At 70.9% G+C, this 56,264-nt stretch carries 52 protein-coding genes (2 of these 52 only partly in view); 35 read left to right on the top strand and 17 right to left on the bottom strand.

Features of this window, described 5'->3' with window-relative positions; genetic code table 11:
- Positions 1–1,114: the 5' portion of an L-2-hydroxyglutarate oxidase gene (lhgO, locus tag AB0M30_RS00545; protein WP_364578094.1), read on the bottom strand. 74 nt of this gene lie to the left of the window's left edge; 1,114 of the gene's 1,188 nt are visible here — the first part of the coding sequence; it begins with the start codon at positions 1,112–1,114; its stop codon lies off the left edge, out of view.
- Positions 1,115–1,192: 78 nt separating this feature from the next.
- Here lhgO and AB0M30_RS00540 point away from each other — a divergent pair, with 78 nt between their 5' ends.
- Positions 1,193–1,801 (top strand): TetR/AcrR family transcriptional regulator, encoded by a 609-nt coding sequence (locus AB0M30_RS00540; protein WP_364578091.1) that lies wholly within the window; start codon positions 1,193–1,195, stop codon positions 1,799–1,801.
- Entirely contained in the window at positions 1,798–2,283 is a 486-nt protein-coding gene (locus AB0M30_RS00535; protein ID WP_364578088.1) for a nuclear transport factor 2 family protein, read from the top strand. Before AB0M30_RS00540 ends, AB0M30_RS00535 begins: the two co-directional genes overlap by 4 nt.
- Positions 2,284–2,310: 27 nt before the next feature.
- Here AB0M30_RS00535 and AB0M30_RS00530 read toward each other — a convergent pair whose 3' ends face one another.
- Both AB0M30_RS00530 and AB0M30_RS00525 read right to left on the bottom strand, forming a co-directional pair.
- Positions 2,311–3,171 (bottom strand): helix-turn-helix transcriptional regulator, encoded by an 861-nt coding sequence (locus AB0M30_RS00530; protein WP_364578085.1) that lies wholly within the window; start codon positions 3,169–3,171, stop codon positions 2,311–2,313.
- 9 nt (positions 3,172–3,180) lie between these two features.
- Entirely contained in the window at positions 3,181–6,282 is a 3,102-nt protein-coding gene (locus AB0M30_RS00525) for a BTAD domain-containing putative transcriptional regulator (RefSeq protein WP_364578082.1), read from the bottom strand.
- A gap of 127 nt (positions 6,283–6,409) precedes the next feature.
- Between AB0M30_RS00525 and AB0M30_RS00520 the strand changes: the two genes are divergently transcribed.
- The 8 genes from AB0M30_RS00520 to AB0M30_RS00485 all read left to right on the top strand — a co-directional run bounded on the left by AB0M30_RS00520 (position 6,410) and on the right by AB0M30_RS00485 (position 13,869).
- Positions 6,410–7,543 (top strand): DegT/DnrJ/EryC1/StrS family aminotransferase, encoded by a 1,134-nt coding sequence (locus AB0M30_RS00520; protein ID WP_364578079.1) that lies wholly within the window; start codon positions 6,410–6,412, stop codon positions 7,541–7,543.
- Positions 7,544–7,566: 23 nt separating this feature from the next.
- Positions 7,567–8,496: an NAD-dependent epimerase/dehydratase family protein gene (locus AB0M30_RS00515; RefSeq protein ID WP_360166070.1), complete on the top strand. Its 930-nt coding sequence runs from the start codon at positions 7,567–7,569 to the stop codon at positions 8,494–8,496.
- A gap of 32 nt (positions 8,497–8,528) precedes the next feature.
- On the top strand, positions 8,529–9,725 hold the full coding sequence (locus AB0M30_RS00510; protein WP_364578730.1) for a glycosyltransferase family 4 protein: 1,197 nt from the start codon (positions 8,529–8,531) through the stop codon (positions 9,723–9,725).
- On the top strand, positions 9,712–10,341 hold the full coding sequence (locus AB0M30_RS00505; protein ID WP_364578075.1) for an acyltransferase: 630 nt from the start codon (positions 9,712–9,714) through the stop codon (positions 10,339–10,341). Before AB0M30_RS00510 ends, AB0M30_RS00505 begins: the two co-directional genes overlap by 14 nt.
- 60 nt (positions 10,342–10,401) lie before the next feature.
- Positions 10,402–10,977 carry a Uma2 family endonuclease gene (locus AB0M30_RS00500; RefSeq protein WP_364578072.1) on the top strand — a complete coding sequence of 192 codons (576 nt, stop codon included), beginning with the start codon at positions 10,402–10,404 and terminating at the stop codon, positions 10,975–10,977.
- Positions 10,978–11,223: 246 nt separating this feature from the next.
- Entirely contained in the window at positions 11,224–11,736 is a 513-nt protein-coding gene (locus AB0M30_RS00495; RefSeq protein ID WP_364578069.1) for a SigE family RNA polymerase sigma factor, read from the top strand.
- Positions 11,733–12,443: a hypothetical protein gene (locus tag AB0M30_RS00490; RefSeq protein ID WP_364578066.1), complete on the top strand. Its 711-nt coding sequence runs from the start codon at positions 11,733–11,735 to the stop codon at positions 12,441–12,443. The genes AB0M30_RS00495 and AB0M30_RS00490 overlap by 4 nt, the downstream gene beginning before the upstream one ends.
- Before the next feature lie 85 nt (positions 12,444–12,528).
- Entirely contained in the window at positions 12,529–13,869 is a 1,341-nt protein-coding gene (locus AB0M30_RS00485; protein WP_364578728.1) for a M20/M25/M40 family metallo-hydrolase, read from the top strand.
- Here the strand turns inward: AB0M30_RS00485 and AB0M30_RS00480 are convergent.
- Both AB0M30_RS00480 and AB0M30_RS00475 read right to left on the bottom strand, forming a co-directional pair.
- Complete coding sequence (locus tag AB0M30_RS00480; protein WP_364578063.1) at positions 13,866–14,822, bottom strand: Gfo/Idh/MocA family oxidoreductase; 957 nt, start codon at positions 14,820–14,822, stop codon at positions 13,866–13,868. The two genes, AB0M30_RS00485 and AB0M30_RS00480, sit on opposite strands and share 4 nt — an antisense overlap.
- Positions 14,819–15,925 (bottom strand): DegT/DnrJ/EryC1/StrS family aminotransferase, encoded by a 1,107-nt coding sequence (locus AB0M30_RS00475; RefSeq protein ID WP_364578060.1) that lies wholly within the window; start codon positions 15,923–15,925, stop codon positions 14,819–14,821. The genes AB0M30_RS00480 and AB0M30_RS00475 overlap by 4 nt, the downstream gene beginning before the upstream one ends.
- 149 nt (positions 15,926–16,074) lie before the next feature.
- On the opposite strand from AB0M30_RS00475, the gene AB0M30_RS00470 reads away from it, so the two are divergent.
- Genes AB0M30_RS00470 through AB0M30_RS00440 form a run of 7 tightly spaced genes read left to right on the top strand, consistent with a single transcriptional unit; the run spans position 16,075 to position 22,436 of the window.
- Positions 16,075–16,794, top strand: a complete 720-nt coding sequence (locus AB0M30_RS00470) for a UDP-N-acetylglucosamine acyltransferase (protein WP_364578058.1) — start codon at positions 16,075–16,077, stop codon at positions 16,792–16,794.
- 10 nt (positions 16,795–16,804) lie between these two features.
- Positions 16,805–17,050 carry an acyl carrier protein gene (locus tag AB0M30_RS00465; protein WP_003096467.1) on the top strand — a complete coding sequence of 82 codons (246 nt, stop codon included), beginning with the start codon at positions 16,805–16,807 and terminating at the stop codon, positions 17,048–17,050.
- Positions 17,043–17,777, top strand: coding sequence for a glucose 1-dehydrogenase (locus tag AB0M30_RS00460; protein WP_364578055.1), 735 nt, complete (start codon positions 17,043–17,045; stop codon positions 17,775–17,777). The genes AB0M30_RS00465 and AB0M30_RS00460 overlap by 8 nt, the downstream gene beginning before the upstream one ends.
- The gene (locus tag AB0M30_RS00455; RefSeq protein ID WP_364578053.1) at positions 17,774–19,168 is read left to right on the top strand and encodes an AMP-binding protein; all 1,395 of its coding nucleotides are present in this window, start codon (positions 17,774–17,776) and stop codon (positions 19,166–19,168) included. Before AB0M30_RS00460 ends, AB0M30_RS00455 begins: the two co-directional genes overlap by 4 nt.
- Positions 19,165–20,217 carry an acyl-protein synthetase gene (locus AB0M30_RS00450; RefSeq protein ID WP_364578050.1) on the top strand — a complete coding sequence of 351 codons (1,053 nt, stop codon included), beginning with the start codon at positions 19,165–19,167 and terminating at the stop codon, positions 20,215–20,217. Before AB0M30_RS00455 ends, AB0M30_RS00450 begins: the two co-directional genes overlap by 4 nt.
- Positions 20,214–21,455, top strand: a complete 1,242-nt coding sequence (locus AB0M30_RS00445; RefSeq protein ID WP_364578047.1) for an acyl-CoA reductase — start codon at positions 20,214–20,216, stop codon at positions 21,453–21,455. The genes AB0M30_RS00450 and AB0M30_RS00445 overlap by 4 nt, the downstream gene beginning before the upstream one ends.
- Positions 21,456–21,467: 12 nt before the next feature.
- A complete protein-coding gene (locus tag AB0M30_RS00440; RefSeq protein ID WP_364578044.1) occupies positions 21,468–22,436 on the top strand; it encodes a lysylphosphatidylglycerol synthase transmembrane domain-containing protein in 969 nt (322 codons plus the stop codon).
- Positions 22,437–23,040: 604 nt separating this feature from the next.
- Here the strand turns inward: AB0M30_RS00440 and AB0M30_RS00435 are convergent.
- A complete protein-coding gene (locus tag AB0M30_RS00435) occupies positions 23,041–24,918 on the bottom strand; it encodes a DUF6541 family protein (RefSeq protein WP_364578042.1) in 1,878 nt (625 codons plus the stop codon).
- A gap of 269 nt (positions 24,919–25,187) precedes the next feature.
- On the opposite strand from AB0M30_RS00435, the gene AB0M30_RS00430 reads away from it, so the two are divergent.
- Genes AB0M30_RS00430 through AB0M30_RS00420 form a run of 3 tightly spaced genes read left to right on the top strand, consistent with a single transcriptional unit; the run spans position 25,188 to position 29,170 of the window.
- On the top strand, positions 25,188–26,996 hold the full coding sequence (locus tag AB0M30_RS00430; protein WP_364578040.1) for a hypothetical protein: 1,809 nt from the start codon (positions 25,188–25,190) through the stop codon (positions 26,994–26,996).
- Positions 26,993–28,432, top strand: coding sequence for a hypothetical protein (locus AB0M30_RS00425; protein ID WP_364578037.1), 1,440 nt, complete (start codon positions 26,993–26,995; stop codon positions 28,430–28,432). The genes AB0M30_RS00430 and AB0M30_RS00425 overlap by 4 nt, the downstream gene beginning before the upstream one ends.
- 9 nt (positions 28,433–28,441) lie before the next feature.
- Positions 28,442–29,170, top strand: coding sequence for a lysophospholipid acyltransferase family protein (locus AB0M30_RS00420; RefSeq protein ID WP_103341638.1), 729 nt, complete (start codon positions 28,442–28,444; stop codon positions 29,168–29,170).
- 4 nt (positions 29,171–29,174) lie between these two features.
- Here AB0M30_RS00420 and AB0M30_RS00415 read toward each other — a convergent pair whose 3' ends face one another.
- Positions 29,175–29,975, bottom strand: coding sequence for an HAD family hydrolase (locus AB0M30_RS00415; protein WP_364578726.1), 801 nt, complete (start codon positions 29,973–29,975; stop codon positions 29,175–29,177).
- Between the two features lie 96 nt (positions 29,976–30,071).
- Here AB0M30_RS00415 and AB0M30_RS00410 point away from each other — a divergent pair, with 96 nt between their 5' ends.
- A complete protein-coding gene (locus AB0M30_RS00410; protein ID WP_103341640.1) occupies positions 30,072–30,953 on the top strand; it encodes an LLM class flavin-dependent oxidoreductase in 882 nt (293 codons plus the stop codon).
- 134 nt (positions 30,954–31,087) lie between these two features.
- On the opposite strand, the gene AB0M30_RS00405 is transcribed toward AB0M30_RS00410, so the two are convergent.
- Positions 31,088–33,097 carry a DUF6541 family protein gene (locus AB0M30_RS00405; RefSeq protein ID WP_364578036.1) on the bottom strand — a complete coding sequence of 670 codons (2,010 nt, stop codon included), beginning with the start codon at positions 33,095–33,097 and terminating at the stop codon, positions 31,088–31,090.
- A gap of 79 nt (positions 33,098–33,176) precedes the next feature.
- On the opposite strand from AB0M30_RS00405, the gene glf reads away from it, so the two are divergent.
- The 5 genes from glf (at position 33,177) to AB0M30_RS00380 (ending at position 38,347) form a co-directional block, all read left to right on the top strand.
- Positions 33,177–34,403, top strand: a complete 1,227-nt coding sequence (gene glf / locus AB0M30_RS00400; RefSeq protein WP_364578034.1) for a UDP-galactopyranose mutase — start codon at positions 33,177–33,179, stop codon at positions 34,401–34,403.
- Positions 34,396–34,914, top strand: a complete 519-nt coding sequence (locus AB0M30_RS00395; protein ID WP_364578032.1) for a phosphatase PAP2 family protein — start codon at positions 34,396–34,398, stop codon at positions 34,912–34,914. The genes glf and AB0M30_RS00395 overlap by 8 nt, the downstream gene beginning before the upstream one ends.
- Positions 34,911–35,870: a decaprenyl-phosphate phosphoribosyltransferase gene (locus AB0M30_RS00390; RefSeq protein ID WP_364578029.1), complete on the top strand. Its 960-nt coding sequence runs from the start codon at positions 34,911–34,913 to the stop codon at positions 35,868–35,870. Before AB0M30_RS00395 ends, AB0M30_RS00390 begins: the two co-directional genes overlap by 4 nt.
- 119 nt (positions 35,871–35,989) lie before the next feature.
- A complete protein-coding gene (locus tag AB0M30_RS00385) occupies positions 35,990–36,754 on the top strand; it encodes a hypothetical protein (protein ID WP_364578026.1) in 765 nt (254 codons plus the stop codon).
- Positions 36,755–36,829: 75 nt separating this feature from the next.
- Positions 36,830–38,347, top strand: a complete 1,518-nt coding sequence (locus tag AB0M30_RS00380) for a hypothetical protein (RefSeq protein WP_364578023.1) — start codon at positions 36,830–36,832, stop codon at positions 38,345–38,347.
- 207 nt (positions 38,348–38,554) lie between these two features.
- Here the strand turns inward: AB0M30_RS00380 and AB0M30_RS00375 are convergent, their stop codons facing one another.
- Together AB0M30_RS00375 and AB0M30_RS00370 are read right to left on the bottom strand one after the other, a co-directional pair.
- Complete coding sequence (locus tag AB0M30_RS00375; RefSeq protein ID WP_360166141.1) at positions 38,555–39,310, bottom strand: decaprenylphospho-beta-D-erythro-pentofuranosid-2-ulose 2-reductase; 756 nt, start codon at positions 39,308–39,310, stop codon at positions 38,555–38,557.
- The gene (locus AB0M30_RS00370; RefSeq protein WP_364578723.1) at positions 39,307–40,641 is read right to left on the bottom strand and encodes an FAD-binding oxidoreductase; all 1,335 of its coding nucleotides are present in this window, start codon (positions 40,639–40,641) and stop codon (positions 39,307–39,309) included. Before AB0M30_RS00370 ends, AB0M30_RS00375 begins: the two co-directional genes overlap by 4 nt.
- A 161-nt stretch (positions 40,642–40,802) precedes the next feature.
- On the opposite strand from AB0M30_RS00370, the gene AB0M30_RS00365 reads away from it, so the two are divergent.
- On the top strand, positions 40,803–41,270 hold the full coding sequence (locus AB0M30_RS00365) for a GtrA family protein (protein WP_364578020.1): 468 nt from the start codon (positions 40,803–40,805) through the stop codon (positions 41,268–41,270).
- Positions 41,271–41,278: 8 nt separating this feature from the next.
- Positions 41,279–43,198 (top strand): glycosyltransferase, encoded by a 1,920-nt coding sequence (locus AB0M30_RS00360; RefSeq protein ID WP_364578018.1) that lies wholly within the window; start codon positions 41,279–41,281, stop codon positions 43,196–43,198.
- A gap of 54 nt (positions 43,199–43,252) precedes the next feature.
- On the opposite strand, the gene AB0M30_RS00355 is transcribed toward AB0M30_RS00360, so the two are convergent.
- Complete coding sequence (locus tag AB0M30_RS00355) at positions 43,253–43,498, bottom strand: hypothetical protein (RefSeq protein ID WP_364578015.1); 246 nt, start codon at positions 43,496–43,498, stop codon at positions 43,253–43,255.
- 177 nt (positions 43,499–43,675) lie between these two features.
- Between AB0M30_RS00355 and AB0M30_RS00350 the strand changes: the two genes are divergently transcribed.
- The 4 genes from AB0M30_RS00350 (at position 43,676) to AB0M30_RS00335 (ending at position 47,107) form a co-directional block, all read left to right on the top strand.
- The gene (locus AB0M30_RS00350) at positions 43,676–44,440 is read left to right on the top strand and encodes an ESX secretion-associated protein EspG (protein WP_364578014.1); all 765 of its coding nucleotides are present in this window, start codon (positions 43,676–43,678) and stop codon (positions 44,438–44,440) included.
- Positions 44,441–44,569: 129 nt separating this feature from the next.
- Positions 44,570–45,019, top strand: coding sequence for a hypothetical protein (locus AB0M30_RS00345; RefSeq protein ID WP_364578012.1), 450 nt, complete (start codon positions 44,570–44,572; stop codon positions 45,017–45,019).
- 3 nt (positions 45,020–45,022) lie between these two features.
- Positions 45,023–45,595: a DUF3558 family protein gene (locus AB0M30_RS00340; RefSeq protein ID WP_364578010.1), complete on the top strand. Its 573-nt coding sequence runs from the start codon at positions 45,023–45,025 to the stop codon at positions 45,593–45,595.
- 9 nt (positions 45,596–45,604) lie between these two features.
- Positions 45,605–47,107, top strand: coding sequence for a hypothetical protein (locus AB0M30_RS00335; protein ID WP_364578008.1), 1,503 nt, complete (start codon positions 45,605–45,607; stop codon positions 47,105–47,107).
- A 57-nt stretch (positions 47,108–47,164) separates the two neighbouring features.
- Here the strand turns inward: AB0M30_RS00335 and AB0M30_RS00330 are convergent, their stop codons facing one another.
- From AB0M30_RS00330 to AB0M30_RS00320, 3 genes are read right to left on the bottom strand one after another with little or no spacing between them, the layout of a single operon-like run.
- A complete protein-coding gene (locus tag AB0M30_RS00330; RefSeq protein WP_014466521.1) occupies positions 47,165–48,073 on the bottom strand; it encodes a glycosyltransferase family 2 protein in 909 nt (302 codons plus the stop codon).
- Positions 48,073–48,888, bottom strand: coding sequence for an ABC transporter ATP-binding protein (locus AB0M30_RS00325; RefSeq protein WP_360166168.1), 816 nt, complete (start codon positions 48,886–48,888; stop codon positions 48,073–48,075). The genes AB0M30_RS00330 and AB0M30_RS00325 overlap by 1 nt, the downstream gene beginning before the upstream one ends.
- A 3-nt stretch (positions 48,889–48,891) precedes the next feature.
- Complete coding sequence (locus AB0M30_RS00320) at positions 48,892–49,842, bottom strand: ABC transporter permease (RefSeq protein WP_364578005.1); 951 nt, start codon at positions 49,840–49,842, stop codon at positions 48,892–48,894.
- A 117-nt stretch (positions 49,843–49,959) separates the two neighbouring features.
- Between AB0M30_RS00320 and AB0M30_RS00315 the strand changes: the two genes are divergently transcribed.
- Complete coding sequence (locus tag AB0M30_RS00315) at positions 49,960–51,198, top strand: polysaccharide pyruvyl transferase family protein (RefSeq protein WP_364578002.1); 1,239 nt, start codon at positions 49,960–49,962, stop codon at positions 51,196–51,198.
- A gap of 92 nt (positions 51,199–51,290) precedes the next feature.
- On the opposite strand, the gene AB0M30_RS00310 is transcribed toward AB0M30_RS00315, so the two are convergent.
- On the bottom strand, positions 51,291–51,872 hold the full coding sequence (locus AB0M30_RS00310) for a bacterial proteasome activator family protein (RefSeq protein WP_364577999.1): 582 nt from the start codon (positions 51,870–51,872) through the stop codon (positions 51,291–51,293).
- A 134-nt stretch (positions 51,873–52,006) separates the two neighbouring features.
- Here AB0M30_RS00310 and AB0M30_RS00305 point away from each other — a divergent pair, with 134 nt between their 5' ends.
- The gene (locus tag AB0M30_RS00305) at positions 52,007–53,206 is read left to right on the top strand and encodes a cysteine desulfurase-like protein (protein ID WP_360166183.1); all 1,200 of its coding nucleotides are present in this window, start codon (positions 52,007–52,009) and stop codon (positions 53,204–53,206) included.
- Positions 53,207–53,211: 5 nt separating this feature from the next.
- Here AB0M30_RS00305 and AB0M30_RS00300 read toward each other — a convergent pair whose 3' ends face one another.
- Positions 53,212–54,189 (bottom strand): NAD(P)H-quinone oxidoreductase, encoded by a 978-nt coding sequence (locus tag AB0M30_RS00300; protein WP_364577997.1) that lies wholly within the window; start codon positions 54,187–54,189, stop codon positions 53,212–53,214.
- An 81-nt stretch (positions 54,190–54,270) separates the two neighbouring features.
- Here AB0M30_RS00300 and AB0M30_RS00295 point away from each other — a divergent pair, with 81 nt between their 5' ends.
- Positions 54,271–55,812, top strand: coding sequence for a M28 family metallopeptidase (locus tag AB0M30_RS00295; protein ID WP_364577994.1), 1,542 nt, complete (start codon positions 54,271–54,273; stop codon positions 55,810–55,812).
- Between the two features lie 66 nt (positions 55,813–55,878).
- On the opposite strand, the gene AB0M30_RS00290 is transcribed toward AB0M30_RS00295, so the two are convergent.
- Positions 55,879–56,264, bottom strand: the final stretch of a protein-coding gene (locus AB0M30_RS00290) for a neutral zinc metallopeptidase (RefSeq protein ID WP_360166192.1). Its footprint extends 544 nt past the window's final position; only the last 386 of its 930 coding nucleotides appear in the window; its start codon lies off the right edge, out of view — the gene reads right to left on this strand; it ends in the stop codon at positions 55,879–55,881.

The raw sequence follows: 56,264 nt of genomic DNA, 5'->3' as shown, positions 1-56,264 counted from the left end.
TCAGGACGTGCACCTGGTCGCGCGCGGTCTCGATGAGGAAGTCGTCGACGAGCGAGCCGTCGCGGCGCATCGCCTGGGCGCGCACGCCGGAGCCGTGGCGGACGATGTCGTCCTCGGTGACGGCCGGCACGAGCCGCGCGAGGCTCGCGGCGAACCGCTTCTTGGAGAACGAGCGGCGGACCTCGTCGAGCCCGGTCGGGAACGCGTACTTGCGCGCGAGCCGCCAGACGCCGGGGAAACCGGCGACCTCGGCGACGTCTTTGGCGGAGAAGTCGCGCCAGCGGTAACCCTCGCGGCGCAGCGCGAGCACGGCGTTCGGGCCGGCGTGGACGCTGCCGTCGAGCATGCGCGTGAGGTGCACGCCGAGGAACGGCAGCGTCGGGTCCGGCACGGGGTAGATCAGGCCCTTGACCAGGTGCCGCCGGTCCGGCTTGAGCTCGTAGTACTCGCCGCGGAACGGCACGATCTTCGCCGACGGCGTCAGCCCGGCCAGCCGCGCGACGCGGTCGGAGTGCAGGCCGGCGCAGTTGACGAGCGCATCGGCCTGGACGACGTCGTCGCCGGTCGCGACCTCGACCCCGCCGTGGCTCCCGGCCCGGATGGCCACCGCGGGCGAGTCCAGCCGCAGGTCGACGCCGGCCTCGTCGAGCAGCCGGACGAGCGCGTGGCAGACGGCGGGGAAGTCGATGATCCCGGTGGATTCGACGCGCAACGCGGCGACGCAGGCGACTTCGGGCTCGTACTCGCGCGCTTCGGCGGGCGAGATCTGCTTGGCCGGGACGCCGTTGGCCTCGGCGCGCTCGGCGAGCGTGTTCAGCGCGGGGATCTCCCGCTCGTGGGTCGCGACGACGAGCTTCCCGCACACCTCGACGGGCACGCCGTACTGCCGCGCGAAGTCCACGATGGACCGGTTGCCGGCGACGGACATCCGCGCCTTGAAGGAACCGGGCTTGTAGTAGAGCCCGGCGTGCACGACGTTCGAGTTGTGCCCGGTCTGGTGGGCCGCCCAGCGGGATTCCTTTTCCAGGACGGTGACGTCCAGCCCGCGCCTGGTCAGCTCCCAGGCCACGGCCAGACCGACGATCCCGCCCCCGACGACTACCACGTTGCGCACGGTCGATCAGGCTACGCGAGTCTTCGCAGGTGGTCTTCCTGGCGTTACCTAACGTCTGTCAGGTACAGTACCTAACCGATGTCAGGTAAGCGGTTGACGAGGGAGGCGCGGCGCGAGCGGATCCTCGCGGCGGCCGGCGAGGTGTTCGCCGCGTCGGGCTACGACGCGGCCGGGATGCGCGAGGTCGCGGCGGCCGCCGGGATCAGCACACCGGTCTTGTACGACCACTTCCCGGCGAAGGCGCAGCTGTACGCGGCCCTCCTGGAGTCCGAAGTGGACGGATTACTGGCCGGCTGGGCCGAGCTGCCGGCGTCGGAAGATCCGGAGATGCTGTTGCGCAGCCGCGTTTCGGCGATCTTCCACTGGATCGAGGCGAACGAGCGCGGCTGGCGGATGATCTTCGCGGAAGCCCCGTCGGACCCGGCGGTGGCCACGGTGCACCGCCGCGGCCAGGCCCGCGCGACGGCCAACCTGGCTTCGCTGTTCCACGGGCTGCCGCTGGACCTGACGTCCCGCATCCCGCGTCCGCTGGCCGACGACGTGCTGGCGGAGGCGTGCAAGAGCGCCCTGAATTCGATCGCGACGTGGTGGTGGGAGCACCGCGAGATCCCGCGCGACGAGGTGGTGGCGCTGACGGTCGACCTGCTGTGGCGCGGACTCGCCACGCTGACCAAGGGGGAACGATGAGCACGGAAACCTACCGTCGCGCAGCCGAAACGCGCGACGTCGAACTGGCCATGACGGCGTTCGCGCCGGACGCGGTGCTGCATTCACCGCTGACGTCCCGGGTGCGCTTCACCGGGCACGCGGAGTTGAGGCCGCTGATCGAGGTGGCGTACCGGCACCTGGAGGACATCAGCTTCCACACGGACGTCGGCGACACGCGGACGCGGGTGGTGGTCTACACCGCCCGGATCGGCGGCGAGCCGATCGAGGAGGCCACGGTGGTGCGGCTGAACGACGACGGCTTGATCGAGGAGGCGACGCTGTTCGTGCGGACGTTGCCGGGGCTGGTGGCGCTGATGGACCGCTTCGGCCCGGACCTGGCTCGCGAGAACGGCCGCCCGGTGGTGGCGCGGGTGCTGGGGGTGTTGGTGAAGCCGCTGCTGGCGATGGTGCGCTCAGGGGACCGGCGCGCGGTCCCGCTGGTCAGCGGCCGAGGTGCGTGAGGAAGGCCGACCAAGCGGCGGGTGCTGCTATTCGCCGGTCAAGGCGGGAAGCTCAACGCCTTCAATTTCATTGGCGAGCCGGGCGATGAACGCTGCGGATTCGGTCGTGCTCATCGCCAGCGCACGGAGCGTCTTGAGCCCGGCTCGATACACCCGTACATCGTGCTCGTCGAGCACGAATGCCCCGCAGGACAGGTGTTCCAGGTAAACCACCGCTGTGCCGTCGGTCAGCGAATACAGGAGGAACGGTCCTGCCAAGCCGGGATGCCAGCCACAGGTGGCCGGAACCACCCGCAGCGTGACTGACCGTGCGGATTTCTCGATCAACGAATGCAGCTGGTCGAACATTGTGGCCGGAGTACCGATCCGGTCACGCAGGGCGGCTTCACCGATGATCGCTTCGAAGGTCCGGTCGGCGGAGAGCATTTCCTGGCGCTTCATGCGCAACGTGACTCGTCGATCTGCCTCTTCCGCAGTGCGGCCGGAGGCGGCGAACATCGCGCGGGCATAGCCCGGGGTCTGAAGCAGTCCGGGAATGCCCATCGGCGACCATTCGACGATGGATTTCGCCGCCTTCTCACACTCGATCACCGCCGCGAGCTGCATGCCGGAAGGGCCGTAGGTGATCCAGCCCGGTTCCGAAGCGCCTTTCGCCAAGGTCAGGATCTGCCGTTTGCGATCACCGACCACCCCGAGTGCGCCGAGAATGGCTGTCACCTCCTCCAACCGCGGAGTACGCAGGCCGTACTCCCACTGGCTGAGCAGCTGGAAGTGGATCCCGATCCGCCGCGCCAGTTCTCGCAAACCGCAGCCGGCGTCCGTGCGGACCTCGCGGATCGCGGTCGCGAGGGTGCGTGCGCGCGGGGTGACCGTGTCCGTCTTCGGCATGGTGGCAATTTACGTGTCCGAACTTGTGGACACCTCGCCCTCGATCGAGTGCTCCAGCGCCTTCTGCGCACTCATCCCCAGCCCCGTCCGATAGGCCCGCTCGAACCCGTCCACCCCCAGCGACGCCACCAGCCGCCCGCGGACCGCCGTTACCTCCGGGCCGCTGATCTCCGTCCCGCGAATCGCGGCCGCCGCGCCCAGCAGGACCGCCGCCGGTGCCGGCTGCGCTGCTCCCGCCAGGCCCTCCAACGCGAACGCCACCACGTCACTCGCGTTCCACTGCCGTCCGATCACCACCGCCGAGCGGTGCAACGAGACCGCCGATGACCGGTCGCCCTCCGCCAGCGCCAGCCAGCCCAGGGAGATCAACGCCGTCGCGCGGACTGCCTCCGATGAGAACGAGCCTCCCGCACATTCCGCCAGCGCGCGCTCGCACAGCTCCCGCGCCGCGGCCAAATCGCCCGACAGCCGGGCCAGGTTCGCCAAGCCGACGTACGCCGCCGCGCGGGACTCCGGCATGCCCGAACGGCGGGCCGTTGCCGCCGCCAGTTCGTAGTCCGCGCGGGCTCGGGCGTGGTCGCCCGAGAGCAGGTGCGTCCACGCGCGGCGGCAGATCAGGTCCGCGACGTCGTCCGTGGCGCCGATCTCGTGCATCAGGCCCAGCGCTTCGTCCATCAGCGGCAACGCCGCCGCGTACTCGCCGCGCCAGGTCAGCAGCTGGGACAGGTGGTCCAGGGACATCGACAGGCCCCACCGCTCGCCCAGCGCGCGGAACTGCGCCGCGCCCTCGCGCAGGCCTTCCTCCGCGCCGGCCAGGTCACCCGACATCATCGCCCGCAGGCCCGTGCCCATCGGCAGCAGCGCCCAGCCCCACGCGTCACCGGCCGCCAGCAGGCCTCGGCCGAGCCGCTCGGCGTCGTCGCCCGGCGGGCCGGCCACCACCCCCAGCAGCATCACCAGCATCGGGTTGCGGGGCTCCCACGAATCGTCCGTCGCGTACCGGCGGACCAGCGGCAGGTACTGCTCCAGCGACTCGTGCCGCTGCCCGGCCAGCGCGCCGAGCACGCACACCAGGAACTCCTCGGCGTACTCCGCGCGCAGCTCGGGCGAGCACCGCGAAACCACGGTCAGCGACAGCACCGCGCCCTCGAACCGCCGCCCGCGCATCCACCAGTACATCGCCAGCGACGGCACCAGCCGCAGCGCCAGCGCGACGTCGTGCTCGGTCGACCAGCGGAGGGCGGCCAGGATGTTGTCGTAGTCGGCGTCGATCCGCGCCAGCCAGTCCAGCTGCTCCGCGGTCCGCAGCATCGGGTCCGCCTCCGTCGCGAACCGGAGGAAGTACTCGGCGTGCGCGCGGTGGAACGTCTCCGCCTCGCCCGCTTCGGCGAGCTTCTCGCCGCCGAACGCGCGGATCGTCTCCAGCATCCGGAACCGGCCGCCGACGGCTTCCACCAGGGACTTGTCGGCCAGCTCCGGCAGCAGGTCGACGTCCGCGCCGCACACCTCGGCGGCGGCCGCGGCGCTCGCGCCGCCGGCGAACACCGCGAGTCTCCTGGCCAGCGAACGTTCTTCGCCCGTCAGCAGGTCCCAGCTCCACTCGACGACTCCGCGCAGCGAGCGGTGCCGGGCTTCGGCCGTCCGGCTGCCGCGCGCCAGGAGCCGGAAACGGTCGTCGAGCCGGGCGGCGATCTCGCCGAGGGACAGGGTCCGGACGCGGGCCGCCGCCAGCTCCAGGGCCAGCGGCAGGCCGTCGAGAGCCGCGCAGACGTGCTGGACGTCGCCGATCGTGGACTCGTCGAGCGCGAACGCGGGATCGCTCGCGGCCGCGCGCTCGGCGAACAGCCGGACAGCCGCGAACTCCGACGCCTGCACGGCCGCCGTCCCGGGCGGCGGGACGGCCAGCCGCGGCACCGGCGCCAGCTGCTCGCCGGTGATGCCGAGCGGCTCGCGGCTGGTGGCCAGCACGCGCAGCCCCGGGCACGCGGCGAGCAGGCGCGCGGCGAGCCGGGCCGCCACCTCGACGACGTGCTCGCAGTTGTCCAGCACCAGCAGCACCGGGCGGTCGCGCAACGCCGGCACCAGCCGCTCGACCGGGTCCTGCGGGCCGCCGCGCGAGCTCTCGCGCAGGCCCAGCGCGGCCAGCACCGCGCCGGCGACGTCGGCGCCGCCGTGCGGGGCGAGCTCGACGAATGCCACCGGACCGGCCCGGGTGGCGGCGACCTCGACCGCCAGCCGGGTCTTGCCGGTGCCGCCCGGGCCGGTGAGCGTCACGAGCCGGCTGCGGTCCAGCAGCTCCGCGACCTGCCGCAGCTCGGCGTCGCGGCCGACGAAGGTGGTCAGCTGGGCGGGCAGCGCCGGGAGCACCGGCTTCTCCGTTTCGCCGCGAAGCACCGCGAGGTGGGCTTCGGCGAGCTCGGGGCCGGGGTCGGCGCCCAGTTCGTCGGCCAGCGTGCGGCGGGCGTCTTCGAACGCGGCGAGCGCGTCGGCCGGCCGTCCGGCGGCGGCCAGCGCGCGGACGAGCTGCGCGCGCGGCCGTTCCCGCAGCGGCTGCCCGGCGACGGTCTCCCGCAGGCCGGCGAGGACGTCTTCGGCCTGCCCGAGCGCCAGCCGGGCCTCGACGTGGTCGTCCGCGGCGTCCGCGCGCAGCTCCTCGAGCCGGGTGGCCTGCGTGGCGGCGAAGGGCGCGTCCGCCAGGTCGGTGAACGCCGGCCCGCGCCACAACGCCAGCGCCTCGCCCAGCACCTCCGCGGCCCGCCCGTGCTCGCCGTTCTTCAGCAGCGTGCGGCCGGTCCGGGCGAGCCGTTCGAAGCAGTGAACGTCCACTTCGTCCGGTGTCACGGCCAGCCGGTAGCCGGCCGCGGTGAACTCGACCGGCGCGAGGTCCTTCAGCGCCGTCCGCAGCCGCGACACCTGCGACTGGAGGGCGTTCGCGGCGCCGTCGGGCGGGTGTTCGCCGTACATGCCGTCGATCAGCCGGTCGGCCGGGACGAACCGGCCGGCCTCCAGCGCGAGCAGCGCCAGCAGTGTCCGCGACCGCGGGCCGCCCACCGCCACCTGCGTGCCGCCCGGGCCCCACGCGGCGACGGCCCCCAGCACCCCGAATCGCATGGAGACCAGCCTAGGACGTCCCCGACCTGGGGGAAGCGTCACTCCAAAGGGGAGTTCGGCGTGGGGCTGTGAATCACCTGAGCGTGCGTCTATACACTTCGCCGGGTCCCCACGCAATGGGAGAGGTATGTCGCCCGAGAGCATTGCCCTAGGTCAACCCACCGTGGGCGAAGAGGAGCTCGCTGCCGTCGCCGAAGTCTTCCGGTCGGGGTGGCTGGCCGGTGCCGGACCGGCGTGCCGCCGCTTCGAGGAGCGCTTCGCCCAGGTCACCGGCACGGCGCACGCCTTGACGACCGCGAACTGCGGTTCAGCGCTCTTCCTGGGGCTGAAAGTCCTCGGCGTCCGGCCGGGCGACGAGGTGATCGTCGGGGACTACACCTTCCCGGCGACCGGCCACGCCGTCGTCCAGGCGGGCGCGAAGCCGGTCTTCGCCGACATCCGCCCGGACGTCTTCAGCGCGGACCCGGCGCACGTCGAAGCCCTGATCACCCCGAAGACGGTCGGCATCCTCGCGGTCGACGTCGCCGGCCAGCCCGGTGACTTCGACGAGTACCGCGCGATCGCCGATAAGCACGGCCTTTGGCTCTTCGAGGACGCCGCCTGCGCCGCGGGGGCGACGTACAAGACGCGCCCGGCCGGCAGCCTCGCCGACCTCGCCGCGTTCTCCTTCCACGGCCGCAAGGGCATCACCGCGGGCGAGGGCGGCGCGCTGGTCTCCGACCGCGAAGACCTCATCGCGCACGCCCGCAAGCTGCACACCTACGGCATCGAGCCGGCGATCAGCCGCGAAGGCTCGGACACGCTGCCCATCCCGGAGTTCCACGAGCTCGGCTACAACTTCCGCCTCTCGGACGTCCAGGCCGCGATCATGAACGTCCAGCTCGACCGCCTGCCGGACCTGCTGGCCGCCCGCCGCTCGGTCGCGAAGCGCTACCACGAGGCGTTCGCGGACGTCGGCGCGCTGACCGTGCCGGTGGAGCTGCCCGACCGCGAGCACCCGTGGCAGGCGTACCTGCTGACGGTCGCGCCCGAGGTCAGCCGCGACACGCTCGCCATGCGCATCCGCGAGCAGGGCGTCCAGTGCAACTTCGGCACCTACGCCTCGCACCTGCAGCCGATCTACGGGCCTCAGGCCCCGCTGCCCGTTTCGGCCGACGCGTTCGCGCGTCAGCTCGCCATCCCGATGCACGCCAACCTCACCGACGCGGAAGTCACCCGCGTCGGCGAGGTCGTGCGCGAAGCCGTGCAGTCCCTGTCCTGAAGCCGCCGACCGAGGAGAAATTGGTGTCCGACAAGAAGGTGTTCTTCACCGGGGGTGGCGGGTTCATCGCCGCGCACGTGATCCCGCTGCTGCTCGAGGGCGGCTACACGGTCCGGATCTTCGACAACATGACTCGCGGCGACCGCGCCCGCGTCAACGAGTTCGTCGCCACGGGCCAGGTCGAGCTGGTCGAGAAGGACGTCCGCTACGGCGGCGCGGTGCGCGAGGCGATGCGCGGCTGCACGCACGTCATCCACTTCGCGACGGTGTCGATCAACAAGTCGATCGCCGACCCGCACGAGTCGATCGACATCAACATGATCGGCAACCACAACGTCTTCGCCGCGGCCGCCGACGAGGGCGTCGAGCGGCTGGTGTTCGCCTCGACCGCGTCGGTCTACGGCGACCCGAAGCGGCTGCCGATGCACGAGGACGACGAGCTGCGCCCGCTCACGCCGTACTGCATCTCGAAGCGCGCCGGCGAGGACCTGCTCGGCTTCTACGAGCGCCAGAAGGGCCTGTCCTGGAACGCGCTGCGGTTCTTCAACGTGTACGGCCCCGGCCAGAAGATCGAGGCCTACTACACGTCGGTGATCAACCACTTCATCCAGCGCCTGCGCGCCGGCCAGCCGCCGATCATCGACGGCCGCGGCGACCAGTCGATGGACTTCGTGCACGTCACCGACCTCGCGCACGCCGTCGTCGCGGCGCTGGAGTCGGAGAAGGCGAACCTCCCGATCAACATCGGCACCGGCATCGACACGTCGATCGCGGCGCTGGCCAAGATCCTCATCGAAGCCGTCGGCGTCGACGTAGAGCCGCTGTTCAACGAGCGTGACGTGCTGGTCTCGCGCCGCGCCGCCGACATCGGCCGGGCGCGCGAAGTGCTGGGCTGGGAGCCGCGGATCACCGTCGAGGACGGGATGCGGGATCTGGTCAAGGAAACGGAGTGACAACCACCGCGGGGCCGGCCCAAGGGCGTGCGATGCGCATCGCGGTGGTGAACAACTTCTTCCCGCCGCGGGTGGGCGGCAGCGCGCACATGGCGGCCTCGCTCGCGGCGCAGTTCGTCGAGGCCGGGCACGAAGTGCTCGCGATCACGGCCGCGTACGGCGAGGCTCCGGCCGAGGAAGAGCGCGACGGCTACCGCGTCGTGCGCTTCCCGGCGGTGAAGATGCCGCAGATCGGCCTGTCGATCGACTTCGACATGAGCTTCGCGTCGCTGCGGCCGGGCAACTGGCGGCGGCTGTGGAAGCTGCTGGACGAGTTCAAGCCGGACGCGATCCACCTGCACGGCCAGTTCTTCGACCTGTCGTGGCTGGCCGGCATCTGGGCGCGGCGGCACGGCGTCCCGGCACTGCTGACCATCCACACGCTGCTGATCAGCGACAACAAGCTGTACGGCGGGGTGTTCCGGCTGCTCGACGCGGTGCTCGTACGGCCGATGCTCGGCTACATCAAGCCGCGGTACGTCATCCTCGACAAGCTGGGCGTCGACTACTGCGTCGACCGCTACGGCACCAGCGACGCGAACTCCGAATACTTCCCGATCGCCGTCGACACCGGCCACTTCGCGAAGCCGGTGACGAAGGACGTCCGCGCGGAGCACGGGATCGGCGACGCGCCGCTGATCGTGTCGCTCGGCCACGTCATCCCGCTGCGCAACCGGCTGCCGCTGATCGAGGCGCTGCCGTCCATCCTGGACAAGCACCCCGGGGTGCGGGTGGTCGTCGTCGGCCGCGTGTACCACGACGCGTTCCTCAAGCGGGCCGCGGAGCTGGGGGTTTCGGACGCGCTGGTCGTCACGGGCGCGGTGCCGAAGGAGGACGTCCCGGCGTACTTCGCGGCGGCGGACATCGTCACGCACGACCTCAACGGCGGCTGCGGCACGGCGTCGCTGGAGGCGATGCTGTCCGGCACGGCGACGATCGCGTCGGTCACCGAGGACAACTATCCGGGCATCGAGCTGCGCAACGGCGAGAACGTGCTGCTCGTGCGCCCGGACGACGCGGAAGCCGTGGCGCGCACGGTGATCGAGCTGCTCGACGACCCGGATCGCCGGGCCCTGATCGCGCAGCGCGAGAGCGAGCTGGTGCGGTCGAACTTCGGCCTCGACGTCGTCGCCGAAGAGCACCTCCGCACGTTCGAAAAGCTGGTGTCGGAAGCCGATGTTCTTCGATGACGAGCGCAGCCACCGGCTGCGCCCGCAGATCCTGACCGAGCTCGTCTCGCAGTACATGAACGACGCCGAGCGCGCGGCTTTCTACGGCTTGCCGCCGACCTGCCGGGTGCGCGAGCGCGTGAAGATCATCAGTCCCGAGAACCTCAAAATGGGCGAACACTGCTGGATCGGTGAGGGCGCGGCCCTCGACGCGAGCGGCGGCCTGGAGATCGGCGAGCACACCAGCATCGGCCTGAACACGCTGATCTTCACGCATTCGAGCTGGCTGGCGAACATGACGCTGCAGAACCACTCGGGCAGCGACCTGATCGAGCGCAAGCCGGTGAAGATCGGCAAGGGCTGCTTCATCGGCGGCCTGGTGGTGATCATGGCGGGCGTGACGATCGGCGACTTCGCGACGGTCCAGCCGAACTCGGTGGTGGCGAAGGACGTTCCGCCGCGGACGCTGGTGGCGGGCAATCCGGCGCGGGTGTTCCAGCGGTACGACGAGGAGTACATCCAGTCCGAAGTGGACCGGGTGCGCGCGGAGAACGCCCGCCGCCGGGAGATCGCGGAGTCACACGGGCAGAACACTTCGGGGTGGGGAGCCCCATCGGGCGACTACTCAGAGGAGTAGCGATGCGGCAAGCTGGCGTGAGAAGATGACGTCCAGTAACCGATGGTGGGGAGAAGGCGGATGAGTGTCATGGAGTGGCCTCACGATCTTCTGTCCCTCGACGACTGGATCAACCTGCCGGAGACGTCGGAGTACCAGGTCGAAGTGGTCGAAGGGGTCCTCGTCGTGGCGCCGCGTCCGATGTCGTTCCACCAGTCTGCTGTTACGCGGCTTGGCTATCTGATCAACGAGCAGCTTGCGGATGAGTACTGGGCGTTGAGCGAAGTCGAGGTCGTCGTCTCCGAAGCGCCGCTGACCGTCCGTTCGCCCGACGTGGTCGCAGCTCCGAGCTCTCTCGTGGAAACCAATCCTGCGCGGCTCGACGCGGGCGACGTCCGGCTGGTGGTCGAGGTACTGTCCGAAGGCACCCGGCGCACCGACCAGGTCACCAAGTTCTCCGAGTACGCCGAGGCCGGTATCGAGCACTACTGGATCGTCGACCTCGACGCACCGGTCAGCATGATCACCTACCGGCTGATCGAGGGGGAGTACGAGAACTTCGGCGAGTTCTCCGGTGTCGCCCAACTCCAGTTCGCCGGCAGCTCGCTCACCATCGACCTGAACGCCCTCACCACCCGGCGCGCCCAGCGGCCCTGACGTGGATGACGGCGGCGCCGGCGCCGGACGCCGGCGCCGCCGTCGTGAAACCGCCCGATCCTCCCGGCGGCGAAGTCCCACGCACGGATCCGCACGCTCCGTACGCTGGACAATTTAGTACTCAGTGACCGAGCGCGAGATATCGGTTACACAACGTTTCGTTCGCCTCGGCGTACGCTCACAAGATCCACGAAGCAACCTTCCGGCGCGCCGGCCGTCGCTGGGAAGGACGGAACGAGGTGACGCATGGCGCGTGGCGACGAGGAGTTCGCGGAGTTCGTCCGCGCGTCGTCGGCCCGGCTCACGCACGCCGCGTTCCTGCTCACGGGTGACCGCCACCAGGCGGAAGACGCCGCCCAGACCGCCTTCACGCGCACCTACGCGGCCTGGTCGCGCGTCCGGCACAAGGACGCCTACGGCTACGCCCGGACCGTCCTGGTGAACCACGTCATCGACGGCTGGCGGCGCCCGATCCGCGAGTACGCCACCGAGGCCATGCCCGAGCGGCAGGACGGCTTCGACGTCGACAAGGCCGTCACCCAGCGCGCGTGGCTCACCGCGGTGCTCAAGACGCTCACCGCCCGCGAACGCGCGGTCGTCGTGCTCCGGCATTTCTTCGACCTGCCGGAAGCCGAAGTGGCCCGTGAGCTCGGCGTTTCCCTGGGTACCGTGAAGAGCACGAACTCGCGGGCATTGGCCAAGCTTCGGCTCGAAGCGGCGGACCCGGAGGACACGCTGATCGGGAGGAGCGGGCGGTGAACGAACTCGACGACTTCCGCGCCGCCCTCCGGCAGCCGCCCGGCGAGCCCTTCGCCGAGCCCGATCTGGCCAGGATCATGGCCGACGGCACGCGCCTGCGGCGTCGCCGCCGCCTGCTGACCGGGACAGCCGGGGTCGCCGCCGCGGCCGCCGTCGTGCTCGTCGTGGTGCTCGCCATCCAGCTGCGGCAGCCCGCGCCCGCGCCGGTCGCGCAGCCGCCCGCGCCGGCACCGGCCGTGTCCACGACGTCGCCGGCGCCGCCCGCGGAGCAGCCGATCGGGGACGTCGTCGGCACCGGGATCCGGACGCAGTCGGGCGAGCTGGTCTTCTACGCGCGGGCCGTCGACGCGCCGGAGCTGCCGGACATCCGGTTCGGCCTGGTGGCCGGCTTCCGATCCGGGGCCTCGCTGCAGTCCGTGCTGGCGACGAACGAGTTCCGCGGCTCCGACCGGTCCTTCGGCTTCCACGCCACCGACGGCGGCGAGGTGATCCGCGACCAGCTCATCCCGGTCTTCGGCTACTTCGCCGGCCCGGCGGCGAAGATCACGACCACGGTGCACGGCCGGACCGTCGAGGCGCACCTGGCCCGGTGGACCGCGGACGCGAACGTGGTCATCTTCTGGTTCGACCCCGAGGCCGTGCCCGACGCCGCCGTCCTGACGCCGCTGATCGCCTACGACGGCGTCGGCAAGCGGCTCACCAAGTAGGCGGTACCCGCCCACCCGATGCGGGCGTAAGACGTGAATCGTGACCTCTCGACGAGCGTTCCTCACCGCGTCGGCCGCCCTCGGCATGGTGGCCGCCACTCCGGCCGGCGCCGCCGAACTCGGCGATCGCGGGCCCGGCGTCCCGGTCCGCCCGCAGCGTCCCGATCAGGAACTGCGCGCGCTGCTCCGCCAGGTCGACGACCGGCGGATCGAAGCGACCGTGCGGCGGCTGGCCGCGTTCGGCACCCGGCACACGCTGTCCGCCCAAGACGACCCGGCCCGCGGCATCGGTGCCGCGCGCGACTGGCTCTTCGCGCAGTTTCAGCAGGTCGCGGCGGCTTCCGGGGGACGGCTGAGCGTCGAGCTGCAGTCGTACGTCCAGCCGCCCGCCGACCGGATCCCGGTGCCGACGAAGATCACCAACGTCGTCGCGACGCTGCGCGGGGCCACCGATCCCGGCCGCGTGTACGTCGTTTCGGGGCACTACGACTCGCGCCGCACCGACGTCATGGACTTCACCGGGGACGCGCCGGGCGCGGACGACGACGCTTCGGGTGTCGCGGTCGTCCTGGAGCTGGCCCGGGTGCTCTCGACCCGGCAGCCGGCCGCGACGATTGTCTTCGCCGCCGTCGCGGGCGAGGAGCAGGGCCTGTACGGCTCGCGGTACCTGGCGCAGCAGTTCAAGGCGGCCGGCACCGACGTCCAGGCGATGTTCACCGACGACATCGTCGGCTCGAGCCGCGCCGACGACGGCACGCGCGATCCGTTCACCATCCGCCTCTTCGCCGAGGGCGTCCCGACGGCGGAGACGCCGGCCGAGGCGAACCTGCGCCGCAGCATCGGCGGCGAGAACGACTCCCCGCCGCGGCAGCTGGCCCGGTTCGTGAAGTCAGTGGCGGAGAACGACGCGACCGGCATGACCGTCCGGGTCGTCTACCGCCGCGACCGCTACCTGCGCGGCGGCGACCACATCGGCTTCCTGGAACAGGGCTACCCGGCGGCGCGGTTCACCGAACCGAACGAGGACTTCGCGCACCAGCACCAGGACGTCCGCGTCGAGAACGGCGTCCAGTACGGCGATCTGCCGGAGTTCTGCGACTTCCCGTTCATCGCCCGGGTCGCGCGGGTGAACGGCGCCGCGCTGTGGTCGCTCGCCACCGCACCGGGCACGCCGAAGGGCGTGAAGATCCGCACGGCGGCGCTGACGAACGACTCCGAGCTGCTCTGGACCGCCACGCCGGGCGCCACGAGCTACGAGGTCGTCTGGCGCGAAACGACCGCCCCGGACTGGACGCACGCCATCGACGCCGGCCCGGCACTGACGGCGAAGATCGACCTGTCGAAGGACAACGTCTTCTTCGGCGTCCGCGCGGTGGGCTCCGGCGGGCGCCGGAGCCCGGCCGCGTTCCCGTCGCCGGTGAGTTAGGCCGCGGCCTGCGTCAGGACCTGCTCGACGACGTGGTGCGAGGGCAGGATCAGGTCGCGCTCGGCGGCGGCGTCGATCTTGCCTTCGAGGAGGTCGCAGAAGCGGTCCAGCTGGGTGGCGAGCGGCTCGCGGGCCGTGACGAGCTCCGGGATCTCGATGACCGTCTGCTGCCGGTAGCCGAGGCCGTCCGGGGTGACGGAGTCATGCGAGATGTGCCGGTAGATCGTGACGTCGCGGCGCAGCAGGTCGATCTCGATGAGCCGGTCGAGCTCCGACACCATCAGCGACCGGACCTTCCGCTGCCCCAGCCGCGACGCCGACACCGTGGCCAGGCCGGTCGGGAACGACAGCACCGTCTCGATGGTGTCCTCGGCGCCGTCGGCGGACTGCGGGTGGAAGTAGCCCGCGCCGGAGGTCACGCGCGAAGGCGTCGCGCCGCCGAAGAACTGGATCGCCAGGTCGACGTCGTGCACCAGCAGGTCCCACGCGACGCCGGTCTTGATGCGCGGCGCGTACGGGCCGTGGCGGCGGGCCATCAGGTGGATCGGCTCCTGCACCAGCGCCCGCGCGGTCATCACCGCCGGGTTGTAGCGCTCCAGCAGCCCGCACATCAGCGGGATGTCGTTCTTCGCCGCCAGCGCGACGATTTCCTGCGACTTCTCGAAGCTGTTGCAGACCGGCTTCTCGACCAGCATCGGCTTGCCCTGGCGGAAGATCTCCTGCGCCAGGTCGTAGTGCACCTCGGTGGCCGACGCGAGCACGACGGCGTCCACATCGGACAGTTCGCCGATCTCCGGTGTCCACTGCGTTTCGTACCGCTCGGCGACGGCCCGGCCCGCTTCCTCGCGCGGATCGATCACGCGGACGAGGTCGACGCGCTCGTTGCCGGCGAGCACGCGGGCGTGGAGGGAACCCATGTTCCCGGTACCGACCAGAGCGATCCGATGCGTCATGCGCCCAGTACCTCGCGAACGGTTTCGATGATGGTGTCCAGGTCGGACTCGGTCAGGTGCGGGTGCACCGGCAGCGACAGCGCCTGCTCCGAAACGGCGCGGGCCACCGGGAAGTCCTCGACGCGCGCGCCCGGGATCAGGTCGTGACCCGCGTAGCAGTCGTAGTCGAAGACGATCTTGGGGTAGTAGATGCCGTTGCCGATGCCGCGCTCGGTCAGCGCCGCGGCGAGCTCGTCGCGCGACAGGAACGCGTGCGGCCCGACCAGCACCGTGTACTGGTGCCACACGTGCTCGCGGCCCGGCAGCACCTGCGGGACGTCGAGGCCCGGCGTGCCGGCGAGGCCCTCCGACAGGCGCTTCGCGTTCGCCTGGCGGGCGGCGGTCAGCTGGTCGAGCTTCGCCAGCTGCGGGATGCCGACGGCGGCGTGCAGGTCGGTCATCCGGTAGTTGTGCCCGGCGACCTCGTACTGGTAGCGGGCGCGCATGCCCTGGTTGCGCAGCACGCGCAGCTTGTCGGCCAGCGCGTCGTCGTCCGTGGTGATGACGCCGCCCTCGGCGGTGGTGATGTTCTTCGTCGCGTACAGCGAGAAGCAGCCGATGCCGAACGAACCGGCCGGCTTGCCTTCGAACGACGCGCCGCCGGCCTGTGCCGAGTCCTCGATCACGTGCAGGCCGCGCTCGGCGGCCAGGGGCGCGAGCTTGCCCATGTCGGCCGTCTGGCCGTAGAGGTGCACCGGCATGAGGACCTTCGTGCGGTCCGTCACAGCGGCCGCAGTGTTCTCCGGGTCGATCGCGAAGTCGTCACGCCGGATGTCGGCGAACCGGACGGTGGCGCCGGCCTCGAGGATGGCGTTCAGCGTCGCCACGAAGGTGAACGGCGAGGTGATGACCTCGTCGCCCGGCCGCAGGTCGAGGACCTGGAGCGCGGCCACCAGCGCGGTGGTCCCGTTGTTGACCGCGATCGCGTGCTTCGTCCCGGAGACCGCCGCGAAGGCGTCTTCGAAGCGCTTGACCATCGGTCCCTGTGCGATGGCGCCGGAGCGCAGCACCTCGACGACGAGGTCCTCCGCGTCGCGGACGTCGACCACGGTGATGGGGATCATGGGCAGTCTCTCTCGGCAGGCGATTTCGGCGCGTCCGGTACAGTGAGCCGCCGGTTCTGCGCCCGGCTGCCCTGCAACAACGCGGGCCACACGTTACCGGGCGCGATGGCACGCCCCGTACCCAGCCGCCGACGAACGGATACCCGCCCGTGGCCAACCGCATCCACCCGACCGCCGTCATCGGCGAAGGCGTCGAGCTCGGCGAGGACAACGTCATCGGGCCGTTCGCCGTGCTCGCCGGGCCGGTCCGGATCGGCGACGGGAACTGGATCGGCCCGCACGTGACGATCGGCACGCCCGGCGAGGACCGCAGCCGTCCCCACCCGGCGGCCTGGAATGAGGCACTGCGCCATGACCCGGATCACGACGGCCACGGCGTCGTCATCGGCAGCCGCAACCGCATCCGCGAGTACGTGAGTGTCCACCAAGGGACCTGGCGGACGACGACGGTCGGCAGCGACGCTTACCTCCTCCGCAACGCCCACATCGCGCACGACTGCCTGGTCGGCGACGGCGTCACGATCGCCTCCAACGCCGTCACCGGTGGCCACTGCCACATCTGGGACGGCGCGAACCTCGGCATGGGCGCGATCCTGCACCAGAAGGTCGTGATCGGCCCCGGCGCGATGATCGGCATGGGCTCGGCGGTGCGGCGCGAGATCGGCGCGTTCACCATCGCCGTCGGCAACCCGGCCCGCGTCACCGGTGTCAACGTCGTGGGCCTGTCCCGCCGCGGTCTCGACGAGGGGACGATCGAGGCACTCGGGCCGTGGCTGAAGGGCAAGGAAGGTCTCCCGGACGTCACGCTGCCCGGCGACCTCTCTACCTTGTTAAAGGCGTGGGACGCTCGCCCGCGCGAAGAGCACTAGGAGCTGCCTGATGTCGGAAGTCGCCCCCAAGCTGCGCGAGGTCTTCGTCGAGGCGCTGGACCTCGACGGCGGCGTGGACGTCGAGAACCTGAAGTACCGCGACATCGAGGCGTGGGACTCGGTCGGCCACATGGCGCTGGTCGCGGCCATCGAGGACGAGTTCGACGTCGAATTCGACACCGACCAGGTCATCGACATGTCGAGCTTCAAGGTCGCCGTCGACATGGTGACCGAGCTGCAGTCGAAGAATGACTGATTTGCCGCTGTCCGGTCGCGTCGCGCTCGTCACCGGCGGGACGCGGGGGATCGGCCTGGCCACCGCCCGCGCGTTGGTGGAGTCGGGCGCGACGGTGGTGCTCACCGGCCGCGACGAGGCTCGCGCCAAGGAGGCGGCCGCCTCGGTGGGTGCCTCCGGGCTCGCGCTGGACGTCACCGACGCGAAGGCGGTGTCTTCGCTGGTCAGGGGGGTCGCCAAGGAGCACGGCAAGCTGGACATCGTCGTCGCGAACGCCGGGATCATGGAGGACGCGCTCCTCGGGATGATCAAGGAAGACCTCGTCGACACGACGCTGAGCACGAACGTCGCCGGCACGCTGCACACCGTCCAGGCCGCGGCCCGGGCGATGATGCGGAAGAAGACCGGCTCGATCGTCGTGCTCGCTTCGATCGTCGGCGAGTACGGAAGCGCTGGTCAGACCGTGTATGCGGCGTCGAAGGCGGCGGTGGCGAACATCGCGCGTTCGGCGGCGAAGGAGCTCGGCCGGTCCGGCATCCGCGTCAACGCGGTGGCGCCGGGCGTGATCGAGACCGATCTGACCGCGGGCCTGAGCGAGGACGCGAAGGCCGAAAACTCGGGCCGGACGCCGCTCGGGCGCCTGGGCCGGCCCGAAGAAGTCGCGAACGCGATCCGGTTCCTGGTGAGCGACGAGGCGTCGTTCATCACCGGCCAGGTGCTGGGGATCGACGGAGGCTTGGTGCTGTGACGTTGCTGGGTGCGGGAGCTCGGCTGGTGGACGTGGCCGGGGGCCGCACGCTGGCGGGCGCGGAACTGGCGGCCGAGGTCGGCCGCGCGATGGAGGCGCTGAGCGCGCTGCCCACCGGGGTCGTCTTCGCGCGGATGGCGGTCGACCTGCCGAGCGTGCTGACCTACCTGGGCGCGTTCGAGTCGGGGCGCGCGATCGCGCTGATCGACCCGGCCCTCGACGCCGACGTGCTCGCCGGGCTCGTCTCGCGCTTCCGCCCGGCCGCGGTGCTGTCGGCCTCCGGTGACGCGCCGGACGGGTACTTCGTCCGGGGTGACGACTGGGTTCGCTCTTCGGCTGAGGGCGTCAGCCCGCACCCCGACCTCGCCGTCCTGCTCCCGACCAGCGGCTCGACCGGCAACCCGAAGCTCGTCCGGCTTTCGCGCGAGGCGATCCTCACCAACGCCGACGCCATCGCGCAGGTGCTGCACATCGACGCCGACGAGGTCGCGCCGACGTGCCTGCCGCTGCACTACAGCTACGGCCTGTCGGTGCTGAACTCGCACCTGGTGCGGGACGCGACCATCGTGATCGAGCCGTCGGGCGTGCTCGGCCGCGGGTTCTGGGACGCGGTGACCACCCACGGCGTCACGTCGCTTTCGGGTGTCCCGTACCACTACGAAATGCTGCGGCGGCTCAAGTTCGACCCCGCGAAGTACCCGACGCTGCGGACGTTGACGCAGGCCGGCGGGAAGCTGCGCGACGAGCTGATCGCCGAGTTCAACGACAAGATGCTCGCCGTCGGCGGCCGGATGTACGTCATGTACGGCCAGACCGAGGCGTCGCCGCGGATGACGACGGTGCCCGCCGAGCGGCTGGCCGAAAAGCTCGGTTCCGCCGGGCCGGCGCTGCCGGGCGGGAAGTTCTCGGTCCGCCGCGACGACGGCTCGGAGACCACGCACCCGAAAATTGTCGGTGAGGTCGTCTACCGTGGGCCCAACGTGATGATGGGCTATGCGGACGACGAGTCCGGACTGGCCAAGGGCGACGAATTCGGTGGCGTGCTGGCCACCGGTGACCTCGGGTACCTCGACCAAGAGGGCTACCTGTTCATCACCGGCCGGCTCAAGCGCATCGGCAAGGTCTTCGGCAACCGCGTCAGCCTCGACGACCTCGAGCAGGCCGCGCGCACGGCGGCGGTGGGGATCGACGTGGTGGCCGCGGTGGCCGCCGGCGACAAGGTCGTGCTGTTCGCCGAAGGGGTCGACAAGGATATCTGCAAGGACGCGTCGCGGGCGCTGTCCGAGCGGCTGCACCTGCACGTCAGCGGGTTCGACGTCCGCCCGATCGACACCGTGCCGCTGCTGGCCAGCGGCAAGATCGACTACCGGACCTTGGAGGGGCGGGTATGAGTGTGTTCACGCGGTCGCAGGCCGACCGGGAAGCCTTGCTGCTGCCCGAGCTGGCCTCGTTGACGGCCCACCACCGGGCGAACTCCGCGGGCTACGACCGGATCCTGGCCTCGCTGGGGATCGCGTCCGACGCCTCTTTCGCCACGATCGCCGACCTGCCGTGGCTGCCGGTGCGCATGTTCAAGACGCACGACCTGAAGTCGGTCCCGGACAGCGAGGTGTTCAAGACGCTGACGTCGTCGGGCACCACCGGCGCCGGCGCGTCCCGGATCTACCTCGACAAGGAAGCGGCCGGCGCGCAGACCAAGCAGCTGGGCGCGACGCTGCAGGAGGTCCTCGGCGGCGAGCGGCTGCCGATGCTGATGGTCGACACCATCGGCATCATCAAGAACCGCCGCTCGTTCTCCGCGCGCGGCGCCGGCGTGCTGGGCATGGCGAACTTCGGCCGCAAGCACACGTACGTGCTCGACGAGAACGACCAGCCGGACGTCGAAGCGGTCAAGAAGTTCCTGGCCGAGTACGGCGACAAGCCGTTCCTGATCTTCGGGTTCACGTTCATGGTGTGGCTGTACCTCTACGAGGTCGCGCGCGACCACGGGCTCGACCTGTCGAACGGCATCCTGATCCACAGCGGTGGCTGGAAGAAGCTGATCGATCGCGCGGTCGACAACACGGAGTTCCGCCGCCGGTTCAAAGAGGACACCGGGCTCACCCGGATCCACAACTACTACGGGATGATCGAGCAGATCGGCACCGTCTTCCTCGAAGGCCCGTCCGGGAACTCGCTGTACTGCCCGGACTTCGCCGACGTCGTGATCCGGAACCCGGAGACCTGGGAAGAGCAGCCGGTCGGGGAGCCGGGCGTGATCGAGGTCGTCTCGACGCTGCCGCGGTCGTACCCGGGGCACGTCCTGCTGACCGAAGACCTCGGCGTGTACAACGGCATCGACGACGGCGACTGGCCGGGCAAGCACTTCTCCGTGCTCGGGCGGCTGCCGAAGGCGGAGGCCCGCGGGTGCTCGGACACGTTCTCGGGAGCGGCGGCATGAGCCTCACCCAGCGATTCCCCGCCGGTCCCCCGGTCGAGGTCGGTGCCCTGGTCGGCGAACTGCGCGCCGAACTGCCCGGCGGCCGGTTGAAGGTCGGCGACCCGCGGATCGTCGAATTCGTCACGAAGTTCGCCCGCAAGCTGCTGGCCCCGGCCACCGCGCGCCGGTTCCCGGAGCTGGCGTCGCTCGGCTTCTTCCTGCGCAAGGGCGAAATCGCCAAGGCACTGTCCACTCTGGACACTTCGGGCACCGCGCTGCGGTTTCCGCGCGGGCTGGTGTTCCACGTGCCGCCGGCGAACGTCGACACGATCTTCGTCTACTCGTGGGCATTGTCCGCGCTGGCGGGCAACCACAACGTCGTGCGGGTGTCGTCGCGCTCGGCGGGGGCCGCCGAGGCGGTGCTGGAGGCGCTGAACGCGGCACTGTCCGAAGTGGACCCGGCGACCGCGGCCGCCATCACGGCCACCCAGCGCATGGTGACCTACGACCGCAGCGACGAGGTGAGCGGCGCCCTGTCGCTGGCCGCGGACCTGCGCGTCATCTGGGGCGGCGACGGCTCGGTCGCGGCCCTGCGCAAGTACCCGCTCGCACCGCACGCGCGTGACCTGACGTTCCCGGACCGCTCCTCGTTCGCCGTCGCGTCGGTGGCGGGCTGGCAGCGAGCGTCCTCCGAAGAGCGCCGTGCGGCCGCCGAGGGCTTCTACAACGACTCGTACTGGTTCGACCAGGCCGCCTGCTCATCCCCGCGCGCGGTGTTCTGGGTCGGCGACGAGCCCGGCGCCCGGGCCGCGGGGCAGGAGTTCCGCACGCTGCTGGCGGCGGTGCTGGAGACGAAGCAGCACGTCACCGAGCCCGCGATGGCGGTCCAAAAGCGCGTCGCGGCGTACGGCGCGGCGGCCGACGGACTGGTCAAGGAGATCGCGTTCCAGGGCAACGGCCTGGCCACGCTCGAGCTGACCGACCCGGCGGTGCTGCCGCGCGAGTGGCTCGGCGCCGGCACGTTCGCCAACGCGCGCGTGTCCTCGCTGGCCGACCTGGTGCCGATCGTGCTCCGCAAGGACCAGACGGTCAGCCAGTTCGGCTTCACGGCCGAGGAGCTGTCGGCGTTCGCGCACGAGCTCGCGGGCCGCGGCGTCGACCGGATCGTGCCGTTCGGCTCGGCCCTGACCTTCTCGGCGGTGTGGGACGGCTACGATCTGCTGTCCGAGTTCAGCCGCCTGGTCACGGTCCAGGCCTGAGGAGAGCCGTCGATGACGACAGTTGAGGACCTGCCGGCTGCCGGCAAGCAGCCGAAGTCCACCCGGGCGAAGATCCTCGACGTCGTCCGGTGGGTGGCGATCCTGCTGGTCATCGGCTTCGCGGCGAAGCAGCTGGCGGCCAACTGGGGCGAGTTCTGGCACACCCTGCGTGATGTCGCCTGGGAGTCGTCCCTGCTCAGCCTGGTCGCCCTGGTCGCGGCGATCCTGGTGTCGACCTGGGGCTGGCAGGTGATGGTCGACGACCTGGGCGAGCCGATCGGCTACGCCCGCGGTGCGCAGATCTGCCTGGTCGGTTCGCTCGGCAAGTACGTGCCGGGCTCGGTCTGGGCGTACCTGCTGCAGATGGAGCTGGGCCGCAAGGCGGGCCTGGCCCGCGCCCGGATCTTCACCGGCTCCCTGATCCAGCTCGGCGTGGGCGTGGTGTCGGCGCTGGTGGTATCGCTCCTGGCCGCGCCCGCGGTGTTCAGCAACAGCCCGCGCGCGCTGTGGCTGTTCGTGCTCATCCCGCTCGGCCTGGCGATGCTGCACCCGAAGATCCTCACCTGGGGCACCTCGCTCGTGCTGCGGATCCTCCGCCGTCCGCCGCTGCAGCACCCACTGGGCTGGCGCGTGATCGGCAAGGTCTTCGGCGCCTCGACGGCGGCGTGGTGCCTGCAGGGCGTCCACCTCTGGCTGCTGGCCAACTCGGTGGGCACGCCGGGCCTCAGCGGCTTCGTGCTGTGCGTGGGCGCGATGGCCGTGGCGATGACGGTGGGCACGTTCGCGTTCATCCTCCCCAGCGGCGTCGGCGTCCGCGAGGTGGCCCAGGTCGCGGTCCTGACAGCAAGCGGCTTGACCGTCGGCCAGGCCACGGCGTTCGCGGTGGCGTCCCGCGTGATGTTCACGGTGGCCGACCTCCTGACGGCGGGCTTCGCGGCGGTCGCGGCCCGCTCGGTCCGCCCGGCGGCCACCTCCGCCTGACCCGAGTTACCCCCCGGTTGTCCACAGGCTTTACGCACATGTGGACAACTCCGAGCTGCCCGCCGGGGCGCATGCCGTGGCCAGCCGCTCCTGCCCTGCCGGTGCCGCGCGTTGCCCGAGCTGCGCGCCGCGCGGCGGTGACCACGCTCGATCCCGCGGCGCCGACCAGCCAAAGCCGCCGGCGCCGAGCCCGCCACGGCGCCCGCCGCTCCTGCCCGAGTCCCTCCCGCGCGGCTGAGTCCGCCGCGAGGCCGGCCACTCCTGCGCGTGTCGGGCGTGCGCCATGGCCGACACGCGAAATGCGCTCAACTGCGCGATGCCCGAGCTGCCCGCGCGCGGCGGTGACCACGCTCGATCGCCCGGGCGCCGACCAGCCAGAGCCCCCGCGCCGGGCCCGCTGCGGCGTCGGTCGACCAGAGCCGCCCGCGCCGAGCCCGCCGCGGCGCCGACTTACCAGAGCCGCCCGCACCGAGCCCGTCGCGGCGCCGGCCGATCAGAGCCGGCCGCGCCGAGCACGCCGGGCCACCTGCGCCGGCCGCCCGCGCCGAGCCCACCGCTGCCCCGGCCGCTCCTGCCCGACTCCCTCCCGCACGGCCGACCCCCCTCACGGCACCAGCCGGTAGATCACCGCGTCCGGGTTCCGGTACACCGCCCTCAAGAACGGCTCGTCCGCCAATCCGGTCAACCCCGGCTGATAAGGGTGGCCCGGTTCGGAGGCCGGTTTTCCCAGAATGACCCAATGGATGTTCAGCCGGCGCACCGCCACCCGCACCGCCGGATCCGTCGAATAGTTTCGAAAGCGGTTCGCCAGCAGCACCGCGTCCGCGGGTGGGGAAGTTTCGTCGAAATGCGCGGCGACCGTTCGAATTCCTGTCAACGCGTAAGTCCACGCCGTTCCGTCGAACCGGTCGTTCATGGCCCATTCGCCGGGTCCGGCCCGCGCGCCGAGTTCGGCCATCGCCGTCTGTTCGCCGGGGGTCACGGGCAGCGTCGACGGGTCCGCCGCCTGGTAGCCCAGGTACACCTGGTGCCCGTTGGAGCGGACGTACAGCCCGTTCGTGAGCAGTACGAACCCCAGCAGGACCACCGAGGCGACGGCGGCCGGCGGGACCCGGGACGGCAGCCGATCGCGCAGCCAGGCCTGTGTCGAGGCCAGGCCGTGGGCCGCCAGGACCGACAGCGGGACCGCCGCCATCGAGAAGAACCGGTACGGGTCGTCCCACCAGGGCCGGGACAGCGCCATCACGATCGGCGTGTTCGACGACGCCACCGCCATGTAGGCCAGGCCCGTCACCGCCGCCGTCAGGCCGATCCAGCGCAGCTCACCCGCCCGCGCGAAGAACACGATCCCCAAGAACAACGCCACCGACAGCCACACCTGCGGGTGCGGCTCGAGGTGCTGGAACCCCAGCAGCGCGCCCAGCGCCGTCGAGGCGCGGTACTCGCTCGGCCAGCCGTAGTACGGCACCGCCAGCCCCAGCGCCCCGAACAGCTGCAGCCAGGCCACCAGCAGCGAAACCACCGCGATCAGCAGCAGCGCCAGGAGGTCGCGGCCGAGCCGGCGCCATCCCGTGAGCCAGCGCTGCACCAGCAGCGGTCCGGCGAACAGGATCCCGCCGAACAATGTCGACGAATGAATGCACAGCAGCCCCACCGCGGCCAGCACGAGCACCAGCGCCGTGTCCGGTGCGGGCCGCTCCAGGTACCGGTGCAGGGCCACCGCGGCCAGCGGCGTCAACGCCACCCCCAGCGCGAACGGCAGCAGCGGCCCCCGGCTCATCGACTCGTAGACGCCCATCACCGGCGCCACCGCCGTCAGCGCCACCGCGCCGGCGAGCACCGCCCGGCCGCGGAACTCCCGCACCAGCGTCACCAGCGACAACGCCAGCAACGCCGGCAGCAGCACCGTGTTCGCGTCCAGCGTCTCCGGGACCGGCACCCCGCCGAGCCGGTAGGTCACCGCCGCCAGCAGGTGGTAGGCGTTGGGGTAGAACACCGGTGCCGCGTCGCCGTACCAGTTCACGTGGCCCGTGCCGAACAGGCTGCCGTCGCCCGTGGCGGCGATGTAGCGGACGGCGTTGCCGTGGTAGACCGCGTCGAAGCCCTGCGGCAGCGCGCCGATGCGGCCCAGTCCGAAGAGCACGGCGGCCGCCCCGATCGCCGCCGCGGACAGCAGGCACGCCAGCACCGCCAGGTGCCCGCGCCGCGCCCACAGCCCCGGATCCGGTGCCGGCCGGTGGCGGCGCACCGTGCTCCTCCGGACACCGAAGGCGATCGCGGCGAACACGACGGCCGAGCCGGCGTAGGTCAGCGGGGCGAACGGCAGCCCGGCCGCCGCGGCCCACGGACCGGTCAGGCCGCCGGCGGCGTAGCTCAGCAACGGCGCCATCCCGGCCACGACCCAGCCGCGCAAACCCGCGGCGAGACCGATCACGAGACCGGGCACGACGATGACGACAATGGCGATGCTGGCGGAGAGCACGCTGGAGACTAAGCCCGGAATGGCCGGCCGGACGCGCTGTGCCGGCGCCCCGATCGGTGCTTTTCCGGGACGTCACTTCAACCGTCGGAGGCGGCACCCGTTCGGGTTATTCTGGGCGGTGAATTTCCCTGATTGACTGTCGCCGGCGAAGTGATCCACCCCCAATTCGGGCCTGTGCTCGGCTCACGGGAAACGCCTCGCCGCCGAGGACCGATAACCTGGCCGGGGAACCGGCCGGGCGGGTGCGGTGACGAGGTGGAGGGGGCCGGGTGGTCTACGCGGTCGTGGTGGCGTGGCTGGTCGTCGCCGGGATCGTGGTGCTGACCTGGCACCGCCTCGACGCCGACCGCGGCTGGCGCGCCTTCGTCCTCACCCTCGTCCTCGGGCTTTCCCTGCTGCACCAGCTGCTGTTCGCGACCGTCACCGAGGACGCGCTCGTCACGTTCCGCTACGCGCAGAACATCGCCGACGGTAACGGCCCGGTCTTCAACCCCGGTGAACGCGTCGAGGGGTACACGAACTTTCTCTGGCTGGTGCTGGTCGCGCTGCCCCGCGCCGCGTTCGGGGCCGACGTCCGCACCACGGCCGTCGTCCTGGGGGTCGTCGCCGCGCTCGGCTGCGTGCTCGTGTCCTGCTTCCTGGTCAACCGGATCGTCGCCGCGGCCGCCCCGGACGGCGCCGCGCCGCGCCCGGCGATCGGCGTCGCCGCCGCGGTGCTCACCGCGAGCGCCGGCGGCCTCGCCGTGTACGGGGCCTCGGGCTCCGAAGTCCCGCTGTTCGTGCTGCTCGTCCTGGCCACCGGCTACGCGCTCGCCGCGCGCCGCCCGGTCGTGGCCGGGGTGCTCGTCGCGTTCGCCGTCATGACCAGCCCGGAAGGCCTGGTGGTCGCCGTGCTGGCCGGCCTGTGGCTGGTCGGCGCCGCGCTCAAGCGGAGGCACAGCTGGTGGGCGCCGGTCGGGTACGCGCAGAGCGCGCTGGTCTTCCTGATCCCGCGGCTGGCCTGGCGCGCGACGTTCTACCAGCACTTCGTCCCCGCGCCGCTGGCCGCGAAGCTCGGCGGGACGCTCGGCGCGCGTGTCGCCGCCGGCTGGCCGTACCTGTCCGGGTTCGCACTGGCGCACCAGGGATTCCTGCTGCTGGGGCTGGTCGCCGCGGTCGCGCTGGTGCTGCGGCGCACCGAAACGGCGGCTCGGGGCGATGCCGTGGTGGGCGCAGCCGCGGTTCGCGGGTCCCGGGAGGCAGGTCCCCCGGCTCGGGGTGAAGCCGCGGTGGGCACAGCTGCTTCCCGGGTGGCGGAGTCCCCGGCCCGGGGCGAGGCCGTGGTGGGCACCGCCGTCGAGGCCCGGGCCCTGCTCTGGCTGTTGTTCGCGATGGCCGCCGGGCTGGCCGCGGCCGCGGTGCTCATCGGCGGCGATCCGGGCCCGTCGTGGCGGCTGCTGGCCCCGCTGCCGCCGCTGCTCGCCGTCGCGGCCGCGGGGACGTACGGCGTGCTGACCGTGAACGTCGTGACCAAGCCGTCGCCGCGGCCGAAGCCGGGGGCCGGTGGGGCGCGGCTGGTGCCGGTCACCGCCTGCGGGCTGGCCGGGATCGCGATCCTCGTCTCGGTCTTCAGCCCCGAGATGCTCGACCGCGTCCGCGTCTGGCACTCACACGGCACCGAGCTCGCCGAAATCGGCGGCTGGCTGGGCGATTACCTGCCGCCCGGGTCGGTGGTCAGCACCGCCGCGCCCGGCGCGCTCGCCGCCCACGGCGGGCAGCTGCTCGTCATCGACGTCCTCGGCCGCACCGACGACCACATCGCCCGCGAAGGACGGCACGACGGCGGCATCGCGACCGACTACGACTACGTCGTCAACGTCCGCCGCCCGACCGTCGCCGTGCCCGCCGACGGCGGCTACGCCGACCGCCAGCACTGCGCGATCGACCCGGTCTACGCGGGCAAGTACGAGGTGGCGACCTTCCGCCGCGTCGGCACCCCCTACTGGGTCTCGGTGTACCCGCGGGCGGAACAGGTGAAGACCCTGGTCGCCGACCTCGACCAGGGGCCGGACTTCCGCTACGTACCCTGTCCTTCGTGAAGCTCGAGGCCCCGGACCGGCAGCTGAGCGCGGAGGCGCGGCTCGGGCTCGGGGTGTTCGGCACGTCGCTCGCCCTGTTCGTGGTGCGGTTCCTGGTGCCGCGGCCGATCGCGATGTCCAACAACGGCGACGGCGGCCGGGTGCTGTGCGGTGCCGGGATCACCTGGAAGGGCCTGCCCGAGCCGTTCGTCCACCTCGCCTACACGCCCGCGCCGGGGACGCCGCCGTGCCGCCCGACGTACCTGCTCACGCAGAGCTGGCTCGCGGACCTGGCCGTCCGGATCGGCCGGCTGCTCGGTCTCCCCGGCACGCTGAGCCTCGTCATCCTGGGCCTGTTGAGCAGCGTCATCGCGGCGGCGGCGATCACCGCGATCGTGCTCGGCCTGCCGCACCCGCGCCGGATCCGGCTGTTCGTGGCGGCCGGGCTCCTGCTGGTCGTCGCGGATTCGGCGTTCTTCGGGTACTTCGCGGCGATCCTCGGCGAAGGCGCGGCCTTCCTCGGCCTGCTGCTCGCCGCCGGTGGCCTGCTCCTGACCGCGCGCGAGGGCCTGTGGAGCCACGTGGGCATGGCGGTGACGTTCGTGGGCGGTGTCCTGGCGGTCAACGCCAAGGTCCAGACGCTGATCATCCTGCCGATCCTCGCCCTGGCGATCCTGCTGGTCCGGCCGGGCGCGCTGCGCGGGGTCAAGCGGTGGGCGTCGGCGGTGCTGGTCATCGGCGCGATCGGCGCTGTCACGCTCTACGCGCAGCAGAGCGTTGAGCCCGCGCGAGCTCCTGACGGCACGTACACCGAGTTCCCGGGCGACGACTCGCGCGAGATCAACGTCTTCAACTCGATCTTCCTCAACATCGTCGACGGGCGGCACGACACCCGGGCCGACCTGGCCGAGCTCGGGCTACCGCCGACGTTCGCGCAGTACGCGGGCAACGGCTGGTGGCACCCGCACCCGGCCACGATGGACCCGCTGTACGCGCAATACCGCGACAAGATCAGCCGCCGGAACGTCGTGACGTACTTCGCCACCCACCCGGGCCGGACCCTCGAGGTGCTCGACCGCGCCGCGACCGACCAGCTCACCGCGCGGCCGGACTACCTCGGCAGCTTCGACCAGAGCGCCGGTTTCCCGCCGCACGCCCAGGAGCACCGGGTGCCGGTGGTGTCGTGGCTGACCGGCCTGATCGCCACGCTCGGGCTGTTCGCGCTGGTGCCGATCTGGCTGTTCGTGCTGGTCAGGGCCTGGCGACAGCGCCGGACCGCGCTCGGGGTCGTGCCGGCGTTCCTGCTCGCCGTCTCGGTGACGCAGTTCGGCACGGCGGCGCTGGGCGACGGCATCGAGGGCATCAAGCACCAGTCCGTCGCGCTGTTCGCGCTGCTGATCGCGCTCGTATTGTGTTCTTCCCCGCTGAACCGCCGTTCCGAACCTACGGTCCCGTAACCTTGCCGGATGGCTGACCTGGTTTACCCGCCCGTGATCGCGGCGGCCCGGACGATGTTCCGGGTACTCGACAACCGCATCCGGATCGAAGGTGCGGAGCACATCCCGCGCCGCGGCGGTGCGGTCATCGCCTGCAACCACGTGAGCTACCTGGACTTCATCTTCTGCGGCCTCGGCGCGCGCCCGGCCAAGCGGCTGACGCGGTTCATGGCGAAGAAGGAGATCTTCGACAACCGCATCGCCGGGCCCCTGATGCGCGGGATGCACCACATCTCCGTCGACCGCTCCGCCGGGCTCGCCTCCTACCGCGAGGCGCTCGGGAAGCTGCAGTCCGGCGAGGTCGTCGGCGTCTTCCCCGAAGCCACCATCAGCCGGTCGTTCACCGTCAAGGAGATCAAGTCGGGCGCCGTCCGGATGGCCGCGGCGGCCCACGTCCCGGTGGTGCCGATGGCGCTGTGGGGCACCCAGCGGCTCTGGACGAAGGGCCGGCCGAAGGACCTGACCCGCCGGCACGTGCCCGTCTCGATCCTCATCGGCGAGCCGATGCACCCGGCGAAGGGTGACGACTGGGACGTCGTGACGAAGGAGCTGCGCACCCGGATGAGCGCGCTGCTCGACCGGGCCCAGGCCGAGTACCCGGACCAGCCGGCGTCCGACGAGGACCGCTGGTGGCTGCCCGCCCACCTGGGCGGCACGGCGCCGACCCCGGCCGAAGCGGCCGAGCTCGACCGCCACTAGAACTTCAGAACCAGCGTTCGAGGACCTGCGCGACGCCGTCCTCGCCGGCCGGGCCGGTGACCTCGTCGGCCACCGCGAGCAGCTTCGGGTGCCCGTTCTGCATCGCGACGCCGTGGCCCGCCCAGCGGAGCATCTCGACGTCGTTGGGCATGTCGCCGAACGCGATCACCTGCGCGGGGTCGACCTCCAGCCGCTCGGCGACGTCGGCGAGGCCGGTCGCCTTGGTGATGCCGTGCGCGGACACCTCGACCAGGCCGCCCGACGACGAGTACGTCACGTCGACGTCCCGGTCGAACAGCGCGTTGACCGCGTCCGCCATCTCCTGGGACGACATCCCGCGGTGGCTGACCAGCAGCTTGATCGCGGGGTGCCCGAGGACCTCGGCCCGCGGCCCGGTGCGGCCTTCGCCGTCACCCCACGGGTTGTGGTAGTCCGGCTCGATCACGAAGTTGCGCATGTCGTGGTCGACCGCGCCGGTGCTGACGCGCTCGGTCGCCAGCCGGCAACCCGGCAGCGCCTTGTCGAGCGCGTGCGCGATGTCGTGCAGCAGCGTGGGCTGGAGCAGCCCGTGCACCTCGATGATCTCTTCGCGGCCGCAGTCGTACAGGACCGCGCCGTTCGCGCACACCGCGTACCCGGTGAGCTCGAGCGGCTTCGCGATCGGGGCGATCCACCGCGGCGGGCGGCCGCTGGCCAGGACGAACGGCACTCCCGCCTCGATCGCCCGGCGGACGGCCGCGATCGTGCGGCCGGTCAGGGATTCGGAGGGGCCGAGCAGGGTGCCGTCGACGTCGGACGCGATCAACTGGGGTCTCTCCACCCGGCCATTGTCCCTGACTCGTTCGGGGGAAGACTTCCCCGTCCGTGCGACGGCCGGTGGTAACCGATAGCGTCCGGACCTGTGCGAGTTGGCATCGTGATTCTTCCGGAAGATCGTTGGTGGGCCGCCGAGCCGAAGTGGCGCGCGGCCGAGGAGTACGGCTTCGACCACGCCTGGACCTACGACCACCTGGGCTGGCGCAACCTGGTCGACGGACCCTGGTTCTCCGCCGTCCCGACCCTGACCGCGGCGGCGATGGTGACGTCCCGCATCCGGCTCGGCACGTTCGTCGCGTCGCCGGTCGCCCGGCACCCCGTGCCGTTCATGCGCGAGCTGAACACCCTCGACGACGTCTCGGACGGCCGCCTCGTCCTCGGCGTCGGCGCGGGTGTCGACCACCACCACTACGACGGCGCGGTGCTCGACGCCCCCGAGCTGACGCCCAAGCAGCGCGTGGACCGCTTCACCGAGTTCGTCGAGGCGCTCGACGGGCTGCTCATGACCGACAAGTTCGACTTCGACGGCGAGTACTACCGGGCCCGCGGGGCCCGCAACCTGCCCGGACCGGTCCAGCGGCCGCGGCTGCCGTTCGTCGTCGCGGCGAACGGGCCGCGCACGATGACCCTCGCCGCGCGCTTCGGCGCGGGCTGGGTGACCACCGGCAAGGGCGGCGACACCGCCGACGAGTGGTGGGCCGGCATCAAGCAGCTCACCGAGGTCTTCGACCAGCGGCTGGACGCGGTGGGCCGCGAGCGGGCGAGCATCCAGCGGCACCTCAGCCTGGACGCGTCGCCGGTCTTTTCGCTGACCAGCGTCGAGGCGTTCCGCGACGCGGTGGGCCGGGCGCGGGAGCTGGGCTTCACCGACGTCATCTCGCACTGGCCGCGGTCGTCGTCGCCCTACGAGGGCCGGGAAGCCGTGCTGGAGCAGGTCGCGAGCGACGTCCTGCCGGAGCTCCACTAGTCCGAACGAGTGACATTGCGGTGATCGGGAAACCGATTGTCGCGTCCCGGGCGTCGGTACTTTGCAGACGAGACCACCCCGGGGGTGCGGGGGCCCTCGTGGCCGCGGAGGGGCGCCGCGGCCACGAGGGCGTTCTACTTCACGATCCGGTAGATGGTCGCACCCGGGTTCCGGTACACGACTTCGAGGAAGTCGTGCCCGTCCAGGTGCCGCAGGCCCGGCGCGATGGGCGTGTCCCGGCGGATGGTGCCGCTGCCCACCAGCACGTAGTGGACGTCGAGCCGGTGAACGGCCGCGCGCACCTGCGGGTCGCTGTCGTAGTCGGCGAAGTGCTCGGCCAGGTAGAGGGCGTCCGGAGGGGCCACGCCCGCGTCGTAGTGGCCGGCGACCGGGTGCACGCCGGTCAGGGCGTACATCCAGGCCGTGCCGTCGAGCCGGTCGTTGAGCACCTTCTGGCCGGCCGGGATGCCGAGCGTGCCGAGGCGGTCCATCGCGTCGATCTCGTCCTGGCTGACCGGCGGGACCACCTCGCCGGGCAGGCCGTTGTAGTAGAGCAGCGACACCGTCTTGGCGTTGGCCGCGCGGTAGAACCCGCCGGTCAGCACGCCCATCGCCACGACCAGCAGCACCGCCGTCGCCAGCCCGACCCGGCCGGTCAGCCACGGCCGCGCGCGCACCCACGCACGTCCGCTCGCGACCTTCGCCAGCCACTGCTGGGCCTCGCTCATGCCGTGCGCGGCGAGCAGGCACAGCGGGATCGCCGCCAGCGCCATCAGCCGGAACCGGTCGTTCCACCACGGCCGCGACAGGCTGATCACCCACTCCTCGCCGCCGAAGCACGCGACGAGGACGAACAGCGTGGACAGCCCGATCGCCGAGAGCACCAGCCAGCGCATCCGCCGCAGCCGCACCAGCGTGAACACGCCGATCGCGAGGAACACCGTCAGCCAGATCTGCGGCACCGGCAGCACCTGCTTGAACGTCGCCAGCATCGCCAGGGCCTTCCACACCGCCATGTGGGAGCCCCAGGGGTGGTACGGGTACGACCCGGACGTGAAGGTGAGCGCGCCCAGGATCATCGGCGCGGCCAGCACGCCCGCCGCCACCATCACCGGGACCATGCGCAGGACGTCGCCGCCGACGACCCGCCAGGCGCGCCTGCCCTCGGGAACGCCGTCGACGCGGCGGCCGCGCAGCGCCCGGTACCAGCGCTGCACCACCAGCGGGAAGGCGAACAGGAGCGCCCCGAACAACGCGCTCGAGTGCGCGGCGAGCAGGCCGGTCGCGCTCAGCGCGAGCACCGCGCCGGTGTCCACGCCCGGCCGCGCGACGAACCGCTGCAGCGCGATCACCGCCAGCGGCGTCAGCACGATGCCGAGCGCGAAGGGCAGCAGGCCGCTCGACACCGACTCGTACGCCCCGGTCGTCGCGCCGCCCGCGACCAGCGCGGCGCTGCCGGCGAACACCGCGCGGCCGCCGAGCTGGCGCACCAACGCGGCCATGGCCAGCGCGAACAGCCCGGCGATGGGCATCGTGATCGCGTTCAGCGTGACCGGGATCGACGTCCCGGACAGCTCGTAGACCAGGGCGCCGACCAGGTGGTAGGCGTTCGGGTAGAAGGAGCCGCCGGGGTACCAGTTGATGGTGCCCATGCCGGTCAGGGAGCCGTCGCCGGTCTCGGCGATGTAGCGGATGCCGTTCGCGTGGAACACGGTGTCCCAGCGCTGGAACACCGCGGTCGTCCCGCCGCGGCCGGTGACCACCACGGCGACCGACACGGCGACGGCGATCGCGACGCAGGCCCCGACGGCCAGGTGCGCCCGGCGGGTCCACGGCTCCGCCGGCTCCTCGGCCCCCGGCGTCGACCAGCCACGCCCGGTGAAGAGCCGGCGCAGGCCGTAGAGCACGGCGGCGAGCAGCAGCGTGCCCGCGGCGACGCTGAGCGAGCCGTACGGGATGTGGGCGATGGCCAGCCACGGGCCGGCCAGGCCGGTGATGGCGTAGCTGAGCAGCGGCGCGAGCCCGGCGAGGGCCCAGCCGCGGAGACCGGCGGCCCACCCGACGACGCCGCCAGGCACCGCGAGTACGGCCAGGTAGGTGGCCACCGCGGCGAAGTAGCTCCAGAAGTCCTCGGGTGCAGGCACTGCTTTCCAGGTGTGTCGTAGGCCGAAATGTGATAGTCGGGTGCGGGCCGGGTCAGCGACCTGCGTACCCTCGACGCCCGTGAGCGCGCACACGAACCCCGCCAAGATTACTGAAGACGATTTCGCAGGTTACGACCTCGTCGTCGTCGGGTCCGGTTTCTTCGGCCTGACCGTCGCCGAACGGGCCGCGGCCGAGCTGGGCAAGAAGGTCCTCATCCTCGAGCGGCGCAGCCACCTCGGCGGCAACGCCTACTCGGAGCCCGACCCGGAGACCGGGATCGAGGTGCACAAGTACGGGGCGCACCTGTTCCACACCTCGAACAAGCGGGTGTGGGAGTACGTGAACCGGTTCACCGAGTTCACGAACTACCAGCACCGCGTCTTCGCGCGGGTCAAGGACCAGGTCTACTCGTTCCCGATGAACCTGGCCCTGATCAACCAGTTCTTCGGCAAGTCGCACACCCCCGACGAGGCCCGCGAGCTCATCGCGAAGCAGTCGTCGGAGTTCGAGACCTCCGCCGCGCAGAACCTCGAGGAGAAGGCGATCTCGCTGGTCGGGCGCCCCCTCTACGAGGCGTTCATCCGCGGTTACACGGCGAAGCAGTGGGAGAACGACCCCAAGAACCTGGGCGAGAACATCATCACGCGCCTGCCGGTCCGCTACAACTTCGACAACCGGTACTTCAACGACACCTACGAGGGCCTGCCCGTCAACGGGTACACCGCGTGGCTCGAGAAGATGGCCGAGCACGAGAACATCGAGATCCGGCTGAACGTCGACTACTTCGACGTCCGCGAGCACATCCCGGCGGGCACCCCGACCGTCTACACCGGGCCGCTGGACCGCTACTTCGGCTACTCGGCGGGCCGGTTCACCTGGCGCACCGTCGACTTCGAGTCCGAGGTGAGGAGTGACTGCGGTGATTTTCAAGGCACCTCGGTCGTCAACTACAACGACCAGGAAGTGCCCTACACCCGCATCATCGAGTTCCGGCACTTCCACCCGGAGCGGGACTACCCCAAGGACAAGACGGTCATCTTCCGCGAGTTCTCCCGCTTCGCGACCGACGAAGACGAGCCGTACTACCCGATCAACACCCCGGAGAACCGCGAGAAGCTCGAGGCCTACCGCGAACTGGCCAAGGCCGAGGCCCGCGAGAAGAACGTGCTGTTCGGCGGCCGGCTGGGCACGTACAAGTACCTCGACATGCACATGGCCATCGGCTCGGCGCTGTCGGCGTTCGACAACAAGATCGCCCCGCACCTGACCGACGGCGCGCCGCTCGACGGGTCCCTCGATGCTTGAGAAGGGGCAGCCCACCGGCGAGGTGGCCGTCCTGGCGAAGGCGCAGGGCTTTCTGAAGAGTGAAGCTTCGGTGAAGGCTGCGCGCGGCATGTCGCACTTCGGCGAGCACGCTCTCGGCTGGTTCGGCCTGGGCCTGCTCGGCGCCGTCGTCGACAAGAAGCGGCGCAAGGACTGGCTGATCGCTTCGGCGGGGGTCGTCGGCGCGCACGCCGCCTCCATCGCGGTGAAACGCGTGGTCAGGCGCCCGCGACCGGACCACCCGAGCGTCGAGGTCCTGGTCGGCACGCCGAGCAAGCTGAGCTTCCCGTCGTCGCACGCGACGTCCACCACGGCGGCGGCGGTGCTCTACTCCGGATTGACCGGGCGTAACCTGGTGCCCGCCCTGGTACCGCCGATGCTGGCCTCGAGGCTCGTGCTCGGCGTTCACTATCCGACAGACGTTGTGGCCGGTGCAGCTCTCGGGGGGCTCGTCGGTGGTCTGATACGACGGAAGCTGAAGAAGAACCCATGAGCGAGACGACCGAGCAGCGCAACAGCGACGAAACTGCCGTGACTGCCGAGGCTGTTGAGCCGACTGCGGCACGTGGGAAGTTCGGCCTGGTCGGCGGCGTCATCAAGACGGCGCGGCCGCGGCAGTGGGTGAAGAACGTCCTGGTCTTCGCGGCCCCGTTCTTCGCGTTCTCGAAGTCGACCGACCGCACCGGTCTCCTGATCGACGCGATCATCGCCTTCGTGGCCTTTTCGCTGACGGCGAGCTCGGTCTACCTGATCAACGACGCGATCGACGTCGAGGCCGACCGGGCCCACCCGACCAAGCGCAACCGGCCGATCGCGGCCGGGATCGTGCCGGTCCCCGTCGCGTACGGGGCCGCGGTCGTGTTCTTCCTGGCCGGCCTCGGCGTGTCGTTCCTCGCCAGCTGGCAGCTGGCGGTCGTGCTGGGCGTCTACGAGGCCGTCCAGCTCGGCTACTGCTTCGGCCTCAAGCACCAGCCGGTGGTCGACCTGGCCATCGTCGGCTCGGGCTTCCTGATGCGTTCCATCGCCGGCGGCGTCGCGGGCGGCATCGCGCTTTCGCAGTGGTTCCTGCTGGTCACGGCGTTCGGCTCGCTGTTCATGGTGGCGGGCAAGCGCTACGCGGAGATCATGCTGTTCGAGCGGACCGGCGCGAAGATCCGCTCCTCGCTGAAGAAGTATTCGGCCAGCTACCTGCGGTTCGTCTGGGCGACGTCGGCGGCGATCCTGATCATGTCGTACTGCCTGTGGGCGTTCGAGATCCGCCAGACCGAGCACAACTCGGTGTGGGCGCTCATCTCGATGGTGCCGTTCCTGGTGGCGGTGCTGCGCTACGCGGTGGACGTCGACGGCGGCATCGCGGGCGAGCCCGAGGAGATCGCGCTCAAGGACCGCATCCTGCAGGTGCTGGGCGCGAGCTGGGTGATCACGCTGTTCCTGGCGTTCTACCTGTGACTCATTGCGTGACTCATTGCGGATCGACAGGTTCGCTTCAGGTCGTACACAGCTGAGCGACGCACCCTGAGGTGGTGGGGGCGGGCACTGCGCCCGTCCCCGTGACCCCAGGAGCGACCATGAACGACCAGCCGCGCGAGCAGCAGGCCCCGGACGGAGCCGGGCAGCCGACTGTCGCGCACCCGACCGAGGCCACCCAGCCAACGGCGGCCATCGACACCCCCACCGCGGCGCCGACCCACCCGGCGACGCCCGCTTCCGAGCCCGCGCGGCCGGACCAGCCGGCGGCCACGCCCGCTGCCCCTGCCGCGCCTGCTGCTGGAGCAGCAGCCGCGGCGCCGGGTGTGACCGCGCCGGAGGGCACGCCTGCCGCGCCTGCTGCTGGAGCAGCAGCCGCCGCGCCGGGTGCGACCGGGCCGGAGGCCGCGCCTCCTGCCGGAACGGCCGCCGCGCCGGGTGCGACCGGCCCCGCGGCTCCCGGCCAGGCGGCCGGAGCCACTCCGGCCGATCAGACCGCCGCCCAGGCCGCTGACCAGACCGCCGTCCACGGTCAGCAGCCGCCGCCGACCCCGCAGCTCTCCCAGCCCGGCCCCGGGCCGCACTACGCCGCCTGGGGGCCGCCGCCGGCAGCCGCACGGCCGGCCGGTGGCTTCCGGCGGTTCGCCGGCCACCGCGCGACCCAGCTCGTCGCCGTCGGGGTGTTCGGCATGCTCGTCGGCGGCGGCATCGTCGGCGGGATCGCCGCCGCGAGCCACCACGGCCCGCGGGATGGCCGGCCCGGCGTCCACCGCCAGTACGACGGCCCCGGCCAGGGCTTCGACGGCCGTGGCCCAGGCTTCGGCGGCCGCGGCAACGCCGGCCCCGGCGCGGGGGACGGCATCTGATCCCTGACTGTGGCTTGGGCCACCCGTACTCCGCTCAGATCACAGAAGCATCACGAGCGGGGTACGGTGGCCCGGATGCGAAGCGCCTCCGCAGAACTCCCCAAAGCCGTCCGCGCGCTGCCGGCGGTCATCCCCCTCGCCCGCTCGTGGGCCTTGCCGGCGGGCGCCGCGGCCGCCTCCGCGCTGGTGTTCGCGCTGGTCAGCAGCCATCTCATCGATGACACCTACATCACGCTGTCCTACGCGAAGAACCTCGCCTTCCACGGCCACTGGGGCCTGATCGAGCAGGGCACGGCCAACACCGCGACGTCGCCGCTGAACGTCTTGGCCCTCGGCGCGGTCACGTTCGTGGTGCGCGACGCCGTGCTGGCCGCCGGTGTCGTGTTCGTCGCCGCGCAGGTGCTGCTCGTGCTGGGCCTGCGCCGGCTGGGCGAGCGCACCGGCCTGCCGCCCGCGTTCGCGCCGCTGACGTTCGCGCTGCTGCTGGTCAACCCGCTGCTGCTGTCCTCGATCGGCCTGGAGGTGGCGCTCGGCGCCGCCGGCGTCGTGTGGACGCTGGTCTACGCGGGGGAGCGCCGGGCCGGCCGCCTGGGCGTGGTGATCGGGCTGCTCGCGCTCGTCCGGATCGATCTGCTGCTGATCGCCGCGGTGCTGTTCGCCGCCCGCCGTGAGTTCTGGGCCGGCATCTGGCAGACGATCTTCGCGGCCCTCGCCGTCACGCTGCCCTGGTTCGGGTTCAGCTGGGTGGTGCTCGGCTCGGCGGTGCCGGACACGCTCGTCATCAAGATCAGCCAGCAGTCGTGGGGACCGTTCAGCTTCACCAACGGCCCGCTGCTGTACTGGCGCAACTTCCCGGCCGCGGCCACCCTTTCGTTCCTGCCGCTGGTGCTGGCCGCCCTGGCCGGGGTGGCCTGGATCGTGCAGTACCGCCGCGGTTCCGGAACGGCCCGCCGCTTGACGCCGTTCGCGGCGCTCGCCGTCGCCGGCGCGCTGCACTACCTGGCCTACAGCCGGCTGGGCGTGCCGCCCTACCACTGGTACTACGCGCCGAGCATCATCGGCGCGACGATCTTCCTCGCCGCCTGCGCGTCGGCGGTCCCGGAGCGCGTCAGGCGCGGGACGTGGACGGTGGCCGGCGCGGTCCTCGCGGCGAGCGTCGCGGTGTACGCGCTGCCGGGCGTGCCCCGCCAGTTCGCCCCGATCACGAGCAACCACGCGTCGACGACGGAGTACCGCGAAATCGGCCACGAGCTGGCGGCGATCGCCCACGGCCGCAAGGTCGAGACGGCGGGCGAGGTGGGCGCGCTGGCGTACGCGTGCGACTGCGAACTGGTCGACGAGTTCTCCGACCGCGGCGCGGTCGACCCGGCGATCACCGAGACCAAGCGCCGCAGCGACGACCTCGGCCGGGCGTTGCTGGAGGCCAACTTCCACAACTTCGACCACAGCGTCGCCCCGGCCAGCCCGGACCTGGTCCTGGCGACGACCCGCCGCACCCCGCCGCCGGCCGCGCTGGCGAGCTGGCACATCGACTCGCCGTGGGTGGGCAGCCAGAACCTCTACCTCGTCCCCGCCCACGCCATCGGCGGCTGAGCCGCTGATGCCACGGCGGCCCAGCCGCGGTCGTCTGGGGCGACGAGGAGCTGGTGATGGCGCAGAACATGGAGACGAACGTCGTCGCCGTCCTGCGCCGGCCGCTCTCCGCGACCCGGCCGCTGGGCGGGGTCGAGAAGGTGCGCGTGGTGAAGTTCTTCGCCGAGACCCGGCCCTCGCGGTCCGGGCCTTCGACGACGCCTGACGTCAGATCGGGAGCTTGCGGAAGATCGGCCGCGGGACGTGCCGCAGCGCCGACATCACCAGGCGGAACGGCGCCGGCGCCCACACGAGGTCCTTGCCCGCGCGGGCCGCGCCGACGGCGATCTCGGCGACCTGCTCGGCCGTCTGGGCCAGGGGAGCGTCCTTGAGGCCCTCGGTCATCTTCGTCTTGACGTGCCCGGGGCGGACGACCGTCACCTTGACCCCGAACGGCGCCAGCGCCTCGCCGAGTCCCAGGTAGAAGCCGTCGAAACCGGCCTTCGTCGAGCCGTAGACGAAGTTGGAACGGCGGACGCGCTCGCCCGCCACCGACGACAGCGCGATCACCGTGCCGTGGCCCTGGGCCTTGAGCTTCTCCGACAGCGCGACCCCGACCGACACCGCCGCGGTGTAGTTCACCGTGGCCAGCTCGACCGCCTTCGCGTGGTCCTGCCAGACCTCTTCGGGGTCGCCGAGCAGGCCGAACGCCACGACCGCCACGTCGATGTCGCCGCCGTCGAACGCCTTGGCCAGCACGGCCGGGTGAGCCGCCGTGTCCTTGGCGTCGAAGTCCACAGTCGACACTTCGGCGCCGCGGTCCTTGAGGCGCTGCGCGGCCGCGTCGAGGCGCGGCGACGGCCGGGCGGCCAGCACCACGCGCAGCGGCTTCTCGGCCAGGTACTTCTCGGCGATCGCCAGCGCGATGTCGGACGTGCCGCCGAGCAGGAGCAGGGATTGGGGGTTGCCCACCGCGTCGATCACAGTTCGAGCCTCCGGCTCATGTCAGAGGCGAAAACGCCTTCGGGGTCGATGGAAGCGCGGACCTTGCGCCATTCTTCGAGCCGCGGGTACATCTTCGCGAACGTCTCGGGCGAGGTGCGCGAGTCCTTCGCGGTGTACAGCCGCCCGCCCAGCTCGAGGACGTCTTCGTCGAGCTCCTGGCAGAACCGGCTGAGGCCGTCCTTGATCGGGAAGTCGACGCAGACCATCCAGCCCGGGTGCGGGAACGACAGCGGCGCCGCGTTGCCCTCGCCCATGCGCTTGAAGACGTTGAGGAAGGACACGTGCCCCGACTCGGCGATCTTGCGGACGATGTTCCGCAGCGGCTCGTGCGCGTTCAGCGGGGTCGAGAACTGGTACTGCAGGAAGCCCTTCGAGCCGTAGGCGCGGTTCCACTCGCCGAACATGTCGAGCGGGTGGTAGAAGGCCGTCAGGTTCTGGATCACGCCGCGGGCCGCCTTCGGCGTCTTGCGGTAGTACAGCTCGCCGATCGCGCCGAAGGTCAGCTTGTTGGCCAGGCCGTTCGGGAAGACGTCCGGCAGCGTCGCCAGCTGCGGAGCGTCGAACTTCAGCGGGTTCGCGCGCAGCTTCGGCGGCAGTTCGTCCAGCTTTGCGAGCGAGCCGCGGCCGAAGGCGGCGCGGCCGAGCTTCGAGCCGGTGGAGATCGTGTCGAACCACGCCGACGAGTACGTGTAGTTGTCGTCGGAGCCGTTGCTGACCAGCTCCAGGGTCTCGTCGAGGTTGTTCGTGCGCTCGTTGTCCGCGAGGAAGTACGCGGTCTCGGTCTTGGTCATCCGGATCTTGGCCCGGACGATGATGCCGGTCAGCCCGATGCCGGCCACGGTCGCCCAGAACAGCTCGGCGTCCGGGCCCTCCGGCGTCAGCGTGCGGAGCTGCCCGTCGGCGGTGATCAGGTCCATCGACACGACGTGGTTGCCGAAGCTGCCCGCGCTGTGGTGGTTCTTGCCGTGGATGTCGTTGGCGATCGCGCCGCCGACGGTCACCTGGCGCGTGCCCGGCAGCACCGGGACCCACAGGCCGTACGGCAGCGCCTCGCGCATCAGCTGGTCGAGGCTCACGCCGGCGTCGACGTCGACGAGGGCGGAGTCCGGGTCGATCGAGTGGATCCGGTTCAGCGCCGTCATGTCGACGACGAGGCCGCCGGCGTTCTGCGCGGGGTCGCCGTAGGAGCGGCCGAGGCCGCGGGCGATGACGCCGCGCTCACCGGCCTGGGCCACGGCGCGGGCGATCACCTCCACATCGGCGGTGGTCAGCACGTCGGCGGTGGTCGGTGCGGTCCGCGCCCAGCCCATGAGCGTGCGACGCTGTGTGTTGGGTGCTTGGGTCACCCGACCAGGGTAGCCACGCCGAATACCGCCCGGAACGTGACCCTGAAGTGCTCGCTTCTACACTTTGCGCATCAAGGCACAAGCGCCCGCGCGGGTGACCATGACACAGGTGACGAGGTAATGCAGTGGTGGCGACCGATCCGCAAGCCGAGGCAACGGCTGGGCAGTCCTCCGTGGGACTGCTGGGCCAGCTCGTCCGCTTCGCCCTGATCGGGGGCTTTTGCGCCCTCGTCGACCTGGGCACCTACACGCTGCTGACCCAGGTGGCCGGGATGGCCACCTCACCGTGGGTCGACATCGCCCGCGCTATCTCTTTCATCGTGGGCACGACCACGGCGTTCTTCCTGAACCGGAAGTTCACCTTCGCCGGGGGTCGCCGCGACGGGAAGGCGCAGGTCGGCTCGTTCGTCCTGCTCTACACCGTGACGTTCTTCGTCGCGGTCGGGGTGAACCAGCTGATGCTGAACGTGCTGCCGGAGTCCGCCTGGCAGCACACCCTGTGCTGGGCCGTGTCGCAGGCCACCGCCACCGTGATCAATTTCGTGATGCTCAAGTGGGTCGTCTTCCGCGAGCCGTCGACTGAGGAGAACTGAGGAACCAGATGCCCGGTAAAACAGCCACCCCGGCGCCGACCACCGAAGCCGGCACGGCCACCGAGACGCGGTTCACCGAGCACACTCCGCAGGGTCGCCTGACGGCGCAGCGCGGGCTCTACGCCGGCCCGGCGCCGATCGTCAGCAAGGACCTGTACGCCGAGCTCCTGTGGGGCGCGGCCGTGCGGGAGCGGGCGTCGATCGCCCTCGAGCCCGCCTCCAAGGTGTCGGGCAACACGTACTTCGGCCGGTTCCCGGCCAGCTACTGGCAGCGTTGGACCACGGTGACCGAGGTCTCGGTCGAGGCCGTCGTCACCGGCACCGGGCTGCTGTCGATGGGCGCTTCCGACGTCGAGGGCGAGCCCCGTGTGGTGGCCGCCGAGCAGGTCAAGGACGCCAAGCAGGCGAAGGTGTCGCTGACCGGCAAGCTGGACAAGTTCTACGACGGCGGCGCGCTCTGGCTCGACCTCGAGACCGAGGGTGGCCAGACGCTGCGCGTCGAGCAGGTCCGCTGGACAGTCGAAGCGCCGGAGAAGATCCGCCCGACCGCGGTGACCATCTGCACGATGAACCGCGCCGACGACTGCCTGAAGAACCTCCAGGCCCTCGCCGCGGACGTCTCCTCGCTGGAGACCCTGGACGCGATCTACGTCGCCGACCAGGGCACCGACCTCGTCGAGTCGCGCGACGGCTTCGAGCAGGTCGCCAAGGACCTCGCCGACAAGCTGCACTACATCAAGCAGCCGAACCTCGGCGGCGCCGGCGGCTTCACCCGCGGCCTCTTCGAGGTGGCCGGGCACACCGCGACCGAGCACGCGAACGTCCTGTTCATGGACGACGACGTCCTGCTCGAGCCGGACCTGGTCATCCGGATGACGGCGTTCTCCAACCGCGCCGCCAACCCGATCATCGTCGGCGGCCAGATGCTCAACCTGTTCCACCCGAACCAGCTGCACGTCGGCGCCGAGTACGCGCGGCTCAACACGCTCGAGCCCGGCCAGCCGGTCGAGCACTCGCTGTCCACCGCCGACCTGCTCGGCGTGGACGAGGAGACGCTGAAGCCGAACCGCCAGGAGCGCCGGCTCGACGCGGGCTACAACGGCTGGTGGTCGTGCCTGATCCCCTACGAGGTCGTCCAGGCCAGCGGTTACCCGCTGCCGTTCTTCTTCCAGTGGGACGACGCGGAGTACTCCTACCGGGCCCGCGCGCACGGTTTCCCGACCGTCACGCTGCCGGGTGCGGGCGTGTGGCACGCGGACTTCCACATGAAGGACTGGGACGAGTGGCACCGGTACTTCAACCTGCGCAACTCGATCATCACCGCGGCCCTGCACTCGCCGTTCAACCTGAACCTGCTTTCGCGGGTGCTGATCGCGCAGCTGGTGCGCTACCTGCTCGGCATGCAGTACGGCCTGTCGGCGACGCTGATCAAGGCCGTCGAGGACTTCCTGAAGGGCCCCGAGATCCTGCGTGACGGCGGGGTCGAGGCGATGAAGGAGATCCGCCGCATCCGCGACGACTACCCGGAGACCAAGCGCCACAAGGCGACCGACGTCCCGGGCATCGCGTCCAACGACATCGGCATCATCAACAGCTCGCCGCGGCCCAGCCTGCAGCGCGTGGTGCTGATCAGGCGCGTCCTCGACCGGCTGCTCGGCCGCAGCCGCTTCGGGCTCGGCGCGGTGCCGATCGACGAGGCCAACTGGTGGCACATCGCGCTGTTCAACACCGCCGTGGTCACCGACGCGAGCCAGGAAGGCGTCCGCGTCCGGTCCTACGACCGGGTGAAGATGTTCGCGCTGGCCAAGCAGGGCGTGAAGGTCATCCAGCGGCTGCGCAAGGAAGGCGCGGCGGTGCAGGAGCAGTACAAGCGGGCCATGCCCGAGCTCACCTCGCGCGAGAACTGGAAGCGCCTGTACAAGCTCTGATCACGGGCTCCCGCGAAGGCCGTCTCACGTTCTCGTGAGGCGGCCTTCGCCGTGTCAGGCGTGCATGCCGAACACGGTGCTCTTGCGGTTGAGGTCGTCGATGTACGCGGCGGCGACGTGGGCGAAGTTGATCGCGACCACCGAGTCGGCCTTGGTGGTCACCGATTCGACGGCGCCGGTCTTGACGAGCTGGGCGAGCTTGCCCGCCAGCTTCCCGGATTCTTCGCTGGTCAGCGCGAACAGCAGCGGTTCGCCGCCGGTGGCGAGGTGCAGGACGAGGGCGGGTTTCGGGTCAGCCATGCGTCCATCGGACCAGCGCCGATCTTCGCCGGGCAAGCGGGTTCGCTGAGGGCGGAGCTATCGTTCGGGGGGGGGTTCCGGGTGGCGGAGCCCCCGGCCCGGGGCGAAGCCCCGGTTGTCCCCGCGGTGGACTACCGTTTTCGGCGACGACCGGAAGACCCCGGGGGGACGGAAGCGATGCCTCACTCGTTCTCGCTGTCGCTGGCAGCGGTGGACATCCTGCTGGAACAGCTCGGGCTCGGCCGCGCGCCGACGCCGTTCGAGGTTCCGCACGTCGGCACGACCGTCGAGCAGCGCGCGATGATCCGCGACGCCGTCGTCCGCGACCTGACCGGCCGCGGGCTGTGGAGCCGCGGCCGCCTCGACGCGGACGCCGAGCTGGCGCTGGCCACGTTCGTCCGGGGGAGCGTGGCCATCAACGCGGCGGCCGAGCTGGGCGACCGCCACCTGTTCGCGCGCGTCGCCTCCGACGGCCAGTTCGCGGTGCTCGCGCGCCAGGAGGAAAACCTCCTCGTCTTCGAGGAGGTCCGCCCGACCGGCATCGTGCCGGCGATCGTCGACCTCCTCCCGCTGACGCCGGCGGCGCCCGGCCAGTCGGTGACGATTTCCCGGCCGGTCCAGCAGCCCCGCCACCAGCGCCGCGACGAGACGTACGACCCGTTCGCCGGCGTCGCCGGCCCGCGCTCGCACAGCAATGCCGGCGGCCCGCAGGTCCGCATGATCGAGCGCGTCTTCCAGGAGCCGAAGAAGCGCGTGGGCCAGTTCACGGCGCAGACGCGCGGTGGCACGTTCCCCCCGCTGGCCTGGTTCGACACCCCGAGCGGCCGTTGGCTGATGTCCTCCCGCGCGGCCGCCGACGGCCAGCGCTGGATCACCTACGCCCCAGCCGACAACGCCCGGCTGGCCCAGCAGCTGTACGCCCAGCTCGAAGGCCAGTTCTGACGGTACGGAACCGCTCGCCACGCCGCTGCGTCGAAGGTGAAGATCGGTGAACGGCGGTTGCGCTGGGTGCCCGGCTAGTAGACTTCCGGGTGCACACGCACGGGCGAAGCGATTCGGGGTGGAACAGCGATGCTGATAGCTGACGGCGGGGGCGGCGGCTCGATCGCCGACATCGTCAACCCGCTCTCCTCGGCCGGGATGGACGCCGCGGTCAAGAGCGTCACAGCCGAGACCCAGAAGCTGGTCGACGCGGCCAAGGGCGGCGGCTTCAAGATCACGCCGGAAGGTGTGAAGCCGATCCGGGACGCACTGACCGAACTGGTCAACGACCTCGGCGAACTGCAGTACAAGAGCTTCCTGCTGGACCAGACCCCGCAACTCGGGAACCACCCGTACGGGCTTGCCGTCGCCAAGCACGACCAGAAGAGCGCCTCGGCCGCCGACGGTGGCGCGACTCACGTTCTCCAGCAGCTCCGAGAGGTCGCGAGGCAAGCGGACGAGGCGCTCGCCAGGGCTGCGGGCCTCTACAAGGAAACGGAGAGCCAGGCCTTCTCCGCTCTTCAGACCAAGCAGGCTTGAGGGATGACGAAACTTCTCGTTCGGGTTCTCCTTCCGCTCGTGGCCGGCGGCACGCTGCTCGCCGGGTGCACCACGACGCAAGGGGGAACGGCGTCACCCGCCCAGTCGTCCTCGGCCGGCGAGTCGGGAACCCCGGAAAGCCCGTCTTCCGGTGGCGGTGGGACCCAGTCGATCACGGATGCCTGCTCGCTGCTGGAAGCGGGCGACGTGAGCGGCTACGGCGAGTTCAACGAGCCGCTGAACAAGACGGTCGGCGGCGTGCGTTCCTGCAGTTACCGGCAGAAGATCGCGTCGGCGAGTGACAACGCCAAGGTGATCGGCGTCAACGTCCGCGACACCGCGTCGGTCGCGCAGGTCAACGACACCGGCGGTGGCGTGGTCGACAAGGACGTCAACGGCCGGAAGGCGAGGGAGGCCTCGGGCGGTGCGTCGTTGCCGGCCTGCACGCTCGCCCTGCCGGTGGGCGACTCGTCTCGGGTTGATGTGGCGGTGATCGGTGCCGATTCGGCGGACGAGGCCTGCCAGGTCGCCGAGGCGGTCGCGAAGGCCGTCGAACCGCGGCTGCCGAAGGGATAGGGGACCCAGATGACCACGCAACAGGGACCGCGGCCGAAGACCGAGGACAAGACGCCTCAGCAGGTCCAGGACATGGCGCCCGCCGAGCGCGACGCCTACCTCCAGCAGAAGGCCGAAGAAGGCGTCGACCCGGGCAACTGGTTGTTCGGGGCGGTGCAGCAGTGGATGGCCCAGGCGCGGGCGAAGAACCAGGCCCAGCAGATGGGCGACAAGAACGTCAAGGATGCCACCCAGGGCCGCGACGTCGAGTACGTGCAGGGTCTGAACCCGTCGAGCGCGGACTACAAGGGCAGCGACCACACGCAGCTCAAGGGGTACCTGGACACCAACCTGGACGTCGATCAGGTTTCGGAAGTCTCGACCGCGTACCACGAAGTCCACCAGGTCTTCGACAAGTTCGCGCAGTCGATGAACACCGCCGTCAACGCCTCGAAGGGCACCTGGGAAGGCAGCGCCGCCGAGAACGCGCAGCAGTACTTCACCAGCCTCGGCAAGTGGTCCGACGCCAACTCCCAGAACGCCAAGCTGGCCTCGGAAACCATCTACGACCAGGGGCAGGCCGCCGCCACGGCGAAGAACTCCATGCCGGCGCCCATCCCGTTCAGCTGGACCGACGAGTTCAAGGGCTGGGCCACCTCGAACCCCTTCAACCTGCCCGACAACGTCGACAAGTCGATCCAGAAGCAGAAGGACAGCCAGGCCGCGCACGACGAGGCCGCCGGCGTCATGGCGACCTACGACAAGAACCTCTACGAGGCCGCCTCCAAGCAGCCCGCCTTCGCGCCGCCGCCGAGCTTCAGCACCGGCGGGGGCAGCGATGACCCCAACGGCACCGGCGACAAGAACGGCATCAACAACCCCTCGAGCGTCAACGTGCCGGGCTCGCACTCGGTGAACACCCCGGGCGGCACCGCCCAGGGCTTCGTGTCCGGCACCACCTCGGGGCCGCTCGGTAGCCCGGCCGGGCACTCCTTCTCCGGGCCCGGCTCGACCACCGGGTCCGGGTTCGTGCCCGCGGGCAGCACCACGCCGTCCGGCTTCACGCCCAGCTCGGTCCCCGCCGCGTCGACGTCGAACTCGAACCAGCAGTTCGGCGGGATGCCGATGAGCCCGATGCCGATGGGCGGGATGAACTTCGGCGGCGACGAGGCCTACAACTCCAAGGTCGGTGGTGGCGGTGGCGGCGGCGGCGGCGGGCGCGGTGGCGGCGGCTTCGGCCCCGGCGGCTCGGGTGCCGGCAACGCGACGGGCGCGGGCGCCGCGTCGGGTGCCGCCCGGCCGGGCGGGATCGGGGCCGCGGAAGCGGCCGCGGGGCGCGGGATGGGCGGCCTGGGTGCGGGTGGCGCCGGTCGCGGGGGCATGAGTCCCGGTGGCGGCGGCCTGGGCCGCGGCCAGAAGGGCGAAGGCGACGAGGACACCGAGCACTCGCGCCCGACCTACCTGGTCGAGGGTGACCCCGACGAGGTCTTCGGCACCGACCTGCGCACGGCGCCGCCGGTCATCGGCGAATAAGCCTGCTCAAACGGAAAAGGCCCCCGCGACGAGAGCGGGGGCCTTTCCGTTGCGGGATCAGTAGCGGTAGAACTTCTCGGCGCGGCCCTGCCGCACCAGCTTCAGCCACTGCAGGAACGCCTTCGGGTCCCGCTTCACGCCCACGAAGTACAGTCCGAAGCGGACGATCTCCAGCGCGCCGATCTTCCGCATGCCCGGCTGGGACAGCAGATAGCCGCGGTTGCGGTAGGTGTAGTACCGCTTGACCTCGTTTTCCGGGTCCTGCGCGTGGAACTTGCCGCCCAACATGGGCTTGAACTCGTCCGAGCCGTCCGGGTGCAGGTACTTCGTCTTCAGCGACGTGCCGAACGGCAGCCCCGACCGGACCAGCCGCCGGTGCAGCTCCACCTCGTCGCCGCGGAAGAACAGCCGCAGGTCCGGCACGCCGACGACGTCCAAAGTGGACGCGCGGAAGAGCGCGCCATTCATCAGGGACGCGATGCCGGGCAGGAAGTCGGCCCCCAGCTCGGACTGCGAACGCTTCCAGGTCAGGCCGCGGCGCAGCGGGAACGCCAGCTTGTCCGGTGCGTCGATGTTCGACACCACCGGCGAAATCTCGGCCAGGTCCCGCTTTTCCGCTTCCTCCAGCAGGATCGCGAGCACGTTCTCGTCGGCCGGGCGCCCGTCGTCGTCGGCCAGCCAGATCCAGTCCGCGCCCAGCGAGAGCGCGTGCAGCATGCCCAGCGCGAACCCGCCGGCGCCACCGAGGTTCCGGTGCGACGGCAGGTACGTGTGCGGCAGCGGGTAGTTCTCGACGACTTCGCGCGCGGAGTCGTCCGGCCCGTTGTCGACGACCACCAGGTGGTCGACCGGCCGGGTCTGGGCCGCGATGACCTTCAGCGAGTCCGCGAGCAGCTCCCGCCGGTGCCGCGTGACGACCACGCCGACGACCGCGCCGTCGGGCAGCTGCCGGGTCTCGCTGGCCATCATTCCCCGCCGTTCGTCATCGCCGCCGGCTCGATGCCGAAGCGCTCCAAGGTTTCCTGGCTCATGTTCTCGAAGGGGTCACGGCCCTTGTACGACGTCAGGACGTCCCGCAGCGAACCCTGTTGCTTGAGGTGCCCCTCGTCCATCCAGATGGCCGAGTCGCACAGTTCGAAGAGGAACTCGTCCGAGTGGCTGGCGAACACCAGGATCCCGGAGCGCTTGACGAGGTCCTTGAGCCGGTCGCGCGCCTTGTTGAGGAACGCCGCGTCGACCGCGCCGATGCCCTCGTCGAGGATGAGGATCTCGGGGTCGATCGACGTGACGACACCCAGCGCCAGCCGCACCCGCATACCCGTCGAGTACGTGCGCAGCGGCATCTGCAGGTAGTCGCCGAGCTCGGTGAACTCGGCGATGTCGTCGACCCGCTTCTCCATCTCCTTGGCGGTCATGCCGAGGAAGAGGCCGCGGATGATGATGTTCTCGACGCCGGAAATCTCCGGGTCCATGCCGATGCCGAGGTCGAACACCGGCGCGATCTTGCCCTTGATCCGCGACGAGCCGCGGGTCGGCTCGTAGATCCCGGCGAGCAGGCGCAGCAGCGTGGACTTGCCGGCGCCGTTGTGCCCGACCAGGCCGACGCGGTCGCCTTCACGCAGGTTGAGGGACACGTCGTGCAGGGCTTCGATGATCGGCACCTTGGTGTCGGTGCCGATCTTGCCGCCGACCTTGCCGAGGACCTTCTTCTTCATCGACCGCGTCTTCGCGTCGAAGATCGGGAAGTCGACGAACGCGTTGTGGACGTCAATGGAAACCATGTGTCACACCCAGTAGGAGACGCGGGCACGGTAGTTGCGCATCGCGACCAGCGCGAGAGCCCAACCGACGACGGTGATGGAGCCGACCACGATCCAGTTCCCCGGGGAGAACTCCTGCCCCAGCAGGGGCGCGCGGACCACCTGCATGAAGTGGTAGAGCGGGTTGAGCTTGACGACCGGCAGGATCCAGGAGGCGCCCTCGCGGGTGCCGCCGGTCATCAGCTGGTCCACCGGCCAGACGATCGGCGTGCCGTAGAACAGCAGCTGGATCAGCGAGTTGACGACCTGCGGGATGTCGCGGAAGCGGGTCGAGATGATGCCGAACAGCAGCGTCACCCAGGCGGCGTTGAGCGCCAGCAGCACGAAACCGGGGATGGCCAGCAGGATGTTCCAGCTGAGGCCCGGGTGGCAGATGTGGCCCGGGACGCACGACCCGTTGCCCAGCAGCGAGTACTTGTTGCTGAGGGCGCTGAAGAAGATCGCCAGCACGGCCACGTAGACGATCAGGTTGTGGGCCAGCATCAGCGTCTGCCGCCACACCGTGCGCAGCATGTACACGCTCAGTGGCGCCGGGAGCTGCTTGATCAGCCCCTCGTTCGCGATGAACGTCTCCATGCCCTCGGACAGGCAGCCGCTGATGAAGCCCCAGATGATGAAGCCGGTGGAGATGTAGGGCAGGAACACCTCGACGGGCAGCTTGAACAGCTGCGAGTACAGCAGCCCGAGCCCGAGTGCGAGGACGGCCTGGCTGATCGTGATCCAGAAGGGCCCGATCACCGAGCGGCGGTATCTCTGCTTGATGTCCTGCCAGCCCAGGTGACCCCAGAGCTCGCGGGCACTGAATCCGGACTTGATGTCGGCGAAGGCACGCGAGAACGTCTTGCTGTCCGACGTCGGGAGCGCCGAAGTCGTCACGGGTGAGTCTGCGGCCTGAACCGTGCTGGTGGCATGCACGAAGACGAGGGTACCGATGGGTCCGGCACCGGCCTGGCCACCCCGCCCGCAACTCGCGCTCGCCGGGGGCGCGAAGGTGACCTGGATTACAGTCCGTCACACCGTACGATTCGCCGCATGGCGGTCGCTCCCGGTGAGAATTCGTCGACGAAGTCGGCCCAGCGTGCTCTCTACTACCTGGTGGCTCCGGTGGGGCACCCCAATTACGGCGACGAGCTCATCGCGGCGAGCTGGCTCGGCGAGCTGGCCGCGACGGCTCCGGACGCCGACGTCTGGGTGGACACGCACTCTCCGGGGCCCGCGGCGGTCCTGCTGGACGGCATCCACCCCCGGGCGAAGTTCACCGACACGCTCTGGCGGTTGTGCTGGGAGGCGCCGTCGGAAGAGCCGTGGCAGGTGGCCGCCTGGGTGCGCGAGGCGGTGCACAACCCCGGCATGATGCCTCGCCTGCACAGCGGGATCGAGCTGCTCGCCACCGCCGACGTCGTGCACGTCGTCGGCGGCGGCTACATCAACAAGCTGTGGCCGAAGCAGCTCGGCCTGCTCGCCGGGGCCGCCGCGGCGGTGGAACGGTCCGGTGGCCGCGCCGCGATGACCGGGCACGGTCTCGTGCCGGCCTGCGAGGACGTCACGCCCCTGCTGCTGAGCCTGCTGGACCACTTCGACGTCGTGGAGGTCCGCGACGAAGCGTCGGCGGCCCTCGTCGACGTGCAGCCCGGGATCGACGACGCGTTCCTGGACATCGGCCCGCACCGCTACGAGGCCGCCGAGGACCAGCCGGAAGTCATGCTGTGCCTCCAGTCCGACCTCGTCGAGGTCGGCATCGGCAAGCTGGCGGGCGCGGTGCTGTCCATGCTGCGCGCCTGGAAGGTGCCGCCGGAGCGCGTCGGGGTCGTCGAAGGGGTGCCCCGCGTCGACCGCGAGGTGTTCGCCCTGCTGGAGCGCGAGCTGCCCGGTGCCCGGTTCTACCCGTTTTCCCACATCTGGGCGCACGGCCTGCCGGCCAACCCCCGCCAGACGTGGATTTCCACCCGCTTCCACATCCACATGCTGGCGGCGGCGGCCGGCGCGTCCGGGGTGGCGGTCTCCATCAACCCGGACTATTACGCGACGAAGCACCGCTCGCTGGCTGCGCTGGGCTCGAACTGGACGGTGCTGGAGGATCTCACCCAGGTGCCGGATCGCCCCACGGCCGGGGGCTACTCGGCGGACACCCTCGCGCACCTGCGACGGGCCAAGGTCGAGATCGCGAAGACGGTGTACGCCCCGGTAGTGCGTCGGATTCCCGAGAGCGCGTCGGATGAACCGCAGCCGGAGTCGTTCCGGCGTCGCTGGTCGAGGCGAATCCTCGGCTGAGCGGTTGTCCGGGGTGGCCGCAGGCGTCCACAGCCCCTAGTTGTCCACAGAGGTTGTCCACAGGCCCTCCGGTCTGTGGACAACCTCGGCCGTCAGAGGTACTGGCCCGTTCCCGAGATGCCCGGTCCGTGCTCGTGCCCGTGGCCGACCGCGCCCGAAGGGCCCGCCGGCAACCCGCGCCGCATCTGCTCCAGCTGGACCCGGGCGGCCATCTGCTGGGCGAACAGGGCCGTCTGGATTCCGCTGAACAGCCCCTCCAGCCAGCCCACCAGCTGAGCCTGCGCGATCCGCAGCTCCGCGTCCGACGGCGTCGAGTCGTCGGTGAACGGGCGGACCAGCCGCTCCAGCTCGTCCTGCAGCTCCGGCGCCAGCGCCTTCTCCAGCTCGCGGATCGATGTCTGGTGGATCTCGCGCACCCGCGTGCGGGAGGCGTCGTCCAGCGGGGCCGCCCGGACCTCCTCCAGCAGCTGCTTGATCATCGTGCCGATGCGCATCACCTTCGCCGGCTCTTCGACGAGGTCACCCACCGACTCGGGGTGCTCGGCGCCGGCGTCGGGGGAGGGCAGCTGCGTGGCGCCGACCGGCGTGCCGTCCGGTCCGACGACCACCACGTGGGGTGAAGATTCCTGGCCCGGGTCACCCGCTGTGAAGTTCGGCTCGGTCATGTGCTCCATCCTGGCTTGCGTTCGACACGCTCCGCGACACCCACGGGGTGTCCGTCTCCGAGCGTAGCGGCTCCACGGGTTCCCGGTGGCTCTCCACCCAACCCCGGACGCACGGCGAAACCGCACGTCCGTACGGTGTCCCCATGGCGTTCGACGTCGCTCGTATCCGTGGGCTCTTTCCCGCGCTGGGTGACGGCTGGATTCACTTCGACGGCGCCGCCGGAATGCTGGTCCCGGAACAGGTCGCATCGGCCGTTTCCACGGCGATGCGCGCCCCGGTGTCCGGGCCGGGCGGAGCGTTTCCGGCCTCACAACGCGCGGAAAGCATCGTGACCGCGGCCCGCCGGGCCGTGGCCGACCTGGTCGGGGCCGACCCGGCCGCCGTCGTGCTCGGGCCGAGCGCGCCGGTGATGCTGCGCCGGCTCGTCGACGCGCTCGCCGAGCGCTGGACCATCGGCGACGAGCTCGTCGTCTCGAGGCTCGACGAGCAGGCGAACCTCGCGCCGTGGCAGCGCGCCGCCAAGCGCGTCGGGGCCGTCATCCGCTGGGGTGAGATCGACATCGAGACCTGCGAGCTGCCCGCGTGGCAGTACGAGCAGCTCGTCTCGGCGCGCACCAAGGCCGTCGCCGTCACGCTCGCGTCCGGTTCGGTCGGCACCCGGCCGGACGTGCCGACGATCATCGAGTTCGCCAAGCGGGTCGGCGCGCTCGTCGTCGTCGACGCCACCTACGCCGCGCCCTTCCTGCCGCTGGATATCAACGCGCTCGGCGCCGACGTCATGGTCGTGTCCGCGCAGGCCTGGGGCGGCCCGTCGGTGGGCGCGCTGGTCTTCCGCGACCCCGAGCTGATCGAGCGCATCCCGTCGGCCTCGCTCGACCCGATGGCCCGCGGCGCCGCCCGGCTGGAGCTCGGCCCGCACGCCTATCCGCTGCTGGCCGGGCTGATCGCGTCGATCGACTACCTCTCCGGCCTCGACGACGCCGCCACCGGCTCGCGGCGCGAGCGCCTGGTCACCTCGCTCGGGTCGGCGAAGTCCTACCACGCCGGGCTGCTCGCGCAGCTGTCCACCGAACTGCTGTCGCTGCGGCACATCATGGTCATCGGCAACGCCATGCGCCGGATCCCCGCGCTCGCCTTCGCCGTCGCCGGCAAGAAGTCGCCCGAGGTCGCCGAGTACCTGGCGACGCAGGGCTTGTGCGCCTTCGCCGACGACGGCACGAGCGGCGTCTTCGCGTCACTCGGCGTCGGAGAAGTGGGCGGCGCCGTGCGGATCGGGCTCGCCCACTACTCCAACGTCTTCGAGATCAACCAGCTCGTGCGGGTGCTCGACGAACTGCGCTGACGCGGCTAGGACTTCGCCGCCAGCAGCACCTTGCCGAAGACGCTGCCCTCTTCGAGGATCCGGTGCGCGGTCGCGGCTTCGAACATGGGCACGACCTGGCCGACGATCGGCTTGACGAGCCCCTCGGCGACCAGCGGCCACAGGCGCTCGCGGACGTCGGCGACGATCGCCGCCTTCTGGTCGAGCGGCCGGAACCGCAGGCCCGCGGCGAACACCGAAGCCCGCTTGCCCAGCAGCGTGCCGACGTTCAGCTCGCCCTTCACCCCGCCCTGCATGCCGATGATGACCAGCCGCCCGTCCTGCTGCAGCGCGTCGACGTTGCGGCCCAGGTAGGACGCGCCCATGTTGTCGAGGATGACGTTCGCGCCACCCGTTTCCTTCTTGAGGACCTCGACGAAGTCCTGGTCCTTGTAGTTGATCGTGAGGTCGGCGCCGAGCTGGCGGCAGCTTTCGAGCCGGTCCGGCGAGCCCGCGGTGACGGCGACGGTGGCGCCGAGCGCCTTGCCGACCTGGATGGCGTGCGTGCCGATGCCGCCGGCGCCGCCGTGGACCAGCAGCACCTCGCCTTCGGTGAGCTTCGCGTGCATCACGACGTTCGCCCACACCGTGCAGGCCACCTCGGGCAACGCGGCCGCGGTGAGCAGGTCGATCTCGCCCGGCACCGGCAGCAGCTGCCCCGCCGGGACGACGGCCTTCTCCGCGTAACCGCCGCCGGAGAGCAGGGCGCAGACCTCGTCGCCGACGTTCCAGCCGGTCACGCCTTCGCCGAGTTCCGCGATCGTGCCGGAGCACTCGAGGCCGAGGGTTTCGCTGGCGCCGGGAGGCGGCGGGTAGTGGCCCTGGCGCTGCAGCAGATCCGCGCGGTTCACCGCGCTCGCCGCGACCTCCAGCAGCACTTCGCCGGGGCCGGGACGCGGATCCGCGACCTCCGCCCACTCGAGAACGTCCGGGTCACCTGGTTCACGGATGGTGATCGCGTACATGTGTCGACTGTATACCGGCGGCAAAGTTCCCGCCGAAAGGCGCATTGACGGACTTCGCATATCGAACAAAGGTGAGCAACCATGTCACCCTTTAGAACGAAATTTCTCCCGCCGCTGGCCTTGGCCGCCGGCGCGACGCTGGTGCTCGGCCTGACCCCGGCCGCCGCCGCGAACACCGTTCCCGACGGGCCGGCCCTGGCGAAGCAGCTTGTCAAGAAGGTCGACGCCAACGGCGTCAACCGGCACCTGATCGCGCTCCAGCGCATCGCCGACACCAACGGCGGCACGCGGGCGGCGAGCACCGAAGGCCACAAGAAGTCCGCCGAGTACATCGCGACCAAGCTCGAGGCGGCCGGCTTCCAGGTCACCCGCCAGGAGTTCCCGTTCACCTACTCGGAGACCCTGGCCGAGAAGCTGACCGCGGGCGGCGCCAACGTCCCGGTCATCGCCATGGAGTACACGACGTCGACGCCGGTCGGTGGCATCACCGCGCCGCTCGCCGTGGTCGCCGTCGACGACACCAGCGGCTGCGAGGCCACCGACTACACCGCGGACGTCGCGGGCAAGATCGCCCTGATCAAGCGCGGCGGCTGCTCGTTCGCGCAGAAGCAGCAGACGGCCGCGGCCGCGGGCGCGATCGGCGCGATCGTCTACAACAACACCGACGGCGCCCTGAACGGGACGCTCGGGGGCCCGGAGAACGCGAAGATCCCGACCGGGGGCGTGACGGCGGCCGCGGGGGCGCAGCTGGCCACGCTCGGCGGGCAGAACGTGACGCTGGAGCTGCGGGCCTTCCAGGAGGCGCGGACCAGCTACAACGTCATCGCCGAGACCAAGACCGGCCGCAAGGACAACGTCGTGATGCTGGGGTCGCACCTCGACAGCGTCCCGGCCGGCCCGGGTATCAACGACAACGGTTCCGGCTCGGCGACCCTGCTCGAGACCGCGCTGCAGCTGGGGAGCAGCCCGAAGGTCAACAACGGCGTGCGCTTCGGCTTCTGGAGCGCGGAGGAGTTCGGCCTGATCGGCTCGACCTACTACGTCGACCAGCTGACGTTCGAGCAGCAGCTCGACATCGCGCTGTACCTCAACTTCGACATGATCGGCTCGCCGAACGCCGGCTACTTCGCCTACGACGGGGACAACTCCGACGGCGTCGGCGCGGGCGCGGGCCCGTACGGCTCGGCGCAGATCGAGAAGACCTTCGTCGACTTCATGCAGGCCGCGCGGGGCGTGTCGCTCGAAGGCACCGACTTCACCGGCCGCTCGGACTACGGCGAGTTCATCGCCGTCGGCATCCCGGCCGGCGGCCTGGACACCGGCGCCGAGGTGCTGAAGACCCCGGCGCAGGCGGCGAAGTGGGGCGGCACGGCCGGCATCGCGTTCGACCCGTGCTACCACCAGGCGTGCGACAACCTGGGCAACATCGACCGGGTCGCGCTGGACCGCAACGCCGACGGCGTCGCCTGGGCCCTCGGCGTCTACGCGACGAGCACCGAGAGCATCAACGGCGTCCAGCCGGGCAAGGCCAAGGCGGCCAAGCAGAAGGCCGCCGAACGCGGTGCGCAGCGGAACTTCTCCGCCCGCGCCGTGGCCGGTGACCCGCACGCGCTGACTGCCTGACGAAAGACCGAAGGGGCCGTCCCGGCTGGGGCGGCCCCTTCGTCGTCGTTCTGCCGGCCGGTTCTCCTAGCCCAGGTTGTTCGTGCCGAAGGTGTCGCAGCGAGCCGGTTCGCCGGTCTGGAAGCCGGTGGTGAACCACTTCTTGCGCTGCGCCGACGTGCCGTGGGTGAACTTCGAGCGGTCGACCTGGCCGCCGCCGAGGTTCTCCTGGATGTAGTCGTCGCCGATGCGGGACGCGGTGTCCAGCGCGGAGTTGACGTCGTCCTGGGTGACGTCGGTGATCAGCGGCTTGCCGCTCTCGGTCGGCGTCGTCGAGGCGTGGTTGGCCCAGACGCCCGCGTAGCAGTCGGCCTGCAGCTCCAGGCGGACCGAACCGGACGTGGGGCCGGTGCCGGTGCCCTTCTTCGAGGTGCCGAGCAGGTTCTGCACGTGGTGGCCGTACTCGTGGGCGA

Source organism: Amycolatopsis sp. NPDC051716 (assembly GCF_040681595.1).
GTDB lineage: Bacteria > Actinomycetota > Actinomycetes > Mycobacteriales > Pseudonocardiaceae > Amycolatopsis.
The sequence above is the reverse complement of the archived record's forward strand: the minus strand, read 5'-3'. Positions and strand labels throughout refer to the sequence as shown.

Excerpts from the sequence above, each read along its gene's own strand:
- AB0M30_RS00540 (WP_364578091.1), top strand. The coding sequence starts at position 1,193 with ATGTCAGGTAAGCGGTTGACGAGGGAGGCGCGGCGCGAGCGGATCCTC.
- AB0M30_RS00535 (WP_364578088.1), top strand. The coding sequence starts at position 1,798 with ATGAGCACGGAAACCTACCGTCGCGCAGCCGAAACGCGCGACGTCGAA.
- AB0M30_RS00530 (WP_364578085.1), bottom strand. The coding sequence starts at position 3,171 with ATGCCGAAGACGGACACGGTCACCCCGCGCGCACGCACCCTCGCGACC.
- AB0M30_RS00525 (WP_364578082.1), bottom strand. The coding sequence starts at position 6,282 with ATGCGATTCGGGGTGCTGGGGGCCGTCGCCGCGTGGGGCCCGGGCGGC.
- AB0M30_RS00520 (WP_364578079.1), top strand. The coding sequence starts at position 6,410 with ATGTCGCCCGAGAGCATTGCCCTAGGTCAACCCACCGTGGGCGAAGAG.
- AB0M30_RS00510 (WP_364578730.1), top strand. The coding sequence starts at position 8,529 with ATGCGCATCGCGGTGGTGAACAACTTCTTCCCGCCGCGGGTGGGCGGC.
- AB0M30_RS00505 (WP_364578075.1), top strand. The coding sequence starts at position 9,712 with ATGTTCTTCGATGACGAGCGCAGCCACCGGCTGCGCCCGCAGATCCTG.
- AB0M30_RS00500 (WP_364578072.1), top strand. The coding sequence starts at position 10,402 with ATGAGTGTCATGGAGTGGCCTCACGATCTTCTGTCCCTCGACGACTGG.
- AB0M30_RS00495 (WP_364578069.1), top strand. The coding sequence starts at position 11,224 with ATGGCGCGTGGCGACGAGGAGTTCGCGGAGTTCGTCCGCGCGTCGTCG.
- AB0M30_RS00485 (WP_364578728.1), top strand. The coding sequence starts at position 12,529 with ATGGTGGCCGCCACTCCGGCCGGCGCCGCCGAACTCGGCGATCGCGGG.
- AB0M30_RS00480 (WP_364578063.1), bottom strand. The coding sequence starts at position 14,822 with ATGACGCATCGGATCGCTCTGGTCGGTACCGGGAACATGGGTTCCCTC.
- AB0M30_RS00475 (WP_364578060.1), bottom strand. The coding sequence starts at position 15,925 with ATGATCCCCATCACCGTGGTCGACGTCCGCGACGCGGAGGACCTCGTC.
- AB0M30_RS00465 (WP_003096467.1), top strand. The coding sequence starts at position 16,805 with ATGTCGGAAGTCGCCCCCAAGCTGCGCGAGGTCTTCGTCGAGGCGCTG.
- AB0M30_RS00460 (WP_364578055.1), top strand. The coding sequence starts at position 17,043 with ATGACTGATTTGCCGCTGTCCGGTCGCGTCGCGCTCGTCACCGGCGGG.
- AB0M30_RS00450 (WP_364578050.1), top strand. The coding sequence starts at position 19,165 with ATGAGTGTGTTCACGCGGTCGCAGGCCGACCGGGAAGCCTTGCTGCTG.
- AB0M30_RS00445 (WP_364578047.1), top strand. The coding sequence starts at position 20,214 with ATGAGCCTCACCCAGCGATTCCCCGCCGGTCCCCCGGTCGAGGTCGGT.
- AB0M30_RS00440 (WP_364578044.1), top strand. The coding sequence starts at position 21,468 with ATGACGACAGTTGAGGACCTGCCGGCTGCCGGCAAGCAGCCGAAGTCC.
- AB0M30_RS00420 (WP_103341638.1), top strand. The coding sequence starts at position 28,442 with ATGGCTGACCTGGTTTACCCGCCCGTGATCGCGGCGGCCCGGACGATG.
- AB0M30_RS00395 (WP_364578032.1), top strand. The coding sequence starts at position 34,396 with ATGCTTGAGAAGGGGCAGCCCACCGGCGAGGTGGCCGTCCTGGCGAAG.
- AB0M30_RS00390 (WP_364578029.1), top strand. The coding sequence starts at position 34,911 with ATGAGCGAGACGACCGAGCAGCGCAACAGCGACGAAACTGCCGTGACT.
- AB0M30_RS00385 (WP_364578026.1), top strand. The coding sequence starts at position 35,990 with ATGAACGACCAGCCGCGCGAGCAGCAGGCCCCGGACGGAGCCGGGCAG.
- AB0M30_RS00380 (WP_364578023.1), top strand. The coding sequence starts at position 36,830 with ATGCGAAGCGCCTCCGCAGAACTCCCCAAAGCCGTCCGCGCGCTGCCG.
- AB0M30_RS00370 (WP_364578723.1), bottom strand. The coding sequence starts at position 40,641 with ATGGGCTGGGCGCGGACCGCACCGACCACCGCCGACGTGCTGACCACC.
- AB0M30_RS00360 (WP_364578018.1), top strand. The coding sequence starts at position 41,279 with ATGCCCGGTAAAACAGCCACCCCGGCGCCGACCACCGAAGCCGGCACG.
- AB0M30_RS00355 (WP_364578015.1), bottom strand. The coding sequence starts at position 43,498 with ATGGCTGACCCGAAACCCGCCCTCGTCCTGCACCTCGCCACCGGCGGC.
- AB0M30_RS00350 (WP_364578014.1), top strand. The coding sequence starts at position 43,676 with ATGCCTCACTCGTTCTCGCTGTCGCTGGCAGCGGTGGACATCCTGCTG.
- AB0M30_RS00345 (WP_364578012.1), top strand. The coding sequence starts at position 44,570 with ATGCTGATAGCTGACGGCGGGGGCGGCGGCTCGATCGCCGACATCGTC.
- AB0M30_RS00340 (WP_364578010.1), top strand. The coding sequence starts at position 45,023 with ATGACGAAACTTCTCGTTCGGGTTCTCCTTCCGCTCGTGGCCGGCGGC.
- AB0M30_RS00335 (WP_364578008.1), top strand. The coding sequence starts at position 45,605 with ATGACCACGCAACAGGGACCGCGGCCGAAGACCGAGGACAAGACGCCT.
- AB0M30_RS00330 (WP_014466521.1), bottom strand. The coding sequence starts at position 48,073 with ATGGCCAGCGAGACCCGGCAGCTGCCCGACGGCGCGGTCGTCGGCGTG.
- AB0M30_RS00325 (WP_360166168.1), bottom strand. The coding sequence starts at position 48,888 with ATGGTTTCCATTGACGTCCACAACGCGTTCGTCGACTTCCCGATCTTC.
- AB0M30_RS00315 (WP_364578002.1), top strand. The coding sequence starts at position 49,960 with ATGGCGGTCGCTCCCGGTGAGAATTCGTCGACGAAGTCGGCCCAGCGT.
- AB0M30_RS00310 (WP_364577999.1), bottom strand. The coding sequence starts at position 51,872 with ATGGAGCACATGACCGAGCCGAACTTCACAGCGGGTGACCCGGGCCAG.
- AB0M30_RS00305 (WP_360166183.1), top strand. The coding sequence starts at position 52,007 with ATGGCGTTCGACGTCGCTCGTATCCGTGGGCTCTTTCCCGCGCTGGGT.
- AB0M30_RS00300 (WP_364577997.1), bottom strand. The coding sequence starts at position 54,189 with ATGTACGCGATCACCATCCGTGAACCAGGTGACCCGGACGTTCTCGAG.
- AB0M30_RS00295 (WP_364577994.1), top strand. The coding sequence starts at position 54,271 with ATGTCACCCTTTAGAACGAAATTTCTCCCGCCGCTGGCCTTGGCCGCC.